We start from the raw sequence: 57,671 nt of genomic DNA, 5'->3' as shown, positions 1-57,671 counted from the left end.
CCGATCCCCGCCGACAGCACGTCCATCTTCTGGTCGTAGACGGTCAGCGCCTCACGCACGAGTCGCAGATACTCCTCGCGGCCCGCCTCCGTCATCTCGTACTCGGTGCGCGGCGGCCCGCCCACCGTGCTCGGAGCGACCTCGTGCGCCAGCAGAAGGCCCTGCTTCGCCATCTGCTTGAGCGCGTGATAGATCGAGCCGGGCTTGGCGTTGGACCACTCGTGGGCGCCCCAGTACTCCAGGTCGTTGCGCACCTGATAGCCGTGGGCCCGGCCATGCTGGCGGACCGCGCAGAGCACGAGCAGACGGATCGGTGACATTGCTCCAGGTTATGACGGCCGAGCCGGTCACTCCCGCGGGGCCCGGACCGGCACCGGCCGGGCCCGGGACTCAGAAGGGGAAGGGGGTACGGCCGTGCTGCACCGAGATCCACTTCTGCGTCGTGAACGCCTCCAGCGTCGCGTCGCCGTTGAGCCGGCCGAGCCCGGAGAACTTCTCGCCGCCGAAGGCCACCAGCGGCTCGTCCTGCACGGTCGAGTCATTGACATGCATCATGCCGGTCACGATCCGCTTGGCGAAGGCGACGCCACGCTCCACGTTCGCGGTGTGCACGGCCCCGCTCAGCCCGTACGGCGTGTTGTTGGCGAGCCGTACCGCCTCTTCCTCCCCGTCGAACGGAATCAGCAGCACCACAGGGCCGAAGATCTCCTGCTGCATCAGCGGGGAGCTCTCGTCCAGCCCGGCCAGCACCGTCGGCTCCACGAGATTGCCGCGCGTACGCCCCCGTACGAGCGCGGTCGCGCCCTCCGCCAGCGCCTGGTCCACCAGCGCCGTCAGGGCGTCCGCCTGGAAGGTGTTGATGACCGGGCCGATCTGGGTCTCGGGGTCGCGCGGATCACCGGTCCTGAGCGACGCCACCTTCGCCACGAACTTCTCGGTGAACCGCTTCTCGACGCCGCGGTCCACAAGGATCCGGTTGGCCGCCATACAAACCTGGCCCTGGTAGACGAAACGGCTCACGACCGCCGCGTCCACCGCGTAGTCGAGCCCCGCCTCGTCGAGATCGTCGAGGACGACCAGCGCGCTGTTGCCGCTCAGTTCGAGAATGGCCCGTTTGAAGTTGCCCCCCGCCACCGCGCCGACGTGACGGCCGACCCGGTCCGAGCCCGCGAACGAGATCACCTTCGGCACGGGGTGCTCGATGAGCGCGTCCCCGACCTCCGCGATGTCCGTCACCACGACGTTGAGCAGTCCGGCCGGCAGCTCCGCGTCCTCGAAGAGCTTGGCTATGAGCCCGCCGCCGACGACGGGCGCGTTCTGATTGGGCTTGATCACGACGGCGTTGCCGAGCGCCAGCGCGGGCGCCACCGACTTGATCGTCACCAGGAAGGGGAAATTGAAGGGGCTGATCACGCCGATGACACCGACCGGCAACCGGTAGACGCGGTTCTCCTTGCCGTCCACCGGGGACGGCAGGATCCGGCCCTCGGGCCGCAGCGACAGCTGGATCGCCTCGCGCAGGAACTCCTGCGCGAGCGTGACCTCGTACACCGCTTTGAGCCGCGTACCGCCCAGCTCATCGATGATCGCCTCGACGATGTCGTCCGTGCGCTCCTCGACCAGCCTGAGGACACGCTCGAAGACCCGGCGACGGGTGTACGGACTGGTCGCGGCCCAGTCGCGCTGGGCGCGTTCGGCGGCGCGATACGCCTCGTCGATCTCCCGGACCGTGGCGATCGTGATGGCCGCGAGCTTCTCCCCGTTGTACGGATTGAAGTCGATGATGTCCCACGAGCCGCTGCCGGTCCGCCACTCGCCGTCGATGTACTGGTGGGCCAGGTCGGTGAAGTAGGACATGCGATCCCTTACTGCAGGTGCTGCAGGTGCAAACTCCTGATATGACGCCATCGTACTGATGTCTCAGATCAGTTGAAGTAGTCCGCGCAGGACATCTCGGCTCTCCTCGGGTCCCGGGCTGTCCTTCTGTAGTCGCCCCATCACCCGTTCGTACTGGGCGACCTCCTCGCTCTTGTCCAGATACAGCGCACTGGTCAGCTGCTCCAGGAAGACGACGTCGGAGAGATCCGACTCGGGGAAGCTCAGCATGGTGAAGGCGCCGCTCTCGCCCGCGTGGCCGCCGAAGCTGAAGGGCATCACCTGGAGCGTGATGTTCGGCTGCTCCGAGATCTCGATCAGATGCCTCAACTGCCCCTGCATCACGGAGCGCTCGCCGTACGGGCGGCGCAGCGCCGCCTCGTCGAGGATGGCGTGAAAGCGCGGTGCCCGCTCGGACACGAGGACCTTCTGCCGCTCCAGCCGGAGCGCGACACGGCGGTCCACCTCGGCGCGGGGCGCCTCGGGCTGGCCGCGGGTGACGACGGCGTGCGCGTACGCCTCGGTCTGCAACAGACCGTGCACGAACTGCACTTCATAGATACGGATCAGTGAGGCGGCACCTTCGAGACCGATATATGTCTGGAACCAGCCGGGCAGCACATCGCCGAAGCTGTGCCACCACCCCGCGACATTCGCCTCCCGGGCAAGGCCGAGAAGGGCAGCGCGCTCGCCCTCGTCGGCGACCCCGTAGAGGGTCAGCAGGTCCTCGATGTCTCTGGCCTTGAAGCTCACCCGTCCCAACTCCATACGGCTGATCTTGGACTCGGATGCGCGGATCGAGTAGCCGGCGGCCTCACGTGTGATGCCGCGCGTCTCGCGCAGCCGCCTCAGTTGTGAGCCCAGCAGGATGCGCCGCACCACGGAACCGCCCGATTCGGCTGCGGTCACGTCTCCAACCCTCCCCATCACATGTGGATCTCCCCGGAGCACCCCCGAACTCCAAGTGCCGGATTCTGCCATCAAAACGCTTCAGCCCGTACTCATTCGATTACGGAAATAAGAAGGCTTTGCGGAGAGAGTAAAACTGGTCACGGGAAGAAATGCCCCAGAACCGGCACGGGACGGGTGAAGTCCGGCGCGTGCACGTGCATCTGCCCTTGCATCTGCCGTACGCATTCGGAACCATGGTCCCCGCGCACCTGCGTGCTCGTTCGTGATTGACGTGATGTTGACGCTGGACCACCGCAGTAACGCTACGGCCGCGAATCCCGGGAGTGCCTCGCATGGGGACGAATGGATCGACCATGCTCGAGCCGTTAAGGCAGGGGCTTCCCCCCATCGACCCCTCGGCGGCCGCGGGTTCGGTGTCGTGTGCGCTGCCCGCCCGCTATGAAGCGGTGCGCGGGGCACGGCAGTTCACCAGGAACACCCTGACCCAGTGGGAGCTGACCGAGCGCTTCGACGATGTCGCACTGGTCGTCTCCGAACTCGTCACCAACGCACTGCGGCACGCCCTGCCGGCCGACACCCCGCGCGAGCCCCAGGACGCTCCCGTACGGCTGCACCTGATGCGGTGGTCGTCGCGGCTGGTGTGCGCGGTACGGGACCCGAGCCACGCGAGCCCCGAGGCGCGGAAGACCGAGGAGGACTGCGCGGCGGAGTCCGGCCGGGGGCTGTTCCTGGTCGAGTCGTTCAGCGACACCTGGGGCTGGCACCCGCTGGCGGGATCGCTGCACGGCAAGGTGGTCTGGGCGCTGTTCCAGCTGCGGACGACCGACTGACCGGCCGGCGCCGGCATGTACCGGCACCGGTGGTACGTACTGGTTCCGGTGCGCGCGCTGGTGCTGACGCTGGCGCTGGTGGATTCGTACTGGTGAGCTCGTACTGGTAGCGGGCTCGTCGGGTGTGCTGTCCCGGCCATCAGGCCATGGAAGCCGTGGGAATTGGCCAGAGCTTGCTATTCCGTACGCTCAGCCGCCCGTTGTCGGTCAGCCGCCCGCCGTCAGATGGTCGAACTCCCCATCCTTGACGCCCAGCAGCATGGCCTCGATCTCGGCGATCGTGTAGACCAGCGCGGGACCGTCGGGGTGGCGTGAGTTGCGTACCGCCACCTCGCCGCCGGGCAGCTTGGCGAACTCCACGCACGATCCTTGGGAGTTGCTGTGCCTGCTCTTCTGCCAGACGACTCCGTGAAGCTCTGTGGCCGTAATGCCGTTGTACACGTGGTGCACAGGTCGCTCCCCGAGTTGCAAGGTGCAGTCGTCAACTTTCTCGGATCATAGCTGTGTTTCATGTGCTGATGCATGAGCAAATGCACGTGCACGCGGGGTGTTCCTTTGGTTACAGTCGCCGCCCCCGGCCCCCGGTCGCCCCCGCTTCTCCATAGAGACGCGATTCAGGGACTTTCGGATCCCTCGCCGACCGATTGGTTGTTCGGGTACCCCGCGAACGCGGGAAGACTCCTACGACCGGGGGACATCAGACCTCCAGGAGATTGTCGAAGGCGGGCGGAAGGCGCTTCCAGGCGGCGCGGCCCGCGGTGTACTCGGCATCGGTCAGCAGACAGGAGTCCAGCAGTCGCTCGATGACCTCCCGGTCGAGACCGGGCGAGGTGAAGACGAGATGCTGGCAGCGGTCACCGTGCAAGGGGTGCCAGTCCAACGAGGCGGCGGCCCTGCGCGTCGGCGGGACCGTCTCCCAGGCGGCGTCGGGCAGCGCCGCCAGCCAGGGGCCCACGCTCTCCACGCAGAGCGCGCCGCCGGCCGCGTCCCAGTGCAGGAGCGTGTCGGGGCGGTCCGCGAGCCAGAACCGGCCGCGGCTGCGGGCGGCGGCGCAGCACAGCTCCTCCAGCGCCTGGTAGAGCCGCTCCGGATGGAAGGGGCGCGCGCGGTGCCAGACGTAGGTACCGACCCCGCACTCGTCCGCCTCCTGCGGCAGCAGCGCACAGGCCGGGTGCTGACGGGCAGCGGCGGCCTCGACATCGAATCCGCCGAGCGCGACGGCGGCCAGTTCCCCGGGGGACGCGCCCTCGCCGTCGATCCGTATCCGCTGTGCCGTCGGGTGCAGTTGGGCGAGCAGCGCGTGGTCCTCGTCGTCCGCGAGCGGGCTGTCCACGACGGCGAGTACCGGCGCGTACTCCAGCTGCCGCGCCCAGGTGTCGGCGATCGTGCGCTGGTCGGAGGCGGCGGCCGCGAGCCCGGCATCAGCCAGATCGTCGCCGTTGCCGAGGTACGGCAGCAACAGCGCCGGGTCGACCGCGGTCAGCACCGAGCTGACGACAAGCCGCTCGCCGTGCGCCGCGATGACCTCGGCCATGGCCCGGGGCTCGACTGAGTCCCACAGCTCGACGATCGCGAGGCGGGTGAGACCACCGTCCGCGAGCCGTTCCAGCTCGGGTACGAGATCTTCCCGCAGGGCGCAGCAGGCACAGTCGTCGACCAGCGCCGCCTCGCCCGTGGAGAGCAGCGCGGTGGCGTCGTGGACGGTCCGTACGACGGTGCCGCGGGTGGCCGTCGACAGATCGTGATGGAGCGCGACGCTGCCGGGAACGGTGGCGAGAAGTCGCCGTACGGCCGCCTTGCGGGCGTCGGAGTGCAGCCCGCAGACGATCGCGACGGGCAGTCTGCTGTCGATGTCGCCCATCAACGGGCCCCGGGGCGGCGGCCGTAGCGGCGCTCGAAGCGCTCCACGCGCCCGGCGGTGTCGAGGACGCGCGCGGTACCCGTATAGAAGGGGTGGCTCGCCGAGGAGATCTCGACATCGATGACGGGGTAGGTGTGGCCGTCCTCCCAGACGACCGTCTTCTCGGCGGTCGCGGTCGAGCGGGTGAGGAAGGCGTATCCGGCGGCCTTGTCGCGGAAGACGACGGGCTGGTACGCGGGGTGGATTCCGGGCTTCATGTCGGCCTCTTCGTTCCCTTGCTGTGCGTTCTCTTGCTGTGCGTTCTCTTGCTCTGCGTTCTCTCGTCAGCGTTCTTCGCGGAAGTCGGTGTGCCGGCGGAGGAGCGGGTCGTACTTGCGCAGCGTCAGGCGGTCGGGGTTGTTACGGCGGTTCTTGCGGGTGACGTACGTGTAGCCGGTCCCGGCGGTGGAGCGGAGCTTGATGATCGGGCGCAGTTCGTTGCGTGGCATGGGGCTAGTATATGGAAATGGTTTCCATTTCCAAAAAGAAGGATGTGTGACCTTGTCCGCCCACTGCCAGCTGACCGGGGCCAAGCCCGGCTTCGGCCATCGGATCTCCCACTCGCACCGGCGCACCTCGCGCCGCTTCGACCCCAACATCCAGCGCAAGCGTTACTGGCTGCCGAGCGAGGGCAGGCATGTCCGGCTCACCCTCAGTGCGAAGGCGATCAAGACCATCGACTCCATCGGCATCGAGGCCGCCGTCGCCCGGATCCGTGCCCGGGGGGTAAACGTCTGATGGCGAAGAAGAGCAAGATCGTCCGCAATGAACGGCGCAAAGAAGTCGTGGAGCGGTACGCCGCACGCCGCGCCGAGTTGAAGGAGCTGATCCGGCGCCCCGGCACGCCCGAGGACCAACGGCTCGCCGCGCGGGAGGAATTGCGACGTCAGCCGCGTGACGCGAGCGCCACGCGGGTGCGCAACCGCGACAGCGTGGACGGCCGGCCACGCGGCTGTCTCAGGAAGTTCGGCCTGTCCAGGGTGCGGATGCGCGAGCAGGCGCACGCCGGATTCCTTCCGGGGGTGCGCAAGTCCTCCTGGTAGTTTTGCGCGGTCCGGGCACCGACCCCAGGGGGGACTTGAACGTGCGGAAACTCGTACGGACCAGCGCGGCCACGACCGGGCTCGTCGTGGCACTCGCACTCGCGCTCACGGGCTGCGGCGGGAATGGCGGCGACGACTCGGCCAAGGGCGAGGGCGGCGCCACGACACCGAGCGCGACCGGCGGCGAGGGCTCCGGTTCGACCGCCGACTCCGGCTCCGGCGCGGACGCTGCCGCGGCGGGCGTCGAGGGCACCTGGGCCGGGCTGAGCGACGGCAAGACCGTCGCGCTGTCGGTCAAGTCCGGCAAGGTCGCGCTCGTCGCGGACAAACATGTCTGCCAGGGCGCGGTGGAGGACATGGGCGAGCCGATGTTCTCCCTCAAGTGCGCCGACGGCGACACCGACCGGACGATGGGGACGATCGAGTCGAATGACGGCAAGACCCTGGTGATCTCCTGGGGCAAGGGTGTGCGGGACACGTTGGCGAAGGCCGGCGACGGCAAGCTGCCGGACGGACTGCCGAGCGATCTGCCGACGGACCTGCCGACGCCGTGATGCCGTGACGCCGCGCTGACCGCGCCGTGCTGCCGTGCTGATCGGGCCGTGACGCGGTCAGCGGGCGGGGCGGATACGGCCACGCCGATCCGTTCCGCCCGGCCTGTCGGCCGAGTCCGGTCCGCCGGCCGCGCCCGGCCCGCCCGGCACCCGCGCCGCGTTCGCCGCGGAGGTGCCATGGGTCCAGCCCTCGGCGTCCGTCGCCCCCCGCACGCGCGTGGCCACCGTCTCCGGGAACATCCGGTCCGTACGGTCGGCCACCGCCACCTCGCGGGCGGCGAGTACGGGCAGCAGCCCGCCAACGCCCCTGTCCGGCCGGGCCGCTCGCTCCTCGGCCGACTGCTCCGCCGTCGCCTGCTCCGTCACCTGTTCCGTGGCCAGGGCCAGGCGTTCGCCGATGCGGTGGGCGTACGCCAGCAGGAACGACTGCCGGAATGTCTTCGTCCGCTTGCGCCCGGCCGCGCGCTGGGCGGCCTCCGCACGGGTCATCGCGGCCGTGCCCTGAACCAGCAGTGAGGTATGGAGCAGTTCGACCGCCTCCAGGTCCGGCTCGAAGCCGACGACTGTCGAGAAGCCGTACGCGCTGTTCCAGACGGCGCGGCAGCGGTTCGCGGAGGCCACGGCGTCGAGCAGGATCGCCTTCGCCGTCTCGTACGGAGCGTCCACCCCGATCCGGCACGCGCCGGGCACATCGCCCCGGTGCGTACGGTCGGCGAGCAGTGCCTCGTCGATGCTGTGCCGCGCCATCAGCTCCTGCGCCTTGGCGGTGAGCGCCTCCGCCTCCTGCGGGTATCCGGTCGCCTCCGCCTTGGCGAGCAGGGCGCGGATCCGGGTGAGCATGCGCGGCTCGCCGTCCGCGGGGGCGGCCAGATGGAGGGGCGTACCGGGCACAGGACCGACCGGTTCGATCGCGGGCAGCCGGACGAGCAGCAGATACAACTCCAGTACGGCGGTGGCGTACGAGAAGCGGTCGGTCCGATGGGGACGCGCTTCCCGCTCCTCGTCGAGCTCCGCGAGCTGGGCGGCCCAGCGCGGCGGCAGCCGCTCGTAGCGCCGCGCCTCCGCCGCCGTCAGCTCGGCGAGGATCCGCAGGTGGGGGCCGTCGAGGTCGCGGCGTACGAGGCGCCCGACATCGGCGGGCCCCCAGCCGCGCTCCCAGGCCAGCCGCACGAACTCCTCGCCGCGCAGCCGCAGTTCGGTATCCGCCGCCGGATCCGCGGCGAGGAGGGAGGCGCCGGTGTCGATGCCGTCGGCGCCGCCGCGGTCCCCGGACCGCGCGGAGAGTGCGGCCGCGAGGGCGCGCTCGACGGTACGGGCCGCCGCGCCGGCGGCGTCCTGGTCGCTCATGCCGCGGCCTCGGTGTGTTCCATCATCATGCGGGGTGCCTCCTCAGCCTCCTCGGAACTGCTCCTTGCCGCGTTCCGATGGTCGCAGGTCCATATCCGCGACTCTTGTCCACAGGCTGTGGATATCTCATCGCCGTTTTGTACGGCGCACTACCGTGGACGCCTTCGAGCGAGGGCAGGGAGGGCACCCATGGGCGAGAACAAGCGGCGCATGCTGGCCGGGGAGTGGTACGTCCCCGATGACGAGGAACTGGGCGCGGACACCGAACGGCGCTTCGCGCTGTGCGCGGCGTACAACGCGAACGGCGGCGCAGCGCCGGCCGATCGCACCAGGATCCTCACAGAACTGCTCGGTTCGGTGGGGGAGGATGTCCGCATCCGGCCGCCCTTCCAGTGCGACTACGGGACATACATCAGTATCGGCGCCCGTACGTTCATCAACTTCAACGCGGTCTTTCTCGACGCGGCGCCGATCACTGTCGGTTCGGACGTCCAGATAGGACCGAATGTCCAGCTCCTCACCCCAACCCATGAACTCGGCGCGGCACGGCGCCGCGCGGGCTGGGAGAAGGCGTCGCCGGTGACGATCGGTGACAACGTCTGGCTGGGCGGCGGGGTGATCGTCTGCCCGGGGGTGACGATCGGCGAGAACACGGTGGTCGGCGCGGGGTCGGTGGTGACGAAGGATCTTCCGGCGGGTGTGCTGGCGGTGGGCAATCCCGCGCGGGTGATCCGCGCGTTGGAGGACTGAGCCGGGGGCGCGGCCCTACCTCGCGGCCGGCCTCACGCCGGGGGCGGGGGCTGCGGGGGCGGCGGGGGCATCACGGACAGCGGGGGCGTCACGGGCAGCGGGGGCGGCGGGGCGAACTCGCACCACACCACCTTTCCCCGCGTGGCGCCCGCCTGGTCGCCCCAGTCCGCCGCCAGGGCCGTGACCAGCAGCAACCCCCGGCCCTCCGCCGCCTCCGCGTCGACCGACTCGATCCCCGTGGGCCACCTCGGGGGCGTACGGGACGGATCGGCGACCTCGACCCGGAGGCGGCCCCCCGTGCGCAGCAGGGTGAGGGAGACCGTGCCGCGGGTGCAGCCGCAGAGGCAGATGCCGTGCCGCACGGCATTGGTGACGAGTTCACTGACCGCCAGCTCGACCGTGGCGATCAGCTCGCCGTCCACCCGGCGCAGCGCGAGGACCTCACGGGCGTGGCGGCGGGCCTTGGGAGCCGCCTCCGGCCTGTGCGGGAGCGGGATCCTCGTGAGGGGCAGCCAGGGCGGACCCTGGTCGTAGACATCGTGCGCAAGTCCACTGTCAGTGAGCATCGTTACTCTCGGACATCAATAGGTCACCGAAAGCAACCTATGTTGCCCGAGAGGAGTGCCGCCATGCCACATCACCCATACGAGGTCGCACCCGCCGTTGCGGCTGAGCGTCATGCGTCCCGCCGTTCGGAGCGGGCCGGCTCAGGGCGTGAGGACGAGCTTCCCGTTCGCGTGACCGTTCTCGCTCGTCTGCTGCGCCTGTGCCGCTTCCGCGAGCGGGAACGTACCGGCGATCCGCAGCCGCAGCGCGCCCTCGGCCGCCAGGCGGGCGTTCTCCGCGAGGCCCGCGCGCTTCTTCTCGGGCGTCGAGCTGCCGGGCCCGCCGGACGAGAAGGCCACGCCGAGTTCGGCGGCGGCCGGGTCGGCGATGGTGACGATCCGGTCGGTCGTCCCGCCGCGCAGCTCGATCGAGTCGGGCAGCGCTCCCTTGCCCGCCGTGTCGAAGACCGCGTCCACGCCCTGTGGCGCGACCGAGCGGACGCGTTCGACCAGCCCGTCGCCGTAGGTCACGGGGATGGCGCCCAGCGAGCGCACGTACTCGTGGTTGGCCGGGGACGCCGTGCCGATCACGATCGCTCCACGGGCCGTCGCGAGCTGGGCCGCCATCGACCCGACGGCTCCCGCCGCCCCGTGCAGCAGCAGGGTCTCGCCGTCGCGCAGCGCCAGTTCGTCGAGCACCCGCGCGGCGGTCTCCCCGGCGACCGGGATCGCCGCGGCCTCGGCCCACCCCAGCGAGGCGGGTTTGGGTACGGCCGTCGCGGCCAGGGCGTACTGCGCGTAGGCACCGGTGGCGGACCACCCCAGCACGTCATCGCCGACGGCGACGTCCGTGACCCCGGCGCCGACCTCGTCCACGACCCCGGCGATCTCCAGACCGGGCACGGCGGGCAGCGGGGTGGCGAAGGCCTGTTCCATCCATCCGTGGCGGATCTTGTAGTCCATCGGGTTGACGCCCGCCGCCTTCACGGCCACCCGGATCTCACCGGGGCCCGCGTGCGGCTCGGTGATCTCCTTGATGTGCAGAACGTCCGGGCCGCCGAACTCCTCGAACACGATCGCTTGCATCTCAGCCTCCATTCGGTGCGGACGTGCAGGTTCCGGATTCGATCCTCCCGTCGTACGGCCCGGCTCGCCCGCCGGGCGGATCCCCCGTCGTTGTCAGACCCTCCTGCGAGACTCGGCGGCATGACCGAACGATGGGCTCTCGCCCCGGCGGACGGCGGCGGCGCGCTGCTCGTGCCGCTGGGCGACGACGGCCGCCCGGCCGGGCCCGTGGCGCGGGAGCCCGATCTTGTCGCGGCGGTCAGGAACCGGCTGCCGGAGGTCGGGCGCTGGGTGTGGCGCTCCACCGCCGAGGTGTATCCGCGGCTGCTCGCGGCGGGGGTGCGGGTCGAGCGGTGCTATGACATCGAGGCGGCCGAGCTGCTGCTGCTCGGCCATGAGGGGCGGCTCGGCGAGCCCCGGTCTGCCGCCGCCGCCTGGGCCAGACTGCGGAACGCGCCGGTGCCGCCCGACCCGCCGCCCCGGTCGGCGGCGCCGGGGTCGCAGTCCTCGCTGTTCGAGCCGCACGCGGGCGTGGAGGTGCCGTTCGAGGGGCTGCTCGATGTGTACGGGGAGCAGCAGCGACGCCATACGGCCGCCGAGCACCCCGGGCGGATGCGACTGCTCACCGCGTCCGAGTCGGCGGGGATGCTGGTGGCCGCCGAGATGCACCGCGCGGGGCTGCCCTGGCGCGCGGATGTGCACCGTGAGGTGCTGGAGGATCTGCTCGGCGAGCGGTACGCGGGCGGCGGCGAGCCCCGGCGGCTCGCGGAGCTGGCGGACGAGGTGTCGGCGGCGTTCGGGCGGCGGGTGCGGCCGGATCTGCCGGCGGATGTGGTGCGGGCCTTCGGGCAGGCCGGTATCAAGGTGAAGTCCACCCGGCGCTGGGAGCTGGCGGAGATCGACCATCCGGCGGTGGAGCCGCTGATCGAGTACAAGAAGCTGTACCGGATCTGGACGGCGCACGGCTGGAGCTGGCTCCAGGACTGGGTAAGGGACGGCCGGTTCAGGCCCGAGTATCTGCCGGGCGGTACGGTCTCGGGCCGGTGGACGACCAATGGCGGCGGGGCGCTGCAGATCCCCAAGGTCATCCGGCGGGCGGTCGTCGCCGACGAGGGCTGGCGGCTGGTGGTGGCGGACGCCGACCAGATGGAGCCGCGGGTGCTGGCCGCGATCTCCCGGGACCCGGGGCTGATGGAGGTGGCCGGACATGAGGGCGATCTCTACACGGCGCTCTCCGCCCGTGCGTTCTCGGGCGACCGCGCTCACGCGAAGCTCGCGCTGCTGGGGGCGATCTACGGCCAGACGTCCGGCGACGGGCTGAAGAATCTGGCGGCGCTGCGCCGGAGGTTCCCGCTGGCCGTGGCGTATGTGGACGACGCGGCGCGGGCGGGTGAGGAGGGCAGGCTCGTACGGACCTGGCTGGGGCGGACGAGTCCGCGGGCGGCCGGGGCGGAGGATGACGACGGCGAGGCGGGGATCCCGCAGGAGATATCCCCGGCGCCGGGGACGGACGGGGAGGGATCCGCCTCGTCCGGCGGCGAGTTCACCCCGGGATACGCCTCGTCGAACGGACGGGCGCGCGGTCGCTTCACCCGTAATTTCGTCGTGCAGGGCAGCGCGGCCGACTGGGCCCTGCTGATGCTGGCCGCGCTGCGGCGGGCGACCGCCGGAATGCGGGCGGAGCTGGTCTTCTTCCAGCACGACGAGGTGATCGTGCACTGCCCGGAGAAGGAGGCCGGGGAAGTGGCCGAGGCGATCCGCGCGGCCGGGGAGCTGGCCGGGCGGATCGCCTTCGGGGAGACGCCGGTGCGGTTTCCGTTCACGACGGCGACGGTGGAGCGGTACTCCGACGCGAAGTGAGGTCTTGGCGCTACGCGTTGGGGGCTGCGCGTCGGGGCTGAGTGTCGGGGCTGCGCGTTGGGGGCTGCGCGTCGGGACTGCCCGCTTGGAGCTACGGCCGCGTCAGCCACTTCTCGCTGGTCGCGATCGCCGTGAGCTGCTTCATGGTGAGCGCCGGGTTCTCGCGGGTGGCCGGGCTTTTCTGGTCGGCCGCGTTGAAGGCGGAGACGACGACACGCAGCCCGTCGGGCCTGATGGTGTCGGCGGTCCACATCTTGATGCCGCCGACGCCCTTCTCACCCGCCGTCTTCGAGGTCTTGAGCAGCGTGCCGTCCGGCAGTTCGGTCGCGCCGGGGAACAGTTCGCCCACGACGTCCCACATGTTGGGCTGCACATTGATCTGGACGTAGCTCCGGCCCTTGCCGTCGTCCACCACCACATACGCGAATCCCTCCTGGCCGCCCTGGTCTCGCACCCGCAGCCCGGCGGGGAGCAGTGAGGAGAGCGTCTTGCGGATGCCCGCGCCGTCCGGGTCGGCCGCGTCCCCGAAACCCCCGTCGGCCGGCGGTCGCGCGGCGGGCAGCTCGTTCAGCGGACCGCGCCAATCGTCCGAGGTGACGAGCGCCTGCAACTGCGCGGGGTTCAGCGGCGGATCGGCACGGGAGATCTCGGCCCCCTTCTCTGCCGGGGCGTTGTACTCGCTCGCGTCCACCAGGAAGCCGTCGGAGGTGTGCAGGACGGCCCGCCAGTTCTTGGTGTCCTCGCGGCGGTCCGGGTACTCGTACCCCTGGAAGACCATGAGCCGGGAGCCGTCGGCCAGTTCGGATTCGACGCAGTCGTCGTAGGCGGTGAACACCTTGTCGGGGCAGGCCACCTGCTGGTCGGCTTGGAGGCCGTCGGCGCGGCTGAGACCGACCGAGATCTCGGCGTCGCCCTTCCCGTCGTCGAAGACTCCGCGCACGCTCCGGAAGCCCGGAGTTTCGGACGTGTTCGTCGTCGGATTCTTCAGCTCTCCGCCGGGAAGCAGCCCGGCGAGAATCGCCACGAGGTCCGCGTCGACGCTCGGCGCGGGGCCGGTGGGCGCGGGGTCCGGCGCGGCGACGGATGTCTCTCCGTGCCGGTCACCCCCCTGTTTTCCGCCCAGCAGTCCGCCGCCGTACGCGCCGCCGATCCCCACGGCGGCCAGCGCGAGCGCGCTGCCCGTCACCACCGCGGCGCGGCGCCGGGCCACCCGGCGGCGGCCCCGGGCCAGCCCGGCATCGACCAGGGCTGCCCGGTCCGGGGGCGCGAATGTCTCGCCGGTGCGGCGCAGCGCCTCACCGAGTCCGTCCTCGAAAGGTGCTTCAAATGGCTGCTCAGAGGGCATGGTCGACCCCACTCCTTGCTCATATGGCTCATGTGGCTCATGTGACGGACAGAATCAGTGCCGAGCACCCTCGGGGCAGGGGCTCAGCGGTCGGCCAACTCGGCGAATGCGCCGTCCAGTTGATCCCGTAACTTCGCGAGCGCCCGCACCGATCTGGTGCGTACGGCGGCGGAGCTGACCCGCATGGCGTCGGCGGTCTCCTCGACGCTGCGGTCCTCCCAGTACCGCAGCACCACCACCGCGCGGTCCTTGGCCGGCAGCCGCCCCAGCGCGTCGAGCAGCGCGATCCGCAGGTCGACGTCGTCCCCGAGGACCTGGGCCGGCTCGGGGAGCTCCCCGAGGGGCCGTTCGGTCGCCGAGCGACGCCGCTGATGCGTGAGGAAGGTACGGACGAGGACGGTCTGCGCGTACCCGGCCGGGTTGTCGATCCGGGCGACGCGCCCCCACAGCGCGTACATCCGGCCGAGGGTTTCCTGCACCAGATCCTCGGCGAGATGGGTGTCGCCGCCGGTCAGCAGAGAGGCGGAGCGGAAGAGCTGGTTCGTGCGGGCGGCGGCGAACTCCCTGAAATCATCGGCCCGGGAGGTCCCCGGCCGCTCGCCGCCGCCCGTACGCCCCAGCAGTCCCGTGCGCCTCATGGTCCCCCGGTCCCCCGTATCCCGTGGCGCCGGCTCCCCCCGCCCGCCCCTCACTCCACTGACGCGATGGCACAGCGGAAATGTTTCACCGGCCCCGGGAAAGCGAGCATCCCGGCCGGCGAACGGCGCCGGCCGGGATGTCATGTGTCACTGAGTACGTGCTGCTCGTTACTTGCGCTTGTTACTTGCGCTTGTTACGTGTGCCCGTCACTTGAGGTAGACGATGCCGTCGGTCGTGAGGGTGGGACGGCCGCTGGTGCCGACCACGACGATCTTGATCGTGTGCTTGGCGCTGGACGCCCAGGTCTTGGTGAAGATCGCGTCCCGGTACTTGGTGGTGGACGACTTGAGGTCGACGGTCGCCACCTTCGTCCCGTCGAGGTAGACATACGCCTGTCCGGAGGTCGACGCCCGGGAGACCACCCATGCCACCGAGCGGCCGGTGAACGTCCAGCTGAGGGAGGCGTTCTTGGCCGAGCTGGAGTACGACTTGCCGCCCAGGTAGCTGGTGGACGACTTGGTGGTCCAGGAGCCGGTCCTGGCCGCCGAGCTCTCCTGGACGATCACCGGGGTACCGGCCACCGACGCGGCGGCGGTGTTGCCCGCCTGGTCGTACGCGGTCATCGACCAGGTCGTCGCCGCACCGGACTTGGCGGTGTGCGCCGCGCTCGTGGTGGTCGGGCCGTACGTCTTGGCGGCCGGGGCGGTCAGCCGTACTTCCTTGAGCGCCGCGCTGTCGGTCGCCTTCCAGCTCAGAGTCAGCGGCACGGCGGTCGTGTTGACCAGGCCGGCGCGCAGCGCGAGCGCCGGCTTGGTGGTGAAGGCCGGGGCCGTGGTCTCCGCGACGACGGTCGCCGAGGCGCTGGTGGCGGTCTTGCCTGACTGATGGACGGCGCGGACGGCGACCTTGTGGCTGCCGGCCGCGAGCGTCACCTTCGCGGAGGTCGTGGCGCCGGACACGCTCGCGGCCACCTTGCCGTCGACCAGCAGTTCGTTCTTGGTGATCAGCGCCGAGGGCGTGGCCGTCGACCAGTTCACGGTGACGGCGGCCTTGGTGTAGTACGTCGATCCCGCCAGCCCCGCGCCGGTGACGGACGTGACGGCCACTCCGGTGGCGGGCCCCGCCGCCCAGGACCGGATGGTGGCCAGTTGGCCGTAGAAGGCGTCGCCGGGGCACTGCGTGTTGTAGCCGTCGCGGTGTCCGTGGATGGCCGGGAAGGCGATCTGCGCGCCCTTGGCCCAGGTCTTGCCGCTGTAGCTGCGTCCGCTGTCACCCGCGGTGAGGGTGGCGGTGCCGGCCGGGTTCACCCCGTACTGGCCCAGCTTCCAGGCGGCGATACGGGCGACCGAGACCATGGCGGCCCCCGACGGCGCGGCGTCGGTGTACGTGCCGAGGACGGAGATGCCGGTCGTCTCGGAGTTGAAGCCGTAGGCGTGCGCGCCCTGCACGGGCCGGTCGACGCCGCCCTTGCGGCCCTCGTAGACCGTGCCGCACTTGTCGACCAGGAAGTTGTAGCCGATGTCCTTCCAGCCCAGTTCCTTCACGTGGTACGCGTACACGCCGCGCACCACGGCCGGGGCCTGGGCGCAGGTGTAGGTGTTGCTCTCGGCGGTGTGGTGCACGGTGACCGCCTTGATCCGGCCGTCCGGCAGATAGCCGGGCTCCTCAGGGCTGATCGACTCGTCGGCTCCCCAGCCGGCCCGTGAGGTGATCGGCGGGCGCGGCGCGGTCGACGGCGGCGCGGTGGGGATGCTGACCGTCGGGGTCGGTGTGGGAGGGGGCGTGGACGCCGGGGGCGCCGAGGGCCCTGTGGTGCCCGGGGGCTCCGAGGTGGGCGGCGGAGCGGTCGAGGGGTCGTCGCCCGGGGTCCCTCCCGAAGTCCCGTCCGGGGAAGGCGGGGTCGAGTGGTCCGTACCGTCCGTGGGGGTGCTCGGCCCGTCCGAGGGAGCCGGCCCGCCAGAGGGAGCCGGCCCGTCCGAGGGCTCGCCCGGCGGCGGGCTGACGGGATCGTCGGCGGCGAAGCCGGCGGGTGCCATCGCCAGGTCCTCGCCGTCGCCGCCGCCGTCATTGCCTCCGCCCGTGTCGATCATGGCGAGGCTGAGGCCGGCGGGCAGTCGCGCCGAGGTGTGCCCGCCGCTGGTGACACGTACCTCGACACCGTCGGAGGGCCCCACCCACGCGGGCTCGGTCCCGCCGCGCTCGGCAGTGCTCTCGCCCTGACCGCTGTCGCCGTCGAGCACCAGCCAGCGGGACCAGGTGCCGGAGCCCACGGCGCGGGTACGTGCCTCGACCTTGGCGGACACGCGGGCACCCGGATCGTTCCAGGTGACACCCAGCATGCTGAACCGATCGGTGTCACGCCGCGAAAGGGCGGCGCCGCGGCCGTCGTCCTGAGGCCGCAGATCCGCCGCCCGGACGTCCGTACGCAGCGGCCCCGAGCTCTGGCCGTCCCCGGACGCGCCCGAGGAGCCGGGAAACCCGAGCCCTCCGGACATGCCCTGGAAGGCGAGTACTCCCGAGACACCGACAGCCGTGATACCGGCCGTGATCCAGATCCGACGCGACGTCACGCCGTACCTCCCCCTGTTGACGCGGCGCAGAAGAATGCGCGAGCGCGCCATCACACCACATGACGGTACGGGAGGAAAAACACGATCTTCACCTCGAAACCATGGTGGACAAACCGACCCCCCGCCGGCAGTCGCCCCGTTCGCGACCGGGAACCGACCAGCGGGGACGGTTGAATGGGGGTGGGGGATGCGGTTGAAGCGGCGTGCCCGGCGGTGCGATCCTTCGGGCATGCCGCCGAGGCCCGGGGCGGACATGGTGGAGCGGGGCGCTCACCACGGGGAGGGGGCGCGGGTGAATCCGTATCGTGTGCTGGCGGCGGTGGCCGCCGACTGGGGCCGGCTCGGCCCCTATCTGCGATCGGGTACGGGAGGTACGGCCGGCACGGGTGACACGGCGGGGGCCGCGAACGGACTGTCGTCCGCTTTGCGTTCGCTGCGGTCCATGGAGCGCCATGCCCCCGGCCGGGCGGCGACGGCCGGCGAGACCGCGCGCTTCGTCCTCGCCCTGCTGCCTCCCGCCGAGGCCGAACGGCTCGCCGCCGGCCACCCGGACCGCCTCGCCGGAACGCTGGAGGACGGGACGCTGACAGACGCGACGCTGACGGACGGGACGCCGACGGACGGGACGTCGGCGGCCGACGCGCTGGAGGAGGAGACCTACGCCGGGTTCACCGCCGCCGACCTCGCCTTCCTGCTGCTGGACGACAACCCCATGGTCGGCCCGCTGCTCGGCCCCGTACGCGAGCGCCTTCTCTCACATCCGATGCTGGACGACTGGGCCGCCGAGGCGCACGCGCGCACCCACGGTCTGATCCGGCTGCGCGGCGAGTCCGGCGCGCGGGGCGTGGACCGTATCCCGTCCTTCCAGTTCGGCGACGCGGTCACCCCCTGGCCGGTCGTCGTGGCGGTGAACGGGCTGCTGGACTCCGCGCGCGATCCTTGGGGCGCGGCCGACTGGTGGCTGTCGGCGAACGGCTACCTCGGCGTCGCCCCCGCGGAACTGCTCGGCAGCGGCCGGGACGGCCAGCTCGTCGGTACCGCACGCTACTTGGTGGAGGGGGAGTAATTCCGTGCCGAACAGCCGTCCGCCCACCGCGCTCCCGCGCACGCCCACGAAGGTGCCACTGCCCGCCGGTACGCCGCTCTTCCGGGTCCACGCGTCCAAACGTCCGGGCACCGCGTTCAACCCCGTACCGTCCGACTGCCTCTACGACGGGGGCCGGTTCGACGCGACGCGCTGCGACGACTACCCGTTTCTCTACGCCGGGCGTACCGCGCCCGCCGCGGTCTGCGAGTCGCTGCTGCGGTCCGTCCCCTTCGATCCGGGCGGCGGGATCCGGCTGCTGCCGCGCACCTCCGTACGCGGCAAGCGGCTCTCCTTCCTGCGGCTGACCGCCGACGTGGACGTCGTCTCGCTGGTGTCCGGGGCGGATCTCGCCTCCGTCGCGCAGGACGCGTGGCTGGTCCAGTGCGAGCCCGACGAGTACGCGTACACCCGGCACTGGGGGCACTGGATCAGAGGCGGAACCGCCCCCTGGGCCCAGGGGTTCGTCTGGCCGTCGAAGCGCGAGCCCTCCGCGCACGCGCTGATCCTCTTCCAGGACCGTTGCCTGGACCGGGGGCTCACGGAGATCGTCGAGGAGACCGACGAGCCGCCCATCGACTTCGCGACGCCCGAGGGCGAACGCTGGCTCAACTCCGTACTCGCGCCGTATCTCGCGCAGATCGCCCCGGTCACCCCGGTCACTCCGGTCACCCCGATCGCACCTTAGGAGCACCTTCGTGTCCGAGGACGAGCTGCCCGATGTCTCCCAGCTGTCCGACGAGGAACTACGGGCGGCCCGGGACGAGTTGCTGGCGACGCTGGCGCGGACACCGGACGACGACCCCGAACGCCCGTATATGTGGGCCTGGGCCGGGGAGTGGAGTTTCCAGCTGCATCTGCGGCAGGGCCGGGACGACGACCTGAGCCGCGCCGCCGACGCGCTGCCGCGCGCGTTCGCGGCACGGGACGAGGACGACGGGGAGATCTGGTACGCCTGGCGGGTGCTGCACGGTCAGGTGCTGCTGTACCAGTACGGCCGGGAGCCGGCCCCCGCCCTTCTCGACCGGGCGGAGGAGCGGCTGAGCGCCGGTCTCGCGGGGCTGCCGGACGGCTCACCGTTCGCCGCGGGTAACGTGCCGCTGGCCCGCTTCCTGCTGGCCCGTATCTCCGCGGCCCGGTGCAGCGGCGCCCCGGCGGACGACCCCGGCCGCGCGGACCTCTTCGCCACGGCCGTACGCCGGCAGCGGGACGCGCTGGGCGACCACGCCGCCGGTTCCGAGGAGGCCACCGAGCTGTACGCGTGTCTGGGCGAACTCACCTTCGAACAGGGTGACTTCAGCGCCTCGGTGGAGCACTACCGGACCGCCCTCACCGGGGCGGCACCCGGCTCCGATGTCCCGCTGCTCCGGTACGGGCTCGCGACCGGCCTGCTGGCGAGCGGCCGGGCCGCCGCCGACCGTGAGCTACTGCGCGAGGCCCGGAACGAATTCGTCCGCGCGCTCGCCGAAGCCCGCGAGCGGCGACAGCCTCAGCAACGGCAACAGGGCTCGATCGGCGCCGAAGAGCCCTGGTGGGCCTGGCAGGCGCGGGCCAGAAGCGTCTTCGTCCGCGCCTGTCTGCACTTCAACTGGCGCGAGCGGGAGCAACTGGCGCCCGCCGTCGCCGAACTGCACGCCCTGCTCGCCGAACCGGGCGCCGAGGACGGCCTCTCGCCGGTCTTCGCGGACGCGTTCGGCCGGCTGCTCTACGACCACGCCGCCGCACAGGACGACGACTCGGCACGCGAGCGGGCCATCCCCCTGCTCAGGCGGGCCGTACGGGAGTGGCTGCCCGCGCGGGACGGCGACCCGGTGCCCGGCGCGATGCTCCTCGCCTCCCTCCAGCAGGCGCGCTACCAGGACGACCAGGACCCCGCCCGGCTGTCGGACGTCGAGGACTGCGCGCGGCGCGTGCTCGCCATCGAGGAGGCGGAGGCGGAGCCCGGGCTGCGGCGCCTGGCGAAGCTGATGCTCGCCTGGGCGCGGTCCCACGCGGCGGAGCCCGGCCCGTCCGGAGCGCTGGACGACCCCGACGGGGTGCTCGACGAGGGCCGGGAGGCGGCCCGGGGGATGATGGCGGACTTCACGCACGGCCGGAGCTTTCTCGACTTCGACGACGACGCGTACGGCGCCATGGCCAACGACATGGCGAGCACCGGGCGGCTCAGCCGTACGTTCGACCAGCTCTACGAGCAGTGGCGCTCCCGGGATCCGGAGAGCGAGGAGTACGGGGTCTTCGCCGGCTACCTCTTGAGCGTGGTGCCGATGCTCGACCCGCACGGCAACCACATCACCGAGGAGCAGAAGACCGCCCTCTCCGAGGCCGCCCGGGCGAGCAGACCGGAGAACGCCACCTGGCAGAGCATGGTGCACGGAGCCACCGGGTACGTCAGGCTCCATGACGAGCTCGCCGGTGCGGGCACGGGACTGGACGAGGTCATCGCCGACCTCGACCGGGCCCGGACCACATTGGGCGCGTCCGGGGAGAGCGGTGGCGCGCCCGGTGGGAGCAGTGGCGCGCCCGGTGAGGCGGGCGCCGCGAGCACACCGGCGCGGCGCGACACCCAGAGCGATCTCCACGACAGCTTCAGCCTCCTGCGGTCCTTCGCCACACACCAGCGCGGCCAACTGCGCGGCGCCGTGGACGATCTGGACGCCGCGGGGGACGCCTGGCAACGCCTGAGGGACAGCCCCACCATCACCTCGTACATGCGCCGGGTCATGGACGGCCAGCAGGCGGGGTTCGAGGCGAACCGGGCGGCGCTGCGCGGCGATCTGGCCGGGGTGGACCGGGGGCGGCGCACGCTGGCGGCGCTCCACGCGGAGATGGATCCCGAGGACCCCTCACGTATCGAGGTGTGGACGCTGCTGGAGAACGTCCACGCGCAGCGCGACCAGCTCGCGGACCGGCTCGGCGCACCGCCCGTTCCGCCGCCGCCCGGCCGGCCCAGTACGGCCGAACTGCGGCGGCTGGCGGCCAAGTTGCCACGCGACCACCGCGCCTGGGTGCTCGGCGACAACGGCATCGCGCGCGGCGGGCGCGCGGGCACGCGGGGCGACGCACAGGGCCTGCGGGACGCCCTCGCGCTCGTCGAGGACGCGCTCGCGCTCGTCGACGAGGGCAGCGACGACTGGCTGCGGTACGCGAACGTCGTCGGCACCTCTCTCTGCGGGCTCGCCGCCGCCGGCCGCGACCGCCGTGAGCTCGACACCGGTATCGACTGGCTGGAGCGCGCCGCGCGCCAGGCCGGCGGACCCGAGCACCGGCTCTACGGGGCGATGGGGCTCACCCTCGGCCGCGCGTACCGGCTGCGCGCCGCCCCCGGCCGGGACGAACGGCGCACCGGCCGCCGCACCGGGCTCAAGGCGCTGCGCGGCTGGACCTGGGCCGCGCTGCTGCAGTCCGGCACCTCGCATGCCGCCGAGGTCGCCGCGAACGCCACGCGGGCGGCCCTCGAAGTGGCCTCGTGGTGTCTGGAGGACAACGCCCCCGACGAGGCGGTCCAGGCGCTGGACTCCTGTCGCGGGCTGGTCCTGCACACGGCGATCACATCGAGATCCGTCCCCGAACGACTGGCCGCCGCCGGGCGCCAGGACCTGGCCGACGAGTGGCGGGCGGCGGGCGGCACGGACGGGGTACCGGGGGCGGGCAACGGTCCGCTGCCGGGGGTGGACACCGGCCCGGCGGCCGACGCGGCGCAGGCCGTCCCCAGCGAGCTGCGCCGGCGCGTCCTGGCCGTGCTCACCGGCCCCGACGGGACGGGACAGCCGCGGGACCTGCTCCTCGAACCGCCGGCGCCCGCCCGGATCGGCGCGGCGCTCACCGCCGTGGGCGCCGACTATCTGGTCTATCTCGTCCCCGGCTACGAGACCGGCCCCGGCGCGGCCGTCGTCGTCACCGCGGCCGGGCGGGTGGGCTCGCTCCCGCTGCCGCTGCTCCGCGAGGACGCGGCACCCCTGCGCGCCTATGACGCGGCGCCCCCGGCCGCCCGTGACATGGGCCCGGTGCCGGACGGCGGCGACCCGCACGCGACGGCGGCATCGACCCCGCGCAAGCAGCTCGACCGGCTGTGCGGTTGGGCGTGGTACGCCGCGATGAAGCCGCTCCTGGAGGGGCTGGGGGTGGGCGAGGCGCCCGGCGAACCCCCGCCCACCTTCGTCCTCGTCCCGATGGGCGCGCTGGGCGTGGTCCCCTGGCACGCCGCCTGGGAATCCCGCGCGGCGGGCGGCCGGCGGTACGCCATGGAGGCGGCCGGGATCTCGTACGCGGCCTCCGCGCGGCTGTTCTGCGAGGTCGCGGAGCGGCCGGCGGTCCCGCACACGGGCGCCGCCCTGGTCGTCGGCAACCCGACCGGGGACCTGCGGTACGCGGGCGAGGAGGCCGACGCGGTACGCCACGCCTTCTACCCGGCCGGGCGCTTCCTCGGACGCGGACTGGTCACCGCCGACCGCCCGGCCGCCACCACCGGCCCGGCCACCCCCGACGAGGTCACCGCCTGGCTGCGCGACCCCGCGAACACCGGCGGCGTACTCCATCTGGCCTGCCACGGAACGGTCGCGGCGAACCGGCGGCACAGCGCCTATCTCTCCCTGTACGGAGGCGAGCTGGCCGCCGAGGAACTGACCGAGGCCGCCGCGGGCGCCGGGCGCGGCGAGCTGGAACTGGTCGTGCTGGCGGCCTGCCGCAGCCATGTCTCGGGACGTGGCCACAACGAGGCCTACAGCCTGGCCACGGCCTTCCTCGTGGCCGGCGCCCGGTCGGTCGTGGGCTCGCTCTGGCCAGTGCCGGACGACGCGACCTCACTGCTCATGTTCATGACCCACCACTACCTGCGCGCTGAGCACCTGTCCCCCGGTGCCGCCCTGCGCCGCGCCCAGTTGTGGATGCTCGACCCCGCGCGCGTATTCCCGCCCGCCATGCCCGAAACTCTCGCGCTGCGCGCCGGGGACCTCAGCCCGGACGACCTCACCGCGTGGGCCGGCTTCACGCACCTCGGGCGCTGACCCGCCGACGCCGGACAGTCGTCGAGCGGGCGTCACTCCGGCACCACCGTCCGCACCGGGACCGTGAGGGCGTACCACTGGCCTGGCGCCCTCCCGCCGCCAGGACCCGGGCCCGCGTCACGGCCCGCGTGCGGAGGCCGGGTGAGGCGCAGCACGTGATCCTCCCCGATATCGCGGGCGACCGGCGGCGCGTCCGCGCTCCACGGCCCGAGCCGGAACGGAACGGTGCTGAACTCGCCCTCGGCCACGATGAGTTTGAGCCAGTCGCGGACATACGCGCCGGGCTCGGCCTTGCGCGACTCCGGCAGCGAGAGATGTACGGGGGCGTTGCCGAAGGCGTAACCGGTGCGCCCCGGGCCGATGAAGTCGCCGGGAAAGAGGGCCGAATGACTGGCGTAGCTGTCGGTGAGGTCGAGGAGCACGCACCAGAGCGTGCGGTCGTGGGAGCGGTTGTGTATCCGTACGGAGAGCAGCGGCCCGCGCCCGTCGTCGTACGCGCAGCGGATCTCGCCGTGGCCGTCCGGCAGGATCCGCTCGCCGTTCCAGACGGACACGTCGACATCCACCAGCGAGGCGAGGGACGACGCCGGGTTGGCGAGATCCCGCAGCTGATGCCAGCGGGTGAGATGGACCAGGCAGTCCGGCACCCGGTGGACGGGGAGCGGAGCGGTCGCCTCGGTCCCGTCCCGGCGCAGGACACGGGCCCGTCCGTCGTCCCGGACGACGACCTTGAAGACCTGGCCCGAACGCGGCCCTGGGCCACCGTCCGCGAGGCGCAGCAGCGGTGCCGCGTCGATGGCGTCGAGAAGCGCCCGGTCGCCGCCGTCCACCACCACCGTGGTCGGCGGCAGGGCCAGGGCGGACACCGCGACGGGATAGACCCGCACCGGATCCGGGGTCCAGCCCACCGGGGTGACCAGCGCGCGCAGCGGCTCGACGGCTCGTACGCGTACGACGTCCCCCTCGCGATCCGCGTCGACGACGCTGAACTCCGTACCGCTGAAATCCGTATCCCGCCCGCCCCGCGCAGCGTCCGGACCGCTCGACAGCCCATGCGTGCTGCCGCAGTCGACCTGCCAGCCGTCCGGTCCGCGCAGCAGCAGATGCGGGCTGAGTGTTCGGTCCGCCGCGCCCCCGAGGACCACCCGGTCGGCGATGCCCCCGGGCTCCGCCGGGGACAGCACCGGGTTCTGGTGCTCGGTCGCGGACCGCACCCGCGAGCCGGCCGCGGCCAGCACCTGCCGGTAGGTCGCACCGGGCCCCATGTCGCGCAGGGCGCCGAGCAGGGCGCGGGTGAACAGCCCGTGCCGATCCGTGCCGTGCCCGTCCTCGTACGACGCCTGGTTGACGCGGCACGCCGCCAGCAGCACATGCCGCGCCGCTTCGGCGGGGGCCGGGACATCGCGGGCCCGGGGGCGGTTCGCCCGGGGGCCGGCCGCCCGGGGTCCGAGGTCCCCGTAGGCGGGCCATGACGGGTCGTGCGGCAGCGAACGCCTGACGAGGTCCTCGCCCAGCCGGGTGGCGCCGCCGGAGAAGCAGGAGTCGAGGACGGCGACGGTGTGCGCGCCGGCCGAGGCGACGCCGTCGAGGAGCGCGCCGAGATCCTTGTCGATCAGGATGCCGTCGGCGCAGACCAGGGCCTGGCAGTAACCGGTGGGCTCGATGTACAGATGGGCGCGCTCGGTGGCGGCGAACCGGGTGCCGTGGCCCGCGTACCAGAACAGCGCGGTGTCCCCGGGGCCCGCCTGGCCCAGATGGCTCCGGAGGGCATCGGTGACGGCGGCCACCGTCGCCTCGCCGTCGGTCAGTTCGAGGATCCGGGGCGGCGGACCGCCGAGCCGCCCCTCCAGCCAGCCCCGCGCGGCCCGGATGTCGTTGACGCAGCCGCCCAGCGAAGCCGGCGCCCCGGACGGTCCCGGCGGGTCGGCGGGCGGCCGCAAGGCCGCGTAGTCATTGATTCCCACCAGAAGTATGAACACGGTCCCCATGGGAGAAGTCTGTCAGGGCACACATGGAGGATTCGTGCGCGCGCCGGTCGTGAACTGGGCGCTTACCGGGCGTACTTCGGTTATCCGCTGTCGCCGCCGCCAGGCGCTTAGCAGTATGGAGGTGCCGTCGCTATTGTTCTGAGCCCGCGCGGTTCAGGCCGTGCCGGACGGACGCACGCACACGGGGGATCTTGGGGGATCCATGGGATTCATGGAAGGGCCACGCCGGGTGGTACGCCCCGCCGCGGGGCCGGGCGCCGCACTGGGCAAAGGCGCCGTATCCGCGTCACCGACGGGCCGCCCGGCCCTCTCGCGGGACCGCTACCGGGACCGTACGCGCGAACTGATCGACTCCGTACGCCGGTTGGACGCCGGGCTGAACGAGGCGGCGGTGCGGGAGCTGTCCGGCTGGATCCGCGAGCAGTACGCCGTGTCGTACGGCGATGTCCCGGTGGGCTTCGTGGCCGTGTGCCGGCTGGGGCCGCCCTTCGTGGACCACCGGCTCAGCCTCTTCCACACGATCATCGACCACTTCGCCCCGGGCGATCCGATGCCGGAGCCCTTCGCGGCGGCCCGGATGCTGGTGCGGTCCGGGGCCTACGAGTACGTCGAGGTCTACGCCGGCGGGACGGTTCTCCCGGTCCTGGACGACGGCTCGGTCGTACGCCCGTAGAGCCCGTGCGCGCACGGGCCGGCAGAACCTCAGAGCCACAGACAACGACGGAGGAACCATGTCCGAGGTGGACTACCACCTGCGGCGCCAGGTCGATCGTGTGAACAGCCTCGTGGTGCGGCTGGGCGAGCAGGTGGGGGCGGTCTCCGGCCAGGTGTCGGCCGTGGGCCAGGCCCAGCAGGAGACCCGCACGGAACTCCAGCAGCTGCGGGCCGACTTCATGACGTACGTACGGCAGGCCGAGCTGACGGCCAACATCCAGCGTGCCGAGACCCGGGTCGGGGTGATCCAGGACAAGGTGGACCACGAGTTCGGCCATCACAAGGTGGTCAGGCGCTCGGCGGTCGGCATGCTCCAGGCCTTCGACACCGGTCTGGTCTCCGAGGAGACCGTACGGAACGTGGGCGAGCAGCTCATGATCCAGACGCCGCGCTACTGGCTGGCCCCCGCGCTGATCGGGCTCTCCAGCTGGGCGGCGGACGACCCGTCGCTGTGCGAGCGCGCCGTGGAGGAGGCGTTCCGCCGCTCCCCCGACCGGACCTCGCTGTTCTTCGCGCTCGTGCTGCGCCGCCAGGGCCGGCACGCCGGCGCGGTGCGCTGGCTGCGCCACTACCTCAACGTCCAGGACCCGGCGGCGCTCGGCCGGGAGTTCGCGGTGATCCTCGAATCGATCTCGCAGGGCGCGTTCGGCGCGGCGGGGCGCGAGCTGCTGCGCGACACCCTCGCCACCTGGCGCGAGACGCTGCTCGCCGACGAGGCGACCGAGACCGCCCAGGTGACCCGCTGGCGGGCGGAGATCGACTCGCTGCGCGCGCCGTCCGCCAGTGCCGACTTCCCCCGGCTGGCCGCGGTGTCCCCGCAGTGGGGGCAGCTCGACGCCGTGCTCTCCTCGGCCCGTGCCCAGCAGACCGTGCTCGACAAGTACACGGCGATGATGGCGCGCGAGTCCGAGCCCTCGGACCGTATCGAGGACGCGGTCGACGACATCCTGGACCGGCTGGTCGGGGAGTACGACAACGAGGAGCTGCCGCTCCGCCGCGATCTGGCCTTCAATCACGCCGTCATCGACAGCGGCGGCGATCTGGACGCCGCGAAGCGGGCCGTCGACATCGACTCGGCGTCGCTGGAGGAGACCCTCGACTACCTCACCGTCCAGACCACCTCGGCTCTCAACCCGGGGGCCATCGGGGCTTCCCCGGCCACCCAGCGGCTCTCGGTGGCCGCCTGCCACAGCTGGTTCAAGCGGGCGCACGCCTCCTTCAGCCGGGACTACCGGGCGGCCATCCCGGCGGACGTGGGGGCGCACTTCGCCACCACACACGGCGTGGGGGCGGCGACCTTCGCACTGCCGCCGTGGGCGGGTTCGTTCACCACCCCGCTGGAGACGCTGGAGGCGTCCTTGATCGCGCACTGGGACGGGCACGCCCGGCCGTTCATCGACTCGCTCGCCTTCCCCTGGCGGCGGCAGGCCCTGCTGCCGGGTGGGATCGTGCTCGCCATCCTGGTGCTCCTGAGCCCGTTCCACGTCGGCTTCGCGCTGGTGGCGGCGCTGATCGTCGGCGGGGTGTGGGCGCTGGTCCTGAACAACCGCGCCGCCGCGTCCCGCACGCTCCAGGAGACGGCGAGGCGCTCCCTGGAACAGGCCAAACAGGAATCCGTCGGGACCCTGCGCGCGGCCCGCGCCGAACTGACGGACTGGCAGAGCCGGTTCCAGCGGGCCGACGCCGTGGAAGCCGCCACCCGCGCCATGATCGCCTCGCTGGCGACCGCCACGCACGCCTCGTCACCGTACGAGGGCCGCACCGTCACCGAGCCGGCGGAGGAGCAGGCATCGTGATCCCCGAACAGCAGCCCCGGCGCGTGGTCGCACCGCCCGCGCCGTCCCGGGCCCCCCAGGCCGCGCCGTCCCAGGCCGCCTCGCCCTGGGCGTCCACCTCCGCGCGCCCCAAGGAGCGGACCACCTCCCGGCTGCGCAAGGTGGTGGAGGGGCTGCCCGACTGGGAGCCGCTGCCGCCCGGCGAGATGACCGTACGACGCCCGAAGCAGGACCTGTGACCGGGGGGCTCTGGGCCCACGGGGGTACCTACGAGACCTGGGCCGCGTTCCTGACCGAGTGGGCGGCCGGCGGCCGGTCCGACGGCGCGGGGCTGCCGGCCCTGCGCCAGGAGGACTTCGCCGCCGACACCTGGGACCGGCTGCGGCTCCGGCTCACCGACGCGCTCTCCGGGCGCCTCCAGCGCTGCGCCGACGCGCTCGCCGCGGCGCTCGGCGAGACGGCGGACGAGTTCTCGGTCGGGCGCGCCCTGGAGCAGGCCCGGTCGGGGCTGCATCCCGTGCGGGCCCTGGCGAACCACCCCGCGCTGCCCGAGGACCTGCGGCCGCGGCTGCTGAAGATGGTGGACGACGCGACATGCTCGCTGCAACAGGACCTCGAACGGGCCGTGGAGGGCATGGTGGCGGAGGGCGGTGATCCGCGCCGTGTCGAGGCCAGGCGGCGGACCGTACGCGACAACCCGCTCACGGCGGTGACCTCCGCGCCACCGCCCGTACCCGCGGGGGAGCCCGCCGCGACGGGCGGCTGGTCGTACGACCCGACGGCGACGGGCAGGCGGCGGGTGACCCCGCCGTAACGCCCCAGCCGTGACGCACCCCGCCCCGACTCTCCCGCCGTGGCTCCCGCGCGGTAACTCCCCCCTCCCCCTTCCCTCAGCAGAAGGCCCCGCATGCCGAACTACCGTGACTGCCGCGACGACCTGGACAACTACCTCACCGCACGCGTGCCGGTCATCGGCCTGCGCACCATCGAACAGCCGCGCGCGCTGCGCCTCGTGAAGGAGATCGCCGCGCAGCCCCGCCGCTCGGGACAGCCGTTCTGGATCTATACGCGCGCCACCGGGCTGCGGGATCTGCGGTCCAACGCGACGGTGCAGGACGACCGTTCGCTGACGGGCGCGATGGAATTCGCCGCGGCCCAGTTCAGCAGCCGGCCGTACGCGACCCTGGTGCTGGTGGACCCGGACGACCTGGACACCGACACCCCGTTCACCCGGCATGTCGCCGAACTCGCCAGACTCGCCGACGCCAACTCGGGCAGCCTGGTTCTGATCACCGACAAGCCGATCTGGAGCGGCCTCCAGCGGCTCGGGATGAGCCTTCAGCTCGAACTCCCCGATCCCGACGAGATGTACGCGACGATCCACAGCTTCCTCGGCGACCACCACGGAGTCGTCCCGATCGCCTGGACCGAGGAGGACGCGCGCCGTGCCGCGGAGTTCCTCCAGGGCGTCACCGAGGGCGAGGCCGTCAACCTGATGGCCACGCTGGTCGCCAAGGGCTCCGTGGAGAAGGACGACGTCCTTGCCCTCGCCCGCTCCAAGGACCGGATCTTCAGCGATCTGGCCGGTCTCGAACGTGTCCACCTCAAGAGCGAGGAGGACTACGGAATCGGCGGACTGACCAATCTCCGCGACTGGCTGCGGCGCAAGCACCAGCTGATGCACTCCGACCTGCGGGGCACCGGCCTCCGGCCACCCCGCGGCGCCCTCCTGGTCGGCGTGCCCGGCTGCGGGAAGTCCCTCTCCGCCAAGGCCATCGCGTCCCAGTGGCGGCTGCCCCTCTACCGGCTGGACATGGCCAGCATCCACGGCAAGTTCCTCGGTGAGTCCGAGGGCCGGATGCGTGAGGCCCTGGAGACCGCCGATCGTGTGGCGCCGTGCATCCTGTGGATCGACGAGATCGAGAAGGGCCTCGCCGGGAGCCACGACTCCTCGGGAGTGCCGCAGCGGATCATCGGTCAGTTCCTCTTCTGGCTCCAGGAGTCCGACTCGCGCGCGTTCGTCGTCGCCACCGCCAACGACGTCCGCAGCCTGCCGCCCGAGCTGCTGCGCAAGGGCCGCTTCGACGAACTCTTCTTCGTCGACCTGCCGGACGCGCAGGACCGCAGGGAGATCATCCAGCTCTACTACCGCCGTTACGTGAAGGCCGAGCCCGCGCCGGACCGGCTGGATCTGCTGGTCGATCTCTCCGACGGTTTCGCCGGCTCCGACATCGAGGCCGCGCTCCATGACGTGGGCGCCGAACTCCACCTCCAGGACGATCCGAAGGAGCTCGACCCCTCGTTCGTCGAGGACACCTTCGCCAACGCCTCTCCCATGAGCCGCACCAACCCCGAACAGATCGAGGAGATCCGCTCCTGGGGCCGCGACCGCGCCGTCCCCGCGGGCCGCTCCGCGACCACCGCGACCCCGGGCACGGCGGGCCCCTCGCGCCGGGTCGTCTTCATGGACTGACGCGTCATGGACTGACGGGTCATGCGCCGACGCGTCACGTCGTGGGAATCCGCGCCAGGGCTCTGTGCGGGTCGCCCCGGCGCGGCTCCGTCGCGCCAAAAACTCGGCAGACGTGCGAGAAGCGTTGACAAACACATGACATGATTGCAGCCTGTGTCTCGCAAAAACATCGATAACTAGCTCAATTTCTTTGCGCTCACCGTGCAACTTCGTTTGCCAGGTCAATGTGCGGCTTCGCGGCAGGGACCCGCCCCCGCCTGCTGCCACCGCGCCGCTCCGTTTCGGACCGCACGCACCCGCGTGGCGCGTGACGCGGGTCCCGCGCGCCGTACGGCCGGCCCAGTGCAGCGGGCTGTCCGTTCTCTCGTTCCGACAGGCTCTCTCGTTCCGACAGAACAGAGGACACCATGAAACGGAAACAGCCCCGCCGACGGCTGATCATCGGCGCGGTCATCGCCGGCCTGATCACCGTCGGACTCCTGCCCGTCTCGGCGGCCGGCTCCGGCACCGCCCAGGCGGCCGAGCGGCCCAGCGGCGCCCGTGCCGCTGCCGCCGCCGATCTGGCCCTCGGCAAGCCGATCGAGGCGTCGTCGACGGTCTTCAACTTCGTCGCGCGCAACGCCAACGACGGCAATACCGGCACCTACTGGGAAGCGGCGGGCCACCCGTCGACGCTGACGGTGAAGCTCGGCGCCAACGCCGACATCACCTCGGTCGTCATCAAGCTCAACCCCGACCCGATATGGGGCACCCGTACCCAGAACCTCCAGGTACTCGGCCGCGACCAGGGGGCGACCGGCTTCACCTCACTCGTGGCCCGCGCGAACCATGTCTTCAACCCGGCGTCGAACCAGAACACGGTCACGATCCCGGTCACCGGACGCGCCGCGGACCTCCAGCTCCAGTTCTTCAGCAACACCGGGGCGCCCGGCGGACAGGTCGGCGAACTCCAGGTGATCGGGACTCCGGCCCCCAACCCGGACCTGACCGTCAGCGCCCTGTCGTGGACCCCCGCCTCCCCCGTGGAGAGCGACACGGTCAAGGTGAACGCGACCGTACGGAATACGGGAACGGCCGGCGCCGGCGCGACCACCGTGAACGTCAGTCTGGGCGGCGTGGTCGCGGGCAGCGCGCCGGTGCCCGCCCTCGCCGCGGGGGCCTCGGCCACCGTCCCGGTCGACATCGGCAAGCGCGCGGCGGGCACGTACCGGGTCACGGCGCTGGTGGACCCGACCGACACGATCATCGAGCAGGACAACGACAACAACAGCCTCACCGCGCCCTCCGACCTGGTCGTCGGGCAGAGCCCCGGCCCCGACCTCCAGGTGCTCGGCGTCGAACACAGCCCCGCGAACCCGGCCGTCGGCGCGGCGGTCAGCTTCACCGTCGCGGTGAAGAACCGCGGCACCACCAGCTCCGGCGCCACCACGGTCACCCGGGTGGCGGTGGGCGGCACCACGCTCAACACCAACACCCCGGCGATCGCGGCGGGCGCGACGACCAATGTGAACGTCAACGGCACCTGGACCGCCACCAACGGCGGCGCCACCATCGTCGCCACCGCCGACGCCACGAACGTCGTCACCGAGACCAACGAGACCAACAACACGTTCTCGCGCGCGATCGTCGTCGGACGCGGGGCGGCCGTCCCGTACGTCGAGTACGAGGCCGAGGCCGCCCGCTACCAGGGCACTCTGCTGGAGACCGACCCGCTGCGCACCTTCGGGCACACCAACTTCGCCACCGAGTCCTCGGGCCGCAAGTCGGTACGGCTCAACTCCACCGGTCAGTTCGTCGAGTTCACCTCGACCAACCCCTCGAACTCGATCGTCGTGCGCAACTCCATCCCCGACGCGCCGAACGGCGGCGGCACCGAAGCCACCATCAGCCTCTACGTCAACGACACCTTCGTCCGTAAGCTGACCCTCTCGTCGAAGCACAGCTGGCTGTACGGCAACACCGACGGTCCCGAGTCCCTGACCAACACGCCCCAGGCCGACGCCCGCCGGCTGTTCGACGAGGCAAACGCACTGCTGCCGACGACCTATCCGGTCGGCACCAAGTTCCGGCTCCAGCGCGACGCCGGCGACTCCGCCGCCTTCTACATCATCGACCTGATCGATCTGGAGCAGGTGGCGCCCCCGTCGGCCAAGCCGGCCGAGTGCACCTCGATCACGGAGTACGGCGCGGTGCCGAACGACGGGATCGACGACACGGCCGCCATCCAGCGGGCGGTGACGGCCGACCAGGAGGGCGCCATCGCGTGCGTATGGATCCCGGCGGGTCAGTGGCGGCAGGAGAAGAAGATCCTCACCGATGACCCGCTCGACCGCGGGCAGTACAACCAGGTGGGCATCAGCGATGTCACGATCCGCGGCGCCGGAATGTGGCACTCCCAGCTCTACACGCTGACCGAGCCGCACCAGGCGGTCGGCAGCATCAACCACCCGCACGAGGGCAACTTCGGCTTCGACATCGACGACAACACCCAGATCTCCGACATCGCCATCTTCGGCTCCGGCACCATCCGGGGCGGCCCCGGCGGCGCCGAGGGCGGAGTCGGCCTGAACGGCCGCTTCGGCAAGGACACCAAGATCTCCAACGTCTGGATCGAGCACGCCAATGTGGGCGTGTGGGTCGGCCGTGACTACGACAACATCCCGGACCTCTGGGGCCCGGCCGACGGCCTCCAGTTCAGCGGGATGCGTATCCGCAACACCTACGCCGACGGCATCAACTTCACCAACGGCACCAGCAACTCCCGTGTCTTCAACTCCTCGTTCCGCACCACCGGCGACGACTCCCTGGCGGTCTGGGCCAACCGCTATGTGAAGAACCCGTCGACGGACATCGCGCACGACAACCAGTTCATCAACAACACGATCCAGCTGCCCTGGCGGGCGAACGGCGTCGCGGTCTACGGCGGCTACGGCAACAAGATCGAGAACAACCTGATCTACGACACGGCCAACTACCCCGGCATCATGCTGGCCACGGACCACGACCCACTGCCCTTCTCCGGCCAGACCCTGATCGCCAACAACGCCCTGCACCGCACCGGCGGCGCCTTCTGGAACGAGGACCAGGAGTTCGGCGCCATCACCCTCTTCGCCCAGAGCAGGGACATCCCCGGGGTCACGATCCGTGACACCGACATCCTCGACTCGACCTACGACGGCATCCAGTTCAAAACGGGCGGCGGCGCCCTGGGCGTCACCGTCAGCAACGTCAAGATCGACAAATCCAACAACGGCGCCGGCATCCTCGCCATGAGCGGCGCGCGCGGCAACGCGGCGCTGACCAACGTGACCATCACGAACTCGGCCGACGGCAACATCGTCACCCAGCCGGGCTCACAATTCGTGATCACAGGCGGCACCACATCGGCCAAGGCGCAGAAACGCACCCTGGCCAACCGCTGGTAACGAATCGCCCCCGTGGTGGTCGGCCATCTCTCCACCGGCCGGCCACCACACGGCTGTCTGAACGGGTGACGCTCGCCGCCGGTCCGTGTCGCCGGACCGGCGTGCCGACCCCTGCGTGGACGATGCAGGAATGCCAACTTCCGCACAGGCCGCCGGGATTCTCCTGCGGGCCGCGGCCTCGGCCGGTGACCCGCCGCAGCTGCTGCCCGCCCGGGAGCAGATGGCCTTCACTCTCGGCTTCCACATCATCCTGGTGCCGTTCGGAGTGGCACTCACCGCCCTGATGCTCATCGCCAACTACCGGGGCCTGAAGCACGGCGACGAGCAGGCCCTGCTGCTCGCCCAGCGCTGGTCGAAGGTCGCCGCCGTGCTGCTCGCCGTGGGAGCGGTCACCGGTACGGTGCTGAGCTTCGAACTCGGCATCCTGTGGCCGGGGCTGATGGGCAGATACGGCGCCGCGTTCGGTTTCCCGTTCGCGATCGAAGGCATCTTCTTCTTCCTGGAAGCGATCTTCGTCTCGATCTATATCTACGGCTGGAAGCGGCTTCCTCCCTGGGTGCACTTCTGGACGGGCGTCCCCGTGGTCCTGGCGAGCATGGGCGGCACCGCCGCCGTCGTGGCGGCGAACAGCTGGATGAACCAGCCCGGTGGTATCACCATGCGCGACGGCCGTGTCGTGGAGGTACGTCCGGCCGAGGTCTTCTTCAACGGCGCCTTCTGGTTCGAGAGCGTGCACATGCTGCTCGCCGCCTATATCGTCGCCGGTTTCTCGGTGGCCGCGGTCTACGCGGTCGGCATGCTCAGGGGACGCCGCGACCACTACCACCGGCTCGGCTTCCTCATCGGCTTCGTCGTGGCAGGGGTCATCCTGCCCGTACAGATCTATGTCGGTGATGTCGTCGCACGCCAGGTGTTCCACAGCGAGCCGGCGAAGTTCGCCGCGATCGAGCTGCTGCCCACCACCGCCCGCCATGTCCCCGAGACGCTGGGCGGAGTGCTTGTGGACGGCGAGGTGCGCTACGGCCTCAGGATTCCGGACGTGGCCTCGCTGCTCGCCGGGTTCAGCCCGTCCACCGAGATCCGCGGACTCGACGCGATCGACCCCGCCGTACGGCCCTCCGACAGCGCGGTGAGCGTGGTCCATCTCGCGTTCGACGTCATGGTGGGAACGGCCAGCCTGCTGCTCCTGCTGGTCCTCTGGTTCGCCTGGCTGCTGTGGCGCCGGCGGCGGGTGCCCACCAACCGGTGGTTCCTGCGCTGCGCCGCCCTCAGCGGGGTCGTCGCCGTGGTGTGCCTGGAGGCCGGCTGGGTGACCACCGAAGTGGGGCGGCAGCCGTGGACGGTGGTCGGTCTGCTGCTCACCAAGGACGCCGTGACCACGCAGGGCAATCTCTGGCCGTTCTTCGCCGCCGCCCTCGCCATCTACCTCGCGGTGGGCACCGGCGCCGTGCTGATCCTGCGCTCCCTGACCAGACGCTGGAGAGCCGGCGGGGGCGAGGGGGAGGACGAGGGGCTGGACGTACCCTACGGTCCCAACCGGCCACTGACCGACGCGCACCCGGGGAAGGCCGGCGCCCATGAGTGACGCCATCGCGGTTCTGCTGTTCATCGGTGTCATCGCCTACGCGCTCTTCGGCGGAGCGGACTTCGGCGCCGGCTTCTGGGACCTGACCGCCGGCGGAGCGGCGCGCGGCAACAGGGCCCGCCGTCTGATCGACGTGTCGATCGGCCCTGTCTGGGAGGCCAACCACACCTGGCTGATCTACTGCCTCGTCATGCTGTGGAGCGCCTTCCCCCTCGCGTTCGCGGCCATCACCACCACGCTCTACATCCCCTTGGGCCTCGCCGTGCTGGGAATCGTCCTGCGGGGCGCGGGCTTCGCCTTCCGCAAGGCGTCGATGCGCACGCCCGAACAGCGGATCTACGGGGCGACGTTCGCGCTGTCCTCGGTGCTCACCCCCTACTGCTTCGGCAGTGTGGCCGGTGCCATCGCGTCGGGCCGGGTACCCACCGCCGGCTACGGAGATCCGGTCGGAAGCTGGAACAACCCCACCTCCGTTCTCGGCGGGGTGCTGGCCGTATCGGTGTGCGCCTATCTGGCCGCGGTGTATCTGACCGCCTCCGCACGGCAGAACGGGAGCCCGCGGCTCACAGCGTGGTTCCGCAAACGCGCCCAGGCCGCGGGGATCGTCACCGGGGTGTTCTGCCTGGCGGGCATCTTCCTTCTCCGGGCCGACTCCCCGAGGCTCTTCCACCAGTTGAGCCACCGCGGTCTGCCGCTGCTCGTCATCTCGGCGCTGTGCGGGCTGCTCAGTCTGTTCCTGCTCAGACGCGACAACCCCGTCGCCCTGCGCATGCTGGCCGCGCTGGCCGTGGCGACGGTCGTGTGCGGCTGGGGCGTCGCGCAGTACCCGTATCTGCTGGGCACGCATCTGACGATCGCCGAGGCGGCGGCGCCGACGCCCACGCTCTGGGTGCTCGCCTCCGTGGCCGGCGCCGCCGGGGTGCTCATCGCCCCGTCCCTGGCCGCCCTCTACATCCTCCAGAACAAGGGGCGGCTGGAGTCACGGGGCTGACGCGGCGCGGCGGACGGCGGTGATCGCGGCGGCCACGTCGTCGTCCCCGTGCCCCCGCTCGATCGCCGTGCTCCAGCGCCGCAGCAGCGCTTCCGTGAGCGGCAGGGACGTCCCGTGGCCGCCCGCGGCCTCCAGTGCGAGCGCGGCGTCCTTGCGCGCGAGGCGCAGCGGGAAGCCGGGGGTGAAGTCGCCGGTGGCCATGGCGCGTCCCTTGGCCACCGCGTAGGCGCAGCTCAGCGGGCTCTCGTCGATGATGTCGGTGACCTCGCGCGCGTCCAGCCCCAGCGCCGTGGCCAGGTTCTGGGTTTCGGCCATGCCTTCGACCAGCAGCGCCAGCCAGTTGTTCAGGACGACCTTCAGCCTGCTGCCGTCACCGGGGCGGTCCAGCCACACGGTGCGGTGGCCGACGGCGTCGAACACCGGCTGGACGCGGTCGCGCAGTGCCGGTGCGCCGGAGGCGAGGATCAGCAGCTCTCCGTGTTCGGCGGGTCCGGAGCTGCCGGACACGGGCGCGTCGACATAGCCGAGGCGATGGCCGGCCAGGGCCCCAGGCGCCCTGCCCACTGGACGCCGACGGTGCTCATCTGGATCCACACGGCGTCCGGTGGCAGCGTGGACAGGACGGACGGAGCGGACGGGCCGGACTCGGCGGATGTGCCGGACTCGGCGGACTCGGCGCCGTGCCCCGCGGTCATCGTCGCTTCCACGGCGGGCCCGTCGGCCAGCATCGTCACGAGTACGTGCACGCCGCTCGCCGCGTCGGCGGGCGAGTCGGCCACGTACGCGCCCTCGGCCGCCAGCGGCTCCGCCTTGTGCCTCGTACGGTTCCACACGCGCACCTGGAACCCGGCCCCCAGCAGGTTCCGTGCGAGGGGTGTCCCCATGACGCCGGTGCCCAGGACCGCGATCCTCATGCTGGCCACGATAAAGCCCCCCGTCCCGGCGGGCGACCGGGGGAAGCACCCGATCGCCACGAAAAGTGGCGAAAAGCGCGGATGAGGTCACGGCGCTAACCTTGTGATGACAAAGAGGCCGATGCCGGACCCGCGCGTCAACAGCTGTGGCGAGTTGTGCGAAGCGACGCGACCCGAATGGTCGGGGGAACAGTCGGCAGGTCTCGGTGAATTCGGCCTGACCCCGGCCGGCAGGCTCGGCGGGGAGGCTCCCGGGAAAGCCCGCGAAGAAAAGAAACCAGAACAGGAGCCAGCCATGGCACCGAACTCTGCCGGCACAATGACGCGTCCGGATGTCGCGATCACCGACGGTTTCACGCTCGCAGTCGATGCGCTCCAGGCCAACGGGGTCGACACCATGTACGGGGTGGTCGGCATTCCTGTCACCGACCTGGCCCGCATAGCGCAGTCCAAGGGGATGCGCTACATAGGGTTCCGGCAGGAGCAGGACGCCGGCCACGCCGCGGCCGCGGCCGGATTCCTGACCGGCCGGCCGGGCATCTGTCTGACGGTGTCCGCGCCGGGGTTCCTCAACGGGCTGGTGGCACTGGCCAACGCCACCACCAACTGCTTCCCGATGATCCAGATCAGCGGGTCCAGCGAACGCAGTGTCATCGACCTTCAGCAGGGCGACTACGAAGAACTCGACCAACTCAACGCGGCCAAGCCCTTCGTGAAGGCCGCGTTCCGGGTGGACCGGCCGCAGGACATCGGTCTCGGTGTCGCCCGCGCCATTCGCGCCGCGGTGTCCGGCCGGCCCGGCGGGGTGTATCTCGATCTGCCGGCCGCGGTGCTCAGTGACACCATCTCGGCCGAGGAGGGCCGGGCGTCGCTGTTCCGGGCGGTCGACCCGGCGCCCGCGCAGATTCCCGCGCCCGAATCCATCACCCGGGCCCTGGATCTGCTCGCGCACGCCGAGCGTCCGCTGATCATCCTCGGCAAGGGGGCCGCGTACGCCCGCGCCGACCAGGCCATTCGCTCGTTCGTCGAGACAACCGGCGCCCCGTTCCTGCCGATGTCGATGGCCAAGGGGCTGCTGCCCGACGACCATCCGCAGTCGGCGGCGGCGGCCCGGTCCCTGGTACTGGGCCAGGCCGATGTGGTGATGCTGCTCGGCGCCCGGCTGAACTGGCTGCTCGCGCACGGCCAGCCGCCGCGCTGGTCCGCGACGGCGAAGTTCATCCAGGTCGACGCCGAGCCGGTGGAGATCGACAGCAACCGGCCGATCGCGGCCCCGGTGGTCGGGGACATCGCCTCCGCCATCGCCGCGTTCAACCGGGCCGCGCGGCCCGGCCAGTTCGCCGTGCCGACCGCCTGGTGGGACGCGATCAGGGACCGGACGGCGCAGAACGTGGCGAAGATGCGGGCCAGGCTCGACGCCGACGCGACGCCGATGAACTTCTCGACCGCGCTGCGCGCGATCCGCGACGTACTGGACGACCACCGCGACGCCTACCTGATCAATGAAGGCGCCAACACCCTCGACTTCGGCCGCGACATCGTGCCGATGTACGAGCCGCGGCACCGGCTCGACTCCGGCACCTGGGGCGTCATGGGTGTGGGCATGGGCTACGCCATCGCCGCCGCCGTCGAATCCGGCAAGCCGGTGGTGGCCGTGGAGGGCGACAGCGCGTTCGGGTTCAGCGGCATGGAACTCGAAACGATCTGCCGCTACCACCTGCCGATCGTCACGGTCGTGTTCAACAACGGCGGTGTCTACAAGGGCGACGAGGTGAACACGTACTCGGCCGACCCCGCGCCGACAGTGCTGCTGCACTCCAGCCGCTACGACAAGCTCATCACGGCCTTCGGCGGCGTCGGCTATCAGGCCGACACCCCTGAGGAGCTGGGTCACGCGCTGCGTGCCGCCCTGCACGCCGGCAAGCCGGCCCTGATCAACGCCGTCACCGACCCGACGGCCGGCACCGAGTCCGGCCACCTGACCAGCATGAACCCCAGCAGCTCCGTGCCGTCGGCGCACTGACCAGGACACCGGACCGGACACCGGACCGGACACCGGACCGGACACCAGACCGGGAGGAAACACCATGACCGAGAAGACCACGCACGGTGCCGCCACCCCGGACGAGCACCTGGACGCGAGCAAGCCGCACGCCCTGGAGCACATCACGGTCGTGGACTTCACCCGCGTCCTGGCCGGGCCGACCTGTACCCGGATGCTCGCCGACGCGGGCGCGCGGATCATCAAGATCGAACGGCCCGAGACCGGCGACGACACCCGGCAGATGGGCCCGTTCGCCAGTGACGGCACCTCGGAGTACTACCGGTTCGCCAACCTCGGAAAAGAGAGCATCGCCCTCGACCTCAAGGACCCCGGCGATCTCGCCCTGGTCGAGTCGATGATCGCCGAAGCGGATGTCGTCGTGGAGAACTTCCGCCCCGGCGTCATGGCCAGGCTCGGCCTCGACCCGGCCAAGCTCGTCCAGGAGCACCCACGGCTGATCGTCTGCTCCATCTCCGGCTTCGGCCAGTACGGGCCGCTCCACATGCAGGCGGCCTACGACACGGTCATCCAGGCCGTCTCCGGGATCATGGACGCCACCGGCGAACCCGACGGGGGACCCACCAGGGTCGGCACGTCCATATCCGACATCCTGGGCGGCATCTTCGGCTACTGCGGTGTGGTCACGGCCCTGGCGGCCAGGGAACGCACCGGCAAGGGAACCACCGTCGACGTGGCCATGCTCGACGCCACGTTCGCCACCCTGGAGCAGGGCCTCATGGACTCGCTCGGCGTTCACAAGCGCCCGCATCGCATCGCGAACCGCCACCCGTCCATGGCGCCGTTCGACACGTTCAGCTGCTCCGACCAGCTGGTGGCGATCTGTGTCGGCAATGACCATCTCTTCGGCATCCTCGCCGAAACCCTCGGCAAGCCCGAACTGGCCACCGACCCGCGCTTCGCCACCAACGTCGACCGGATGGACAACCAGGCCGATCTCAAAGCGGCCATGGAGGAAGTGCTGCGGACCGACACGGCCGCCGCCTGGCACGATCGGCTGGAGGACGCGGGCATCCCCGTCAGCCTCATCCTCAACGTCGACGACACCCGCAGGCTGGAGCAGATCAAGGTGCGCGGCATGGTCAAGGATGTCGATGGCTTCCAGGTGCCCGGCAACCCGATCAAGTTCGGCTCGTACAACTCGCTCGGCACCATGATCCCGTCGCCGGAGCTGAACAACCGCTCCGATGCCCTGCGCGCCGAATTCGTACCGCACGCGCACCTCATGAACCACGCGGACGTCGCTGACCACGCGGACCGCACGGACCGCACGGACCGCACGGACCGCGCCAGCCACGCGGGCCACTCGGCCCACCACCGTTAGCGGGGAAGTCCGATGCCGGGCGGCGACACCGCCGACACGGGCACGGCCCGCCGGACCGGTGTGGCCGGGCTGATCGAGGACAGCATCCGCCGGACGCCGGACCGCACGGCCGTCGGGGTGGCGGACGGCAGCGCCCGGCTGTCCTATCAGCGACTGGGCCGGCTCGCGGGGACACTCGCGCGTCGGCTCTCGGAGGCCGGGATCACCCGTGGCGACCCGGTCGCCCTCTACAGCGACAACCGCCCCGAGTTCGTCCTCGCGCTGCTGGCCGCCTGGACGACCGGGGCCGTGGTCGTCCCGATGGATCCACAGCTGGCGGGCCCGGAGATACGCACGCGCCTGGCCGCCGTCGACGCCAGGGCCGTACTCCTTCCCCACCGACTGCGCGACAACTACCCGGCGGATGCCGGGGCGACCCCGGCGTGGGCGGTCGATCTCGACGCCGTCCAAGGGGAGTTGACCGTCACCGACATCCACCACGGTTCCGGCACCGACGGGATCGCACCGCCGCCGACCGGCCAGGACACCACTACGGCTCGGGATCCCGGCACGGTGCAGGAGCCGGGGTCCGCCCTGCTGCTGTTCACGACGGGAAGCACCGGCACGCCCAAGATCGTGCCCCTCACCCACGCCAACCTGGCCGCCTCCGTGGCCGACATCCGGCTGACCTGCCACCTTGGGCCCGACGACGCGACACTGCTGGTCATGCCGATGTTCCACGGGCATGGCCTCATCGCCGGTCTGCTCGCCACCCTCGCGAGCGGCGGCGCCGTCCATCTCCCGGCAGCGGGACGGTTCTCCGCGCACCTGTTCTGGGACGAGATCACCCGCACAAGAGCGACGTGGTACACCGCCGTACCCACCATCCACCAGATCCTGCTGGCCCGCGCCGCCACCGACTACCCGGCCGCCGGTACTCCCGCGCTGCGCTTCATCCGCAGCAGCAGCGCGCCGCTCGCGCCCGCGGTCCTGCACCGGACCGAGGAACGGTTCGGCGCACCGGTGATCTCCGCCTACGGCATGACCGAGACCGCGCACCAGGCCGCGTCGAATCCGCTCCCCCGTGACGGCGTCCGCAAGGACGCCTCCGTTGGCCTGCCCACCGGCCTGGAGATCCGCATCACCACCACCGGCGGTGAGCCCGGCGGTGAACCGGCCGCCGTCGGCGAGATCGGAGAGATCTGCGTCCGCGGACCGACGCTCACCGCCGGTTACCTGAACGACCCGCGTGCCACCGCCGCGTCCTTCGTCGACGGCTGGTTCCACACCGGGGACCTCGGCTATCTGGACCCCGACGGCTATCTGTTCCTCAGCGGCCGGACCAAGGAAATGATCAACCGAGGCGGCGAGAAGATCGCCCCGCACACCGTCGAGGCGGTACTGCTCGCCCACCCCGCCGTCCAGGACGCGCTGGCATTCGCCGTACCCGACCCGAAGTACGGCGAGGAGATCAACGCCGCCGTCATCCTCCAGCCCGGCCGCCACGCCACCGAGGCCGACCTGCGGGAGCACTGCCGCAGCCGGCTCAGCGCCTTCGAGGTCCCCAAGAAGATCTACTTCCGCGACCGCTTCCCCCGCACCGCCAAGGGCGCCGGCGACCGCGAAGCGCTTGCCGCGTCTCTCCGTACGCGGACGCCCCGGGCACCCCGATCACCCTGACTTCCCGATCACCCTGACTTCGGCGGGCGCGAACCGGCTTTGGCGCCCGGACCGTCGACGATGTCCAGGACGGACATCATGCCCATGTCCTCGTGGTTGAGGAGATGGCAGTGTGCCACCGTCTTGCCGGTGAAATTCGTGAAGTGGACACGGAACACGATGGACTGGCCCTGGATGACATTCACCGTCTCGTACCAGCGGTGCCCGGGATCGGTGGGCTTTCCGTTGACGCTCATCAACTGGAAGTGGTTGGTGTGGAGATGGAAGGAATGGTCCTCCTCCGTGTCGTTGCGGACAGTCCATTCCTCCACCGTGTTCAGACGCGAGGTGAAATCGATCCGATTGGGGTCGTAATACCGGCCGTTGATGTAATACCGCTCCGGGGTGGCCGTGGTCGTCTCCGTGTACACCAGATTCTTCCGGTCGGCGATGGTGGCCTTGGCGAGATCTTCGCTGGGCGCGAAAGTGGTGGGGATCGCGGCCGGAGTCATGGGAGTTCCACCGGTGACCACACTGGCGAGATCCACCTGAGGAAAGGTGTTGCCGGCCGGCCCGGTGTCGAACGGAAGGGTCTCCAGCTGGGCGGTGCCCGCCTTGCCTCCCTGGACCAGGACGTCGAACCGCGCGGCGGCCGGGATGAGCAGCGTCTGAGCGCCGTAGACCCGTTGGACGGGATAACCGTCCTGGGCGATGACATGGAAGGTGGCGCCCGGCAGACGCAGCTTGTAGTAGATGTTCGCGCCGATATTGGCGAGCCGCCACAGCTGGGTCTCCCCGGGGCGGATGCCGATGACCGGATTCTGCTGGCCGTTGACCGTCCGGTTGGTCTTCGCCTGGATGCTCAGCGGATTGACCTTGATCGCGTCGCCCTGGATCTGGTTGTCCTTCAGGGCGATGACACGTTCGGTGATGTTCTTCAGGGCCGGCGGCAGATACTTCCGCAGTCCGTCGATGATGATGAGGCCCGACTGCCCGCCGGCCACCTGCGCGGCGGAGTACATGTCGATGTGTGAGTGGTACCAGTAGGTGCCCGGTGTGATGTCGCGCGGCAACTGATACGAGTAGTTGTACGTCGTGCCCGGCTTGATGGAGAGAAAGATGTCGTCGGCGGGTTGGCGCGGTGAGACATGGAGCCCGTGCACATGCAGATTGGTGTCCTTCGTCACGCCCTGCACCTTCTCCGTGACCCGGTTCACCATCGCCAGTTCGATGCGGTCGCCGGGCTTGACGCGGAGAGTGGGCGGCATATAGCGGCCGTTGTAGGTGAGGCCCCACAGCCGGCGGTCTCCCACCAGCACCTTCTGCCGTTCGACGACCACGGTGGTGCGCAGGACTCCGTTGTGGCTCACCATCTGCGGGGGATTGCGCAGCGGCTCGCCCTTCCCTGCCCGCTCGGCCTGCGACGCCCCGGGCAACGGCCCTTCGTTGGCCCGGGTCGCCCGGTCGGACACCGAGCCGCCGCAGCCGGCCAGCCAGGCCGCGGCGAACACCAGGCCGACGACGAGCCAGGTGAACTTGGAACGTGACCGAGTCACAACTCTCTCCCTACAGGCGGCATATCGTGCCCGGGGTCACGGCCCGGAGCACCGGGGGAACAAACCGGAGGTTAGGGAACGAACCCCGATACGCCGGCGCACCACACGTTCCGCCCACACGAATCCGCCCCAACGGCGGTAACAGAGAAGGGAGAGAGGAGTCAGGACGAGGGGTGCTACCGGTGTCGGCTCCAGCGGGCCGGGTCCTCCTCCAGCGACGCCCGGTCCCATCCGCCCCGCTCGGCGGCGGCCTCGTAGGTACCGCGCAGAAAGCCCAGCAGCGCCCGATCGGGTTCGGGAGCGGTGCGCACCGCCTCGTACGGCAGCAGGAACTGGCCGTTCTCCCGGCTGTAGAACGCCTCGGAGGGGGTGACGGCGCTCTCGGCGAATCCGTCGGGTTCGGGGTAGGCGTACGAGTAGAAAGCCCCCTCGTCACCGCCGCCGGGCCAGAAACCGCAACTGCTCAGCTCGCGTGAGTAGCCCTCTTCCATGACCCAGTCACCGCAGTTCGGTGCTCCACCGGGGTGGCGGGGGGCGCCGCGTCCGGAGAAACGGGTGCAGGCCAGATCCATGGCACCCCAGAAGAAGTGGACCGGGCTGACCTTGCCGACGAAGTAGCTGCGGAACTCGCCGAACACCCGGTTGGCCTGGAGAAGCTGGCGCCAGAACAGGTGCGCGCCCCGCGGGTCGTACGTGTGGTGCGAGAAGTCCTCCGCGAACGGGATCGCCGGCTCGACCTCGTTCGGATGCCCCTGGATCGTGGTGGGGACGTCCAACTCCGCCAGGGCCCGCAGAACACGGGCGTGGAAGTCCGCCACCGGCATGGACTCCAGGGCGATGCGCCGGGCGCCGCCGTCGCTCGTGCGCAGACTCAGCACATGGTCGATGAAGTCGAACTCGATGTCGAAGGCACCCGCGTCGTGGGGAATGGCCGAGGTGGTCAATCCCCGTGGGCTGACGTAGAACGTCACCTGCCACCAGTGGTTGAGCAGCGGGGCGTGTGCCAGCCGGACCTTCCCGACGATCTGGGTCCACATGTGCAGCGTGTCGCGCGTCTCGACCCACTCGGCGAGCCGCAATCGGGGCCACATGCCGGCTCCCCGGCGGGCTTCCGTCGTCACCATGAATTCCTCCGGAGCTGATGCGCGCGGACACGCTGACACGCGCTGATGCCCGCAGACACGCTGATGCCCGCCGATGCCCGCCGATGCCCGCTGATGCCTCCATCGTCGTCCTGTCCGACGGCGTCGGCCACCTGAGCACGGCCGGCCGTCACCGGCCGGCCGCGCGTCACTTCAGCGCGCAGGAATTGACCACATCACCACTCGCGGGCCGGCGGATCGTACGGTCCGCGGGCGGGGCCGTACCGTCCTCCACCCAGGCCGTGAGGGCCGTGAACGCCGAGCGGTAGCAGGGCAGGATCGGCCGCAGCCTGTCCGGATAGGTGTCGTAGAGGCCATCGGTGTGGGTGCCGTTCTCGACGGTGTAATAGCGGTGCAGCCGGCCGCGGCCCCGGTCGTCGATCATCCGCGTGTACACATCCGAGTCGGTGGCGATCGGCAGCAGCGAGTCCAGATCACCGTGGAGCGTGATCATGGGCTTGCCGATCCGCCCGGTCAGCGCGACCTTCGCCACGGCGCGGTGGACGGACGCGGGACGGGAGGCGTAGTCGTAGGCGGCGTCGGAGGGACAGGCGGCGAAGATCTCCTCGGGCGTCGAACCGGCGGACGCCCCCGGGCACTTGGGGTCGTACGACGGGTCGAACTCCGCGCGGAAGATCTTCTGGGTCAGTCCCCAGTACGCCGTCTGGTGGTACGGCCAGAGAAACTGGGAGCCGTCCGCGAACCCGGCCGCGAGGAGATCGTCGTCGTCCGCCGCGCCGAGGCTCCGGGCGACGGTGACCGGCAGACTCGTCAGCGGATTGGGCCCGCGGGTGGTCCAGAGCGTGCCTTCCCAGTCCACACCTCCGTCGTACAGCTCCGGATGGTTCTCCAGCTGCCAGCGGGTCAGATATCCGCCGTTGGAGATGCCCGTCATATATGTATGGCGCGGCCCGTGCCCGTAGCGCTGCTGTACGGCCTTCTTGGCGGCGCGCGTCAGCTCGGTGACCCGGCTGTTCCATTCGGCGACGGCGTCACCCGGCCGCTCGCCGTCCGCGAAGAAGTCGGTACCCGTATTGCCCTTGTCCGTGGCCGCGTAGGCATATCCCGCCGCCAGCACGGCATCGGAGATCAGGACGTCCGTGGAGTACTGCCTGCGGTTGCCGGGCGCGCCCGTGACGACCAGGCCGCCGTTCCACTTGTCGGGCAGTCTGATCACGAACTGGGCGTCGTGCCGCCAGCCGTGGGTGGCGTTGGAGCGCGAGTCGTCGGGGAAGTACCCGTCGATCTGGACGCCCGGCACCCCGGAGGGCTTCTCCGTCCCCGCCGCGGACAGTCCCGCCTGGTCGGCCGGATCGGTGTACGGGGTGCCGGCGAGCGCCGTGGTCGTGAGATCCGCCAGACACGCGCTCCGCTGATGGTCGGCTCCCGGCACATCCAGCCGGTGCTGCCGGGCGCAGTGCGCGTCCGCGCGGTCCGGTGGCGCCGCGCCCACCGCTCCGGCGGGGCCGATGGAGGACAGCCCCATCACAAGGGCGGCGAGAACCGGGATGCCTCGGGACGGGATGCCTCGGGACAGACGCATGGGAGCGGGCCTCCGGGGAGTGGCGATACGGATGGTGGCGATACGGGTGGTGGCGATACGGGTGGTGGCGATACGAATGGGTGCGCCGCCATATCGTGCTGGGGCCGTTCCCGTACGACCATGGGGCCGGCCCATACCTCTCCCCGTGTCGTCCTAGGCCCGGGCACCATTTCGTGCCACGTTTCCCTGGTGCCGATCACAGCCCCGGAATGGAAGCGGCGCGTCTTCGCCGCGCTGGCGGTACCGAATTTCCGCAGGTATGTGAGCGGACAGGCCCTCAGCCTGATCGGCACCTGGGTCGAAACGGTCGCCCAGGCACTGCTGGTGCTGCGGCTGACCGACTCCGGTACCGCACTCGGCCTGACCACCTCGGCCCGGTTTCTTCCCGTCCTCCTGCTCTCGCCGTACGCCGGTCTGTTGGTCGACCGGTTCGACAAGCGGCGCCTTCTGATCGTCACACAGGTGGGCCTGGGGCTGGTCTCCACGGCTCTGGGCGTCAGCGTCCTCGCCGGAACCATCACCCTGTGGCAGATCGTCGTCCTGGCCCTGCTCTTCGGCGTCTTCAGTGCCGCGGACAACCCCGCGCGGCAGGCGTTCGTGGGAGAGGTCGTAGGACCCTCCCTGCTCCGCAATGCCGTGACCCTGAACAGCACGCTCGTCAATGTCGCCCGGGTACTGGGGCCGACCATCGCCGCCGTTCTGGTCACCACCGTGGGCATCGGCTGGTGCTTCGTCGCCAACGCCGTCAGTTTCAGTTTCGTCGTTCTGTCTCTCCTGTCCCTCGATACCGGACAGCTGCACCCCAGCGCCCCTGCCCCGAGGGCGAAAGGACAGTTGCGGGCAGGACTGCGCTATGCCATGGGCCACCACTCGATCGCCCGGCCGCTGCTGATGATGGCCCTGGTGGGAACATTCACCTTCGAATTCGAGGTGAGCCTTCCCTTGTTGGCGCGCGACACCTTCCACGGTGTCGAGACCACGTACAACTGGCTGATCGGATCGCTCGGTGCCGGCGCTGTCGCGGGCGGGCTGTACGCGGCCCGCGCCTCACGCACCGGCGTTCCCTTTCTCGTCAGGATCGCCTGCGCTTATGCCGCGTGCGTCGTTTTCCTGGCTCTTTCCCCGACGGTGCCGGTCGCGATCGTCGCCTGCGTATGCGTCGGAGCGGCGAGCGTCATGTTTCTGACGACGGGGAACGCCACGGTCCAGCTCGCCTCCTCGCCGCGGTACCGCGGCCGCGTCACCGCCCTGTGGTCCACCGCGCTCGTGGGAAGCACGCCCATCGGCTCACCCGTCATCGGCGCGGTCTCGGACGCGGCCAGTCCCCGGTACTCGCTCGCCCTGGGGGCGGCGGCCTGTGTCGCGGCCGCGCTCATCGGCTGGTGGCCCCGCGGAGGACGCGCGTCGGACCGCGCCGCCTCGTCGGCCGATGCGTGAACGCGGCTGGTGATCCGGCCACTGGTGAGCGCCGGTCCACGGCTTGCGCGCAAAAGAGGGGGACGTTGTACTAAAAGCGCCAAATCTCACCGTTGAGCCGAACTGTCGGGCTGTCGGGCTGTCCGGTGCTCACCGTCCGCGGCACGAGAAGAGAAGTGACCATGCGGAATCCAAGTCTCACCGCAAGACAACGGTCGCTGCGTGCGGCACGGGGCGTTGGCGGCCAGGGCGCGGGCTGGACCGACGCCGGGCTGCTCTCCCTCCGTATCGTCGTCGGAGGTCTGGTCGCCGCCCACGGCCTCCAGAAGATGACGCGCTGGGTGGGCGGAGAAGGCCTGACCGCCGGTGCCGAGGAGTTCCGGCGCGACGGCTTCCGCGGCGGCCGGCTCACCGCGGTGGCGGCCGGGAGCGGTCAGACGGTCGGGGGCCTGCTGCTCGCGGCCGGGCTGCTGACACCGCTCGCGGTGGCGACCGTCGCCGGTGTCATGACCGTCGCGGCCACGGTGAAGCTCCCGCACGGGCCCTGGGTCCAGAACGACGGCTACGAGTATCCGCTGGTCCTGGTCGCGTCCATGGGCGTCACCGGGCTCACCGGGCCGGGTGCCTGGTCACTCGACCGGCTGACCGGCGTCAACTGGCCCTCGTCCGCGGGCATCGTCGGCTGTGCGGCCGGAGTACTGGGCGGCCTGGCCACGCGGCAAGCGCTGCTGCGGCGGCCGCCGAAGGAGCGGTCCGGGGAGCAGGACGTCACCTGAAGCCTCTGAACCGGTCATGCCGGTCATACCGGCCACGTCGGTCGGGAGCCCGCTCACCCCAGTCCAAGGAGGAACGGATGGCCGCCACCGTCGCGGATGCCATGATCTCTACGCTCAAGGCCGCCGGCGTACGGCGCGTCTACGGCCTGCCGGGAGACTCCCTCAACGGGTTCACCGACGCCCTGCGCCGCGACGGCGGTATCGCCTGGGAGCATGTGCGGCACGAGGAGGCCGCCGCGTTCGCGGCCGCCGCCGAGGCCGGTGTCACCGGCGAACTCGCGGTCGCGGCAGGCAGCTGCGGCCCTGGAAACCTGCACCTCATCAACGGCATGTTCGACGCACAGCGCAGCCGGGTACCGGTGCTCGTCATCGCCGCCCATATCCCGCGCGTGGAGATCGGCGGGGGCTACTTCCAGGAGACGCACCCGCAGGAGATGTTCCGCGAGTGCACTGTGTACTGCGAGATGGCGAGCGTGCCCGAGCAACTGCCGAGGCTGCTGGAGATCGCCATGCGCACCGCCCTGGAACGCGGCGGTGTGGCGGTACTGATCGTCCCGGGCGAGGTGTTCCTCGACCGCGCCACCCCCTCGCCGCCGCCGCGCCCGGTGCTCAAGTCGGCCTCCGTCATCCGTCCCGACGACCGGTCGCTCGACCGGGCGGCGCATGTCCTCAACGCCGCGGAACGGGTGACCATCCTGGCCGGGGCGGGCTGCGCGGGCGCCCACGACGAGGCGGTCGCCCTGGCCGCGGCGCTCAAGGCGCCGATGGTCCACTCACTGCGCGGCAAGGACTCCCTTGAGTACGACAACCCCTACGACGTCGGTCTGACGGGACTGATCGGCTACAGCTCCGGCTACCGGGCGATGGAGCACTGCGACGCGCTGCTGATGCTCGGCACCGACTTCCCCTACCGGTCGTTCTACCCCGAGAACGTCCCCGTCGTGCAGGTCGATGTGCGCGGCGAGCAGATCGGCCGCCGTACGCAGGTGGACGTCCCCCTGGTGGGGACCGTCAAGGACACCGCGCCGGCGCTGCTGCCCCTGCTGAAGCGCCGGACGGACGACGACTTCGCGGACCGGATGACCGGACACTACCGGCGGGTACGGGCCCGGCTGGACCGGCTGGCCGATGCCAAGCGTGGGGACTCCCCCATGCATCCGCAGCAGGTCGCCGCCGCGATCGACCGGCTGGCGGCGCGCGACGCGGTGTTCACCGCCGACGTGGGGACGCCGACGGTATGGGCAGCCCGCTATCTGCGGATGAACGGTCAGCGGCGGCTCATCGGCTCCTTCACCCACGGCTCGATGGCCAACGCGCTGCCGCACGCCATCGGCGTCCAGGCAAGTCAGCCCGGCCGCCAGGTCGTCGCGCTGGCGGGTGACGGCGGACTGGCCATGCTGCTCGGGGAGCTGATCACGCTGCGCCAGCTGAACCTCCCGGTGAAGATCGTCGTCTTCAACAACTCGGCGCTTTCCTTCGTCGAGCTGGAGATGACGGCCGCGGGGATCGTCACGTACGGCACGGGCCTGGACAACCCCGACTTCAGCGCCCAGGCCCGCGCCGCCGGCCTGTTCGGGGCGCGCGTCGAACACACGGACCAGCTGGAGGACGTCCTGCGCGAGGCGTTCGCGCACGACGGACCGGCGCTGATCGACGCCCGAACCGAACGGTACGAGCTGTCGTTGCCGCCGAAGATCACCTTCGAACAGCTCAAGGGCTTCACCCTGTTCGCCACCCGGACCATCCTCTCCGGGCGAGGGGACGAGATCTTCGAGCTCACCAAGTCGAACCTGCGCCAACTCAGCACGGAGTAACCGCGACCACCAGACCGTCAGCCCTCGGTCCCCGCGAGCAGCTCGGCGAGGTGGTCGCACCAGACCTCGGCGACATGGAGCGTCTGGTGGCCTCGCGTCTTCGGTCCGGCGGGGACCGTCAGGGCTCGTCCGTGGGGAACCGCGGCGATGGCCCTTGCCAGTCCGCCGAGTTCGACGGGGTTGAGTTCGTCGTCCTCGAAGTTGACGGCCAGCAGTGGGGCCCGTATCGACCGCAGGCCGGAGGCCGGGTCGTAGTCCCTGGACGCGTCGAACTCCCAGACGACGTCGTTGGCGTCCTCGTTGTCCATCGCCTGCGACTCGGTCGCCGTGATCTGAGTGTCGGCGGCATCGACGGACCGCAGATCGGACGCCATGTGCCCGGCGCTGCCGACCATGAGCTGGAACAGCGCCATCGCGTGGCCGAGTCCGGCCGGCTGCTTGTTGTAGCGGCCGTCGGCGTATCCGGGATCGGACGTGATCAGATGGATGAGCATCCTTCGCCAGAGCAGATTCCGCCCGGTGATCCGCTCGGGAAGGCTGGCGATCGCCATCAGCGCCTGCTGGTCCGGATACCGCTGGCCCCAGATCCATGTCTGCATTCCGCCCATCGAGGTGCCGAGCAGCAGCCGTAGCCGCTCGATGCCCAGACCGTCCACCAGCAACCGATGCTGGCCCTCGACCATGTCGCTGTAGCCGTAATGCGGGAAGTCCGGTCCAAGCCCTTCGCTGGGCCGGCTCGACGCGCCGTGGCCGATGGCGTCCGGCATGACCACGAAGTACCTGCTCACATCGAGGGGCCGGCCGCTCCCGAACAGGAAGTCGGCGATGGACGGTCGCAGAAACTGCCGGCCGGAGCCGGTTGTGCCGTGCAACAGCATCACCGCGTTGTCGGCGCCCGCGTTCAACGAACCGAGTGTGTGGTACGCGAGGGTCACATCGAGACGGTGTCCGTCATCGAAGGGAAAGTCGCTGACGGTGTGGAAGCCCGGTACGGCTTTGGATGCCCAGTCGGTGGTCATGAGCGACCTCTGGAAGCTCTAGAAGAACGAGAGGGTCTCGATACCGACCCCCGCTTGCACGGTACGCAGGACCTCGCCGCGTTCGAGATTGCACACGGCCAGCGAGCCCTCGTTGTGATTCGCGATCACCACCGTCTCCCCGTCCTCGTGGAAGGCCATGTTCATAGGGCCCTGGCCGAGGTGGAGAAGAGTCTGTGACTTGAGGTCCTCGGAGAAGACCGTGGCCAGCGGCTCCTCGAAGTTCGTGACCACGAGGTATCTGCCGTCGGGGCTGTAGCGCGCGATCTGAGCCGCCTTCTCGTGCCCGTCGAGTGTGACCGTCGAGCGGATCTCGTCCGAGTCCGTGTCCACGACGAACAGCTGGGGCTGCTGCGCGTCGACGAGTATGACCGACTCCCCGTCGGGGGGCATGCCGATTCCCGCGAGGCCGTTCGGCGTGGGAATCTTCCTGACCACACGCTTCGTGGCCAGATCGACGACCGACGCGAAAGTGTCTTCCTCGTTCTCCGTATAGAGCTTGCTGTTGTCCGGCAGCACCTCAACGCGGTGGGCCTTGTTGGAGCCCACCTCGATCACGTCCTCGATCGTGCCGCTCTCGGGGGCCATTTCGAGCACCACGCCGCTGTTCTCGCACACGCAGTACAACTGGCCGTCCGCTCCCCAGCGCAGGCCATGCGGAGCGAGATGCGGGAAGGTGCTGAGGTCACCGACGTGTTTCCGTTCCTCCAGGTCGAACTGCGCGATGAGGTGGCCCGGATGGGGGTTGTCCCCGTGGATACCGGCCCCGTAGATGGGGGCGTACGCGAAACGGTGATCGGGCGAGATGAGAAGTTCGTGCACCCTCGGCGCGAAACCTTCGAGGGTCAACTCGACCTCGTAGGTCTCCGGATCAAGGAACAGCACATGATTTCCGACCTTGTCGATCGCCACGAGGCCTTTGCTGCCGGTCGTAAAGTTGGCGTCTGCCATGACAACTCTCCTGTCCGATCCCATCGATATGGGCGCTCCGCTATGGGGCACTCAGTCCGGCGCACCCTCGTCGGCGTCGACTTCGATACCGAACTGCCTCCCGGCCGCCCTCAACCGGTTCAGATCTCCGTCCGGATCGCCGCCGGGCCCGGGGGACGGGCGGCACGCGGAGCGGTAGTACTCCTCGATCCCGCCGGGCACCGTCAGGTTGAACAGCCGTACGGTCCGTCCGCCGCGGTTCCGCACCCGGTGGTGCACCCCCCACGGCACGACCACGACTGTGCCCGCGGAGGCTTCGTATTTCTCTCCGTCGAGCAATACCTCGGCGGTTCCCTCCAGGACGTAGAAGGCCTCCTCATAACGGGCATGACGATGCGCGGGCATCTCGCCGCCCGGCTCAAGCGTGATCTCGGTGACCGTGTAGGCGGCCGCGGTCGCGAGGCCCGCCGCCTTGATGGTGTACGTCACTCCGGCGGCGTACCGACGGTCGCCTTCATCCGGCAGCACCAGGGTGGGACCCCGTCCCTCACCCATGGGAAGGGGCCTTTCGCGCCCGTCCGCGGTGCTTTCCAGGTAGGTGACGCCATAGCGCGGGGTCCGTGCGTTGATCTCCTGAACCGGCATCGTCCCGCGCTTCCCCGGAGGCCCATCGCCGGGTGCGCCCAATTCGAGGAAGAAGCCCTCGTTACCGCCCGGGGTGGTAAAGGTGATGAGTTCCGCGCTCTCGTCCCCGACATTGCGCCACTCATGAGCGATGCCGCGCGGCGCCGCGAAGAACGTGCCGTCGCCGACAGTGGTGTTGATGCCCCCCGCCTTGAGTTCAATCCTCCCCCGGAGCAGGAAGAAGCCCTCTTCCTCGCGCGAATGGACATGCCGGGGCGGGCCGGTTCCGGCCGGCGGATAGTCGAGCCAGAACGCGTACTCGCTGCCGGTGTCCTCACTGACGGCGGCGAAGGTGATCCGGTCGTCGCCCATCCACCAGATGGAGACCCCCTCCCCCGGCTTCACCAACTTGCCGCGCCTGAGCAGAGGTGCGTCCTGCTCGATCGGCCTGTTCAAGCTCTCCGGTGTCCTGGCCCTGGCCATTGCTCAACCTTCCCGGCTCAACCTTCCCACCCGAGGTCGCGCGTCGACCGCTATGCGTAGTCGGACGGCGTAATCGCACACTTTTACAATTTTGATCCGCTATCGACCGTTGTCAAAACGTACGGATCGCCCAACTCCGCCCCGCCAAGGACGGCCCCCTCGCGGCGCTACGACGCATCCTCGACAACGCCCCTGCGCCCCGCGCCCGGCCTCCACACGAAGCCCTCCGCACGCACCGCCCACCGCCCACCGCCCGCACATGCCAAAACCCCAGGCCAGTACGTACCTGACCTGGGGTTTCTCTGAGCCGCCTTCGGGATTCGAACCCGAGACCTACGCACTACGAGGTCCTGCAAGATCGTGACGGATGGTGATCAATGAGCGCACTCAATCCAGTACCACCTGTTCAGAGGCTTTTTGACCCTCAACGCCGTGACGCTCGGCCCAACGGGTGCCGATTAGTCCGCTCACGCATCGCTCATACGGCAGCGCCGCAGGGCCCTTGCCCGACTCCTGGCTCTGCCGGGCAGACGCCCGATCGCCCCAAGCGTCAACCCGGGCTTGGCGCCCCCGGAGGACTTGTTTGGGAGGCCTGCCGGACTTTCATGGAGGTGTCGCCCCCCGCGAGCGGGTCTCGCCGGCAAAGCGACATTCGGCCGACTGCGCAAGGCTCACCGTAAGCCGCCGCTCGCATGAAGAGCACCGTTCTCGACGTCATCGACATGAACGATGACATCCGGAATATCCTTAAAGTGCATGAGAGCTCTGACGGAGACCTTGTAGCTCCTTCCCGCTCTCGCCGCAGGGAACGGGAACTGCCCTGTCCTAATGAGTCGGTGTGCGGCAGATTCGGCGATCCCCATTACGCTTGCGGCTTCTCGAAGTCCGATGAACGAGGGGTAGAGGTCTGAGGCATAGTAGTAGAGATTCGGGTTGGAAATCCAGGATCGGGGTAGCATCGAAGCCTTCGCATGACTGATCGACCCCGAACGGCGGCCGGCGCGAATTTCGTCGTGGAAAACTCGCATAGCGTCGAAATATCCCAGCCTCTGAAAGAGTGACCCGAAACGCTCACCTCTGACTTGTTCCGCAAAATCCGCGTCACGGATAATGTTGAAATCGATGATTGACGACGCCCTCATCGTGGAGTCCAAAGCAGATATATCCGGGCCGGAGTATATTTCGACGTCGTCAGTCGGGCAATCCGACAGGTTGGCATTTCCGTGCCTCCAGGCCACCTCGAAAGCCGCCTTCACCATTCGATCCCTGACGTGGCGCGGCGGAACGCCCACTGCGGTGTCTGCCCAGACTTCCAATGCGGTTGCCACCATGGCTGAGCGAATATCTTCGCGATCGACTCGGAAATCACGGGAGATCCTCGTGGACGTCGACCGGAAACAGGGAATGATGCAGTCAAGAATGACCAACCGCCACGTGTCACTGTCGTCCAGATCACATAACCGCCCCATGGCAATAATAGACTCCCACAGTCGGGAACTCGCAGCAGACCGGACTCCCGCAGAAATCGCCTCGGCACGAAACTTCGCGTAAGTGGGATGCCGCTTTATCTCGCACTCCTTGACATCTCCCACATGCACACACACCGGTTCTTCCCCGAAAATCTCCCGAACCTTCCATTCGATCCGGTCGAAGACATCCGGCATGATTCGTACCCCAATCTTTGATTTTTGCCGACCACTCGCGACCGAGTATGGCGAACAGCAAGAACCCTCAACGACTACACCCGAACTTGCCCACCCGATCGTGTAAATAATTTCTGTACTGGTACTTTCTGGTTCACGCGTCGGCTATAGCGCGACGGCGCCGGGCAGGCCACGGTCGTGGACGTGCCCACGCAGTTCTTCGGATGGCCCGAGGCCGCCGAGCCAGCTGCGGCCGCCGCCGCGCAGTGAGTCACGCGCATGCCGTCCCGACACGTTGCGGGCATTGGGACGGCGCCGCCGGCCGCCACTGCCGCGCCGTCGACGGCGTGCGCCACTTCCTCACCGGCCATCGCTGACACAGCGAACGCCGACGCCATCGCCTACGCCGGTACCGCGATGCTCGTGCAGCGCACCCGCGCCGCCCAAGAGCAAACAGGAAGCACAGAAGCAGCCGCGCCCGAGCACCCCCGCTCGGTCCCCGCTGATTCCCGAACTTCACCCGCTCGGCGACGCCCTCGCCGCCGCCGGCGTCGCCGTCCGCTGGACGCTCAGCCTCACGGAGCAGCGCGACTTCTGGCACCTCGTCCAGCAGCACGGCGTCGAGGCCCTCGTCGAGTTCGCCGCCCGCCGCACCCAACCGGGCACCGAGCGAAACCGGCCCGCTACTAGCTGCGCGTGAGGGGCGACCTCGACCGCGCGCCGTCCGCCCGCCACGGCCCCAACGTCGTGCCGCTGCGCTCGCCGGCCCTCGCCACCGGCCTCGCCCTGCTGACGGCTCAAAAGGAGGGCACGCCGTGATCGACGGACACATCGCCTGCCCTGCTCACCTACGCCGGCCGGCTCGACTCCCGCGTGCGCCGCGCCCTCGCCGACCCTCAGCAGTCCGCCCGCACCATCGCCGATTGGACGGCCGCCCTCGCCGAGGCCCCCGCCCCCTGCCCGACACCGAGTGGGACGCCTCGCAGGCTCTGCGCCGCTACTACGAGCAGCGCGCCGGCGACCGGTCCGCACAGTTCCGCGTCGTCGAGCCGCACCACGTGCTCGCCGCATGGTCACCGCACCGCAGCGAGCTCATGAACCGGCACACCGACCCGTACCGGCAGCGGTCCCGGACGACCCGCAGCCATGGCGCGAGAAACTGCTCGGCACCCGAGCCGCGGTCGCCCACGGGCACACGCCACCGGCGCAGTACCGCGCCGAGATCAACTCGGCCGGGCAGAAACGTCTGTCCGTCCTCATGTCGGGATCCGGTAACAGTCCGCGCCGCTACATGCCCGAGCATGTCGCCCGCGATCTCGGCCCCTACCAGCCGGCCCGGGCCCAACGCGAGGCGATCGTCGCCGAGGGCATCCCCGACCCGCTCGGCGCCCGCTGCCCGCACTGCCACGCGCAGCCCGACCTGCCGTGCCAGAGCGGATACGGGCGCAATGGCAAGGGCCGCCGCGCGCTATCCGGCGTTCACCCCTCGCGCATCGAGGCCCTGATCGCCCAACTCGCCCCGACCGACGACGAGCAGGCCGAGGCCGAGCAGGTCCGCCTCGCCCACCTCATGTGCCAGCCACCAGCACCGCGCGAGACCCGCGCCCGCCGCACCTCGTGGAGGAAACCGCCGATGACTCCCGCAGCGCGCGCAGCGATCGCCGCTCGATTGACTGACGCACTCGACGTGCATCCCCACCTCGCCACACTCGCCGCGGCCGAGCTGCTCGACCGCCTCGCGATCGAGGGATGGGAGATCAACGCCACCCGGCACGCGCGACTGGTCGCGCCTCGCGCGCGGGAGACCCGCGACGCTCGGCGTCTCGTCGCTCACCTGACTCGCCGTACCCGTAAGAACGGAGACCCGAACCCATGAACGCCCGCACCCGTACTGATTCCCGCCGAGGCCGCCGCGAGCAGTGCGAGGTCGAGCGCGACGCCCTCGTCTGCACGTCCTGCTCTCCCGTGTCGACCGCGGCGTGCTCAACCCCCAGGAAACCGCCCTACTGCGCGTCGACGTAAGGCCGAGCTCAACGAGGCTCGGTCGCAGCTTTCCCGTAGCCACACGGGCAGTTGTACGCCGTCAACGCGATGACGACCCGCTTTGATGCACTTCCGAGTCACCGTGACCCCCGACAACCGGCTAACGCCCCAGGGTATTCGTGTGCGGCGCACACGCAGTCACAGACATGCCGCATACGAACGCACCGAACAGGAGCAGCGCCGATGACTTACGCGATCGCCGTACACGAGACCGTCGCCGCCCTGCGCTCCATCCGTAAGCAGTGGGCCGAGTTGCTGCTCGCCATCGAGACCCCGCCCGCGGATGTCTGGCCACCGCGGCAATTCGCGGACACCCTGCGCGTCGGCGACGAGCAGCTCGTCGTCGAGGATCGGGCACCGCTCGTGCTACGCGAGCACCCCGCCCCGGCCAACCTCGACCCGCTCGACACCGGCCTCGCCATCGAGCGGCAGGTGTTCGCCCTCGCCGACACC

At 70.4% G+C, this 57,671-nt stretch carries 48 protein-coding genes (1 of these 48 only partly in view); 25 read left to right on the top strand and 23 right to left on the bottom strand.

What is annotated here, in order from left to right; translation table 11 throughout:
* From M1203_RS29485 to M1203_RS29475, 3 genes are all read right to left on the bottom strand, one after another.
* Positions 1–320: the beginning of a PadR family transcriptional regulator gene (locus M1203_RS29485; RefSeq protein WP_249952862.1), read on the bottom strand. The gene continues 322 nt to the left of window position 1, outside the view; the window shows 320 of its 642 coding nt (coding positions 1–320); it begins with the start codon at positions 318–320; its stop codon lies off the left edge, out of view.
* 70 nt (positions 321–390) lie between these two features.
* On the bottom strand, positions 391–1,857 hold the full coding sequence (locus tag M1203_RS29480) for an aldehyde dehydrogenase family protein (protein WP_249952861.1): 1,467 nt from the start codon (positions 1,855–1,857) through the stop codon (positions 391–393).
* A 63-nt stretch (positions 1,858–1,920) separates the two neighbouring features.
* A complete protein-coding gene (locus M1203_RS29475) occupies positions 1,921–2,802 on the bottom strand; it encodes a helix-turn-helix transcriptional regulator (RefSeq protein ID WP_249952860.1) in 882 nt (293 codons plus the stop codon).
* A 317-nt stretch (positions 2,803–3,119) separates the two neighbouring features.
* Here M1203_RS29475 and M1203_RS29470 point away from each other — a divergent pair, with 317 nt between their 5' ends.
* Positions 3,120–3,617, top strand: coding sequence for an ATP-binding protein (locus M1203_RS29470; protein WP_249952859.1), 498 nt, complete (start codon positions 3,120–3,122; stop codon positions 3,615–3,617).
* A gap of 207 nt (positions 3,618–3,824) precedes the next feature.
* On the opposite strand, the gene M1203_RS29465 is transcribed toward M1203_RS29470, so the two are convergent.
* From M1203_RS29465 to rpmG, 4 genes are all read right to left on the bottom strand, one after another.
* Positions 3,825–4,067 (bottom strand): DUF397 domain-containing protein, encoded by a 243-nt coding sequence (locus tag M1203_RS29465; RefSeq protein ID WP_030354490.1) that lies wholly within the window; start codon positions 4,065–4,067, stop codon positions 3,825–3,827.
* Positions 4,068–4,314: 247 nt separating this feature from the next.
* A complete protein-coding gene (locus tag M1203_RS29460) occupies positions 4,315–5,478 on the bottom strand; it encodes a GTP-binding protein (RefSeq protein ID WP_249952858.1) in 1,164 nt (387 codons plus the stop codon).
* Entirely contained in the window at positions 5,478–5,735 is a 258-nt protein-coding gene (locus M1203_RS29455; protein ID WP_249952857.1) for a type B 50S ribosomal protein L31, read from the bottom strand. The genes M1203_RS29460 and M1203_RS29455 overlap by 1 nt, the downstream gene beginning before the upstream one ends.
* A 66-nt stretch (positions 5,736–5,801) precedes the next feature.
* Positions 5,802–5,966 (bottom strand): 50S ribosomal protein L33, encoded by a 165-nt coding sequence (gene rpmG / locus M1203_RS29450; RefSeq protein ID WP_249952856.1) that lies wholly within the window; start codon positions 5,964–5,966, stop codon positions 5,802–5,804.
* 52 nt (positions 5,967–6,018) lie between these two features.
* Here rpmG and rpmB point away from each other — a divergent pair, with 52 nt between their 5' ends.
* The 3 genes from rpmB to M1203_RS29435 are packed head-to-tail and all read left to right on the top strand — an operon-like array spanning position 6,019 to position 7,114.
* Positions 6,019–6,255 carry a 50S ribosomal protein L28 gene (gene rpmB, locus M1203_RS29445; protein WP_249952929.1) on the top strand — a complete coding sequence of 79 codons (237 nt, stop codon included), beginning with the start codon at positions 6,019–6,021 and terminating at the stop codon, positions 6,253–6,255.
* The gene (rpsN, locus tag M1203_RS29440; RefSeq protein ID WP_249952855.1) at positions 6,255–6,560 is read left to right on the top strand and encodes a 30S ribosomal protein S14; all 306 of its coding nucleotides are present in this window, start codon (positions 6,255–6,257) and stop codon (positions 6,558–6,560) included. The genes rpmB and rpsN overlap by 1 nt, the downstream gene beginning before the upstream one ends.
* A gap of 41 nt (positions 6,561–6,601) precedes the next feature.
* On the top strand, positions 6,602–7,114 hold the full coding sequence (locus tag M1203_RS29435) for a hypothetical protein (RefSeq protein ID WP_249952854.1): 513 nt from the start codon (positions 6,602–6,604) through the stop codon (positions 7,112–7,114).
* Between the two features lie 57 nt (positions 7,115–7,171).
* Here the strand turns inward: M1203_RS29435 and M1203_RS29430 are convergent, their stop codons facing one another.
* On the bottom strand, positions 7,172–8,461 hold the full coding sequence (locus M1203_RS29430; protein WP_249952853.1) for a DUF2786 domain-containing protein: 1,290 nt from the start codon (positions 8,459–8,461) through the stop codon (positions 7,172–7,174).
* 189 nt (positions 8,462–8,650) lie between these two features.
* On the opposite strand from M1203_RS29430, the gene M1203_RS29425 reads away from it, so the two are divergent.
* Positions 8,651–9,211 carry a sugar O-acetyltransferase gene (locus tag M1203_RS29425; protein ID WP_249952852.1) on the top strand — a complete coding sequence of 187 codons (561 nt, stop codon included), beginning with the start codon at positions 8,651–8,653 and terminating at the stop codon, positions 9,209–9,211.
* A 32-nt stretch (positions 9,212–9,243) separates the two neighbouring features.
* Here M1203_RS29425 and M1203_RS29420 read toward each other — a convergent pair whose 3' ends face one another.
* A complete protein-coding gene (locus M1203_RS29420) occupies positions 9,244–9,777 on the bottom strand; it encodes an ATP-binding protein (RefSeq protein ID WP_249952851.1) in 534 nt (177 codons plus the stop codon).
* A 141-nt stretch (positions 9,778–9,918) separates the two neighbouring features.
* Positions 9,919–10,842 carry an NADP-dependent oxidoreductase gene (locus tag M1203_RS29415; protein ID WP_249952850.1) on the bottom strand — a complete coding sequence of 308 codons (924 nt, stop codon included), beginning with the start codon at positions 10,840–10,842 and terminating at the stop codon, positions 9,919–9,921.
* 120 nt (positions 10,843–10,962) lie between these two features.
* Between M1203_RS29415 and M1203_RS29410 the strand changes: the two genes are divergently transcribed.
* On the top strand, positions 10,963–12,681 hold the full coding sequence (locus M1203_RS29410) for a bifunctional 3'-5' exonuclease/DNA polymerase (protein ID WP_249952849.1): 1,719 nt from the start codon (positions 10,963–10,965) through the stop codon (positions 12,679–12,681).
* A 91-nt stretch (positions 12,682–12,772) separates the two neighbouring features.
* Here the strand turns inward: M1203_RS29410 and M1203_RS29405 are convergent, their stop codons facing one another.
* The 3 genes from M1203_RS29405 to M1203_RS29395 form a co-directional block, all read right to left on the bottom strand.
* Positions 12,773–14,026 (bottom strand): hypothetical protein, encoded by a 1,254-nt coding sequence (locus M1203_RS29405; protein ID WP_249952848.1) that lies wholly within the window; start codon positions 14,024–14,026, stop codon positions 12,773–12,775.
* Between the two features lie 83 nt (positions 14,027–14,109).
* Positions 14,110–14,664 (bottom strand): SigE family RNA polymerase sigma factor, encoded by a 555-nt coding sequence (locus M1203_RS29400; protein ID WP_249952847.1) that lies wholly within the window; start codon positions 14,662–14,664, stop codon positions 14,110–14,112.
* A gap of 207 nt (positions 14,665–14,871) precedes the next feature.
* Complete coding sequence (locus tag M1203_RS29395) at positions 14,872–17,160, bottom strand: peptidoglycan recognition protein (protein ID WP_249952928.1); 2,289 nt, start codon at positions 17,158–17,160, stop codon at positions 14,872–14,874.
* A 367-nt stretch (positions 17,161–17,527) separates the two neighbouring features.
* Here M1203_RS29395 and M1203_RS29390 point away from each other — a divergent pair, with 367 nt between their 5' ends.
* The 3 genes from M1203_RS29390 to M1203_RS29380 are packed head-to-tail and all read left to right on the top strand — an operon-like array spanning position 17,528 to position 23,322.
* Positions 17,528–18,301 carry a hypothetical protein gene (locus tag M1203_RS29390; RefSeq protein WP_249952846.1) on the top strand — a complete coding sequence of 258 codons (774 nt, stop codon included), beginning with the start codon at positions 17,528–17,530 and terminating at the stop codon, positions 18,299–18,301.
* Between the two features lie 4 nt (positions 18,302–18,305).
* On the top strand, positions 18,306–19,007 hold the full coding sequence (locus M1203_RS29385) for an RES family NAD+ phosphorylase (protein ID WP_249952845.1): 702 nt from the start codon (positions 18,306–18,308) through the stop codon (positions 19,005–19,007).
* Positions 19,008–19,017: 10 nt separating this feature from the next.
* Complete coding sequence (locus M1203_RS29380; protein WP_249952844.1) at positions 19,018–23,322, top strand: CHAT domain-containing protein; 4,305 nt, start codon at positions 19,018–19,020, stop codon at positions 23,320–23,322.
* A gap of 32 nt (positions 23,323–23,354) precedes the next feature.
* Here M1203_RS29380 and M1203_RS29375 read toward each other — a convergent pair whose 3' ends face one another.
* Entirely contained in the window at positions 23,355–25,310 is a 1,956-nt protein-coding gene (locus M1203_RS29375) for a caspase family protein (RefSeq protein WP_249952843.1), read from the bottom strand.
* A 211-nt stretch (positions 25,311–25,521) separates the two neighbouring features.
* Here M1203_RS29375 and M1203_RS29370 point away from each other — a divergent pair, with 211 nt between their 5' ends.
* The 8 genes from M1203_RS29370 to M1203_RS29335 all read left to right on the top strand — a co-directional run bounded on the left by M1203_RS29370 (position 25,522) and on the right by M1203_RS29335 (position 36,273).
* Entirely contained in the window at positions 25,522–25,983 is a 462-nt protein-coding gene (locus tag M1203_RS29370; RefSeq protein ID WP_249952842.1) for a hypothetical protein, read from the top strand.
* A gap of 58 nt (positions 25,984–26,041) precedes the next feature.
* Positions 26,042–27,820 (top strand): hypothetical protein, encoded by a 1,779-nt coding sequence (locus M1203_RS29365; protein WP_249952841.1) that lies wholly within the window; start codon positions 26,042–26,044, stop codon positions 27,818–27,820.
* Positions 27,817–28,038: a hypothetical protein gene (locus M1203_RS29360; protein ID WP_249952840.1), complete on the top strand. Its 222-nt coding sequence runs from the start codon at positions 27,817–27,819 to the stop codon at positions 28,036–28,038. The genes M1203_RS29365 and M1203_RS29360 overlap by 4 nt, the downstream gene beginning before the upstream one ends.
* A complete protein-coding gene (locus M1203_RS29355; protein WP_249952839.1) occupies positions 28,035–28,613 on the top strand; it encodes a hypothetical protein in 579 nt (192 codons plus the stop codon). Before M1203_RS29360 ends, M1203_RS29355 begins: the two co-directional genes overlap by 4 nt.
* 93 nt (positions 28,614–28,706) lie before the next feature.
* Positions 28,707–30,272, top strand: a complete 1,566-nt coding sequence (locus tag M1203_RS29350; protein WP_249952838.1) for an AAA family ATPase — start codon at positions 28,707–28,709, stop codon at positions 30,270–30,272.
* Between the two features lie 407 nt (positions 30,273–30,679).
* Positions 30,680–33,697, top strand: coding sequence for a CARDB domain-containing protein (locus tag M1203_RS29345; RefSeq protein WP_249952837.1), 3,018 nt, complete (start codon positions 30,680–30,682; stop codon positions 33,695–33,697).
* Positions 33,698–33,827: 130 nt separating this feature from the next.
* The gene (locus M1203_RS29340; protein WP_249952836.1) at positions 33,828–35,282 is read left to right on the top strand and encodes a cytochrome ubiquinol oxidase subunit I; all 1,455 of its coding nucleotides are present in this window, start codon (positions 33,828–33,830) and stop codon (positions 35,280–35,282) included.
* Complete coding sequence (locus tag M1203_RS29335; RefSeq protein WP_249952835.1) at positions 35,275–36,273, top strand: cytochrome d ubiquinol oxidase subunit II; 999 nt, start codon at positions 35,275–35,277, stop codon at positions 36,271–36,273. The genes M1203_RS29340 and M1203_RS29335 overlap by 8 nt, the downstream gene beginning before the upstream one ends.
* Here M1203_RS29335 and M1203_RS38850 read toward each other — a convergent pair.
* Both M1203_RS38850 and M1203_RS38845 read right to left on the bottom strand, forming a co-directional pair.
* Positions 36,262–36,780, bottom strand: coding sequence for an NAD-binding protein (locus M1203_RS38850; protein WP_308404925.1), 519 nt, complete (start codon positions 36,778–36,780; stop codon positions 36,262–36,264). The two genes, M1203_RS29335 and M1203_RS38850, sit on opposite strands and share 12 nt — an antisense overlap.
* The gene (locus tag M1203_RS38845; RefSeq protein WP_283959156.1) at positions 36,738–37,187 is read right to left on the bottom strand and encodes an NAD(P)-binding domain-containing protein; all 450 of its coding nucleotides are present in this window, start codon (positions 37,185–37,187) and stop codon (positions 36,738–36,740) included. Before M1203_RS38845 ends, M1203_RS38850 begins: the two co-directional genes overlap by 43 nt.
* A gap of 295 nt (positions 37,188–37,482) precedes the next feature.
* On the opposite strand from M1203_RS38845, the gene oxc reads away from it, so the two are divergent.
* From oxc to M1203_RS29315, 3 genes are all read left to right on the top strand, one after another.
* Complete coding sequence (oxc, locus tag M1203_RS29325) at positions 37,483–39,210, top strand: oxalyl-CoA decarboxylase (RefSeq protein ID WP_249952834.1); 1,728 nt, start codon at positions 37,483–37,485, stop codon at positions 39,208–39,210.
* 64 nt (positions 39,211–39,274) lie between these two features.
* The gene (locus M1203_RS29320; protein ID WP_249952833.1) at positions 39,275–40,573 is read left to right on the top strand and encodes a CaiB/BaiF CoA-transferase family protein; all 1,299 of its coding nucleotides are present in this window, start codon (positions 39,275–39,277) and stop codon (positions 40,571–40,573) included.
* Positions 40,574–40,585: 12 nt separating this feature from the next.
* Complete coding sequence (locus tag M1203_RS29315) at positions 40,586–42,232, top strand: AMP-binding protein (protein ID WP_249952832.1); 1,647 nt, start codon at positions 40,586–40,588, stop codon at positions 42,230–42,232.
* 8 nt (positions 42,233–42,240) lie between these two features.
* Here the strand turns inward: M1203_RS29315 and M1203_RS29310 are convergent, their stop codons facing one another.
* From M1203_RS29310 to M1203_RS29300, 3 genes are all read right to left on the bottom strand, one after another.
* On the bottom strand, positions 42,241–43,767 hold the full coding sequence (locus M1203_RS29310; protein WP_249952831.1) for a multicopper oxidase family protein: 1,527 nt from the start codon (positions 43,765–43,767) through the stop codon (positions 42,241–42,243).
* Positions 43,768–43,943: 176 nt separating this feature from the next.
* Entirely contained in the window at positions 43,944–44,891 is a 948-nt protein-coding gene (locus tag M1203_RS29305; protein ID WP_249952830.1) for a DUF5996 family protein, read from the bottom strand.
* A gap of 166 nt (positions 44,892–45,057) precedes the next feature.
* Positions 45,058–46,452 carry a tannase/feruloyl esterase family alpha/beta hydrolase gene (locus M1203_RS29300; RefSeq protein WP_249952829.1) on the bottom strand — a complete coding sequence of 465 codons (1,395 nt, stop codon included), beginning with the start codon at positions 46,450–46,452 and terminating at the stop codon, positions 45,058–45,060.
* 189 nt (positions 46,453–46,641) lie between these two features.
* Here M1203_RS29300 and M1203_RS29295 point away from each other — a divergent pair, with 189 nt between their 5' ends.
* The 3 genes from M1203_RS29295 (at position 46,642) to poxB (ending at position 50,458) form a co-directional block, all read left to right on the top strand.
* A complete protein-coding gene (locus tag M1203_RS29295) occupies positions 46,642–47,889 on the top strand; it encodes an MFS transporter (protein WP_249952828.1) in 1,248 nt (415 codons plus the stop codon).
* 161 nt (positions 47,890–48,050) lie between these two features.
* Positions 48,051–48,644: a DoxX family protein gene (locus M1203_RS29290; protein ID WP_249952827.1), complete on the top strand. Its 594-nt coding sequence runs from the start codon at positions 48,051–48,053 to the stop codon at positions 48,642–48,644.
* 77 nt (positions 48,645–48,721) lie between these two features.
* Positions 48,722–50,458 (top strand): ubiquinone-dependent pyruvate dehydrogenase, encoded by a 1,737-nt coding sequence (poxB, locus tag M1203_RS29285; RefSeq protein WP_249952826.1) that lies wholly within the window; start codon positions 48,722–48,724, stop codon positions 50,456–50,458.
* A gap of 17 nt (positions 50,459–50,475) precedes the next feature.
* On the opposite strand, the gene M1203_RS29280 is transcribed toward poxB, so the two are convergent.
* The 4 genes from M1203_RS29280 to M1203_RS29265 form a co-directional block, all read right to left on the bottom strand.
* Positions 50,476–51,477 carry an alpha/beta fold hydrolase gene (locus M1203_RS29280; RefSeq protein ID WP_249952825.1) on the bottom strand — a complete coding sequence of 334 codons (1,002 nt, stop codon included), beginning with the start codon at positions 51,475–51,477 and terminating at the stop codon, positions 50,476–50,478.
* Between the two features lie 18 nt (positions 51,478–51,495).
* On the bottom strand, positions 51,496–52,446 hold the full coding sequence (locus tag M1203_RS29275) for a YncE family protein (RefSeq protein ID WP_249952824.1): 951 nt from the start codon (positions 52,444–52,446) through the stop codon (positions 51,496–51,498).
* Positions 52,447–52,497: 51 nt separating this feature from the next.
* The gene (locus tag M1203_RS29270; RefSeq protein WP_249952823.1) at positions 52,498–53,505 is read right to left on the bottom strand and encodes a cupin domain-containing protein; all 1,008 of its coding nucleotides are present in this window, start codon (positions 53,503–53,505) and stop codon (positions 52,498–52,500) included.
* Positions 53,506–54,203: 698 nt separating this feature from the next.
* On the bottom strand, positions 54,204–55,196 hold the full coding sequence (locus M1203_RS29265; RefSeq protein ID WP_249952822.1) for a helix-turn-helix domain-containing protein: 993 nt from the start codon (positions 55,194–55,196) through the stop codon (positions 54,204–54,206).
* A gap of 675 nt (positions 55,197–55,871) precedes the next feature.
* Here M1203_RS29265 and M1203_RS38840 point away from each other — a divergent pair.
* A complete protein-coding gene (locus M1203_RS38840) occupies positions 55,872–55,994 on the top strand; it encodes a hypothetical protein (protein WP_283959154.1) in 123 nt (40 codons plus the stop codon).
* A 250-nt stretch (positions 55,995–56,244) separates the two neighbouring features.
* Complete coding sequence (locus M1203_RS29260) at positions 56,245–57,051, top strand: hypothetical protein (RefSeq protein ID WP_249952821.1); 807 nt, start codon at positions 56,245–56,247, stop codon at positions 57,049–57,051.
* Positions 57,052–57,671: the final 620 nt, after the last annotated feature.

The sequence above is a fragment of the Streptomyces sp. 35G-GA-8 genome, from assembly GCF_023534745.1.
In the GTDB taxonomy this organism is placed as follows: Bacteria; Actinomycetota; Actinomycetes; order Streptomycetales; family Streptomycetaceae; genus Streptomyces.
This window is presented reverse-complemented; position numbering and strand designations above follow the sequence as displayed.

What these genes read in the sequence shown, in the direction of transcription:
- M1203_RS29480 (WP_249952861.1), bottom strand. Translation starts at nt 1,857, where the DNA reads ATGTCCTACTTCACCGACCTGGCCCACCAGTACATCGACGGCGAGTGG.
- M1203_RS29475 (WP_249952860.1), bottom strand. Translation starts at nt 2,802, where the DNA reads ATGGGGAGGGTTGGAGACGTGACCGCAGCCGAATCGGGCGGTTCCGTG.
- M1203_RS29470 (WP_249952859.1), top strand. Translation starts at nt 3,120, where the DNA reads ATGGGGACGAATGGATCGACCATGCTCGAGCCGTTAAGGCAGGGGCTT.
- M1203_RS29460 (WP_249952858.1), bottom strand. Translation starts at nt 5,478, where the DNA reads ATGGGCGACATCGACAGCAGACTGCCCGTCGCGATCGTCTGCGGGCTG.
- M1203_RS29455 (WP_249952857.1), bottom strand. Translation starts at nt 5,735, where the DNA reads ATGAAGCCCGGAATCCACCCCGCGTACCAGCCCGTCGTCTTCCGCGAC.
- rpmG (WP_249952856.1), bottom strand. Translation starts at nt 5,966, where the DNA reads ATGCCACGCAACGAACTGCGCCCGATCATCAAGCTCCGCTCCACCGCC.
- rpsN (WP_249952855.1), top strand. Translation starts at nt 6,255, where the DNA reads ATGGCGAAGAAGAGCAAGATCGTCCGCAATGAACGGCGCAAAGAAGTC.
- M1203_RS29430 (WP_249952853.1), bottom strand. Translation starts at nt 8,461, where the DNA reads ATGAGCGACCAGGACGCCGCCGGCGCGGCGGCCCGTACCGTCGAGCGC.
- M1203_RS29425 (WP_249952852.1), top strand. Translation starts at nt 8,651, where the DNA reads ATGGGCGAGAACAAGCGGCGCATGCTGGCCGGGGAGTGGTACGTCCCC.
- M1203_RS29420 (WP_249952851.1), bottom strand. Translation starts at nt 9,777, where the DNA reads ATGCTCACTGACAGTGGACTTGCGCACGATGTCTACGACCAGGGTCCG.
- M1203_RS29415 (WP_249952850.1), bottom strand. Translation starts at nt 10,842, where the DNA reads ATGCAAGCGATCGTGTTCGAGGAGTTCGGCGGCCCGGACGTTCTGCAC.
- M1203_RS29410 (WP_249952849.1), top strand. Translation starts at nt 10,963, where the DNA reads ATGACCGAACGATGGGCTCTCGCCCCGGCGGACGGCGGCGGCGCGCTG.
- M1203_RS29405 (WP_249952848.1), bottom strand. Translation starts at nt 14,026, where the DNA reads ATGCCCTCTGAGCAGCCATTTGAAGCACCTTTCGAGGACGGACTCGGT.
- M1203_RS29400 (WP_249952847.1), bottom strand. Translation starts at nt 14,664, where the DNA reads ATGAGGCGCACGGGACTGCTGGGGCGTACGGGCGGCGGCGAGCGGCCG.
- M1203_RS29395 (WP_249952928.1), bottom strand. Translation starts at nt 17,160, where the DNA reads ATGTCCGGAGGGCTCGGGTTTCCCGGCTCCTCGGGCGCGTCCGGGGAC.
- M1203_RS29375 (WP_249952843.1), bottom strand. Translation starts at nt 25,310, where the DNA reads ATGGGGACCGTGTTCATACTTCTGGTGGGAATCAATGACTACGCGGCC.
- M1203_RS29370 (WP_249952842.1), top strand. Translation starts at nt 25,522, where the DNA reads ATGGAAGGGCCACGCCGGGTGGTACGCCCCGCCGCGGGGCCGGGCGCC.
- M1203_RS29365 (WP_249952841.1), top strand. Translation starts at nt 26,042, where the DNA reads ATGTCCGAGGTGGACTACCACCTGCGGCGCCAGGTCGATCGTGTGAAC.
- M1203_RS29350 (WP_249952838.1), top strand. Translation starts at nt 28,707, where the DNA reads ATGCCGAACTACCGTGACTGCCGCGACGACCTGGACAACTACCTCACC.
- M1203_RS29345 (WP_249952837.1), top strand. Translation starts at nt 30,680, where the DNA reads ATGAAACGGAAACAGCCCCGCCGACGGCTGATCATCGGCGCGGTCATC.
- M1203_RS29340 (WP_249952836.1), top strand. Translation starts at nt 33,828, where the DNA reads ATGCCAACTTCCGCACAGGCCGCCGGGATTCTCCTGCGGGCCGCGGCC.
- M1203_RS29335 (WP_249952835.1), top strand. Translation starts at nt 35,275, where the DNA reads ATGAGTGACGCCATCGCGGTTCTGCTGTTCATCGGTGTCATCGCCTAC.
- M1203_RS38845 (WP_283959156.1), bottom strand. Translation starts at nt 37,187, where the DNA reads ATGAGGATCGCGGTCCTGGGCACCGGCGTCATGGGGACACCCCTCGCA.
- oxc (WP_249952834.1), top strand. Translation starts at nt 37,483, where the DNA reads ATGGCACCGAACTCTGCCGGCACAATGACGCGTCCGGATGTCGCGATC.
- M1203_RS29320 (WP_249952833.1), top strand. Translation starts at nt 39,275, where the DNA reads ATGACCGAGAAGACCACGCACGGTGCCGCCACCCCGGACGAGCACCTG.
- M1203_RS29315 (WP_249952832.1), top strand. Translation starts at nt 40,586, where the DNA reads ATGCCGGGCGGCGACACCGCCGACACGGGCACGGCCCGCCGGACCGGT.
- M1203_RS29305 (WP_249952830.1), bottom strand. Translation starts at nt 44,891, where the DNA reads ATGGTGACGACGGAAGCCCGCCGGGGAGCCGGCATGTGGCCCCGATTG.
- M1203_RS29300 (WP_249952829.1), bottom strand. Translation starts at nt 46,452, where the DNA reads ATGCGTCTGTCCCGAGGCATCCCGTCCCGAGGCATCCCGGTTCTCGCC.
- M1203_RS29290 (WP_249952827.1), top strand. Translation starts at nt 48,051, where the DNA reads ATGCGGAATCCAAGTCTCACCGCAAGACAACGGTCGCTGCGTGCGGCA.
- poxB (WP_249952826.1), top strand. Translation starts at nt 48,722, where the DNA reads ATGGCCGCCACCGTCGCGGATGCCATGATCTCTACGCTCAAGGCCGCC.
- M1203_RS29280 (WP_249952825.1), bottom strand. Translation starts at nt 51,477, where the DNA reads ATGACCACCGACTGGGCATCCAAAGCCGTACCGGGCTTCCACACCGTC.
- M1203_RS29275 (WP_249952824.1), bottom strand. Translation starts at nt 52,446, where the DNA reads ATGGCAGACGCCAACTTTACGACCGGCAGCAAAGGCCTCGTGGCGATC.
- M1203_RS29265 (WP_249952822.1), bottom strand. Translation starts at nt 55,196, where the DNA reads ATGCCGGATGTCTTCGACCGGATCGAATGGAAGGTTCGGGAGATTTTC.
- M1203_RS29260 (WP_249952821.1), top strand. Translation starts at nt 56,245, where the DNA reads ATGGTCACCGCACCGCAGCGAGCTCATGAACCGGCACACCGACCCGTA.